Origin of the sequence: Silvibacterium sp. (assembly GCF_047605705.1) — a bacterium.
In the GTDB taxonomy this organism is placed as follows: Bacteria; Acidobacteriota; Terriglobia; order Terriglobales; family Acidobacteriaceae; genus Silvibacterium.
The window spans coordinates 115,344-173,014 of record NZ_JASGFD010000002.1 but is presented as its reverse complement, the minus strand read 5'-3'; the positions used below and the strand labels follow the sequence as shown (position 1 = coordinate 173,014).

The window sequence follows — 57,671 nt, the reverse complement described above, 5'->3', positions numbered from 1 at the left end:
CGGCCTTCGCGGAGTTCGTCATCCAGCGGGCGCAGGGAAACCCTCTGCCATATATGTACGGCGACCAGGGCGAGGAGACCGGCTGAGCCGGATCCGAGGGCAAACGCTTCAAGCAGGGTGCGGTGAATAGGAAATGTCATCAGCTATGCCACCACTTACATGGATGGTGGAAACGATGCATCATCTTAGGCCTATGTTGCCAGTTATCGCTATATGGAATTTAGAAAATGCATGTGGATATCTGATTCGAGCGAGGTTTGCAATGAGCGATGCCTATCGTGCAGTTACCGGACGTTGCAGGTGATATCAAAACAGCAAAATTTCTGCGCGCAGGTACTTGCATCCGGTAATCATCATGGTTAAATGAACTCATAACGACAGCCCATAAGTCATCAAGACGAGAGTCCGAAGATGATAGCAAGGAAACGAGGCTGGAAGCCTGCCGACGCTCAGCCGCGGCAAGGTCTGACAAAGAGGATCGAGAAGTTATCTGGCTCGCTCTGCCTTTGCATATGGCATCCCCCCGATGTCCCTTTCACGTCACCCAGAAAGATATTCAAGATGCCGTGTGCGCCCAGCGATTCTGCGGTTCGCGGGTGTGTCAACCTATCACCTATCCACCCTTGAAGGAGTTCTGCCATGAAGAACATCAAAGCTATTGTCAACCGCCTGATCGCTGATGAGTCGGGCCAGGACCTGATCGAATACGCCCTCGTCGCCGGCTTTGTCGCCACCGCTGCCGTCACCGCCTTCACCGGCCTTGCCACGGACATCGCGGCGGTCTTTACCAAGATCGAAACCGATCTGACCACGGCGACCAGCTAGTCTCGCGACCGCGTCATTCCTCTATCGGAGCCTGCTGCTTGTGAGCGCAGGCTCCGGTATCCCTCAAATCTGGTGAGCCGAAACATTCCTTATTGCTGCGCTCTTGCCTTGATGAAACGTCTGTCGCATAGCGGCAGATGAAACAAATATCGACTGTAACTATCGCAGTTATTGCGAACTTCATCTCTTCCAGGAATATGTCATGATGCGCGATCACCAGGTGGTCTTCTGCGCTGTCGCTTCAGCCTTCGCCGCCGTCGCAGCTCTCTGGGATATACGAACCCGGAGAATCCCGAACCTCCTCTGCGCCACAGCGTTTGCAGCCGGACTTCTTCTGCACTTCGGACTCGATGGCTGGCAGGGTATGTTGACCGCACTGGCCGCGGGCATGCTTGCAGGAGGTGTCTTCCTTCTCTTCTTCATCGCCGGAGGCATGGGCGGGGGAGATGTGAAGATCGTTGCCGGGATCGCAGCGCTTGCAGGGTTCTCACAGCTTCCTTATTTCCTGATCTTCACCGGAATCGCCGGCGGAGTCATGGCCGTAATGCTCATCGTCAGGCACGGAGTCTTCCGCTCCACCTTTAAGAACCTGACTGTTTTGATGGGGCATCATGCGCGCCGGGGACTTACTCCGCACAAAGAGCTGAATGTCGAGAATAAGTCGACCCTGCGGCTGCCCTATGGCGTGGCGATCGCGGCAGGAGCGCTGTTCACCCTTTATCTGAATGGGAGCCGCAGCTAATGGCCGTGCGCACGCGGCGACTTCTTCTGGCTCTCCTGGTTGCTGTCCTCGTCTCGGGTTTATTTACGCTCTGGATAGGAAGCCGCCTGATCCACGCTCATGCAGCCAACGCGCAGGGTCTGCAGTACTATGCTGCTTCCCACGCGCTCGACGCTGGTGAGGTGCTCACCTCTTCTGACGTGAAGCAGACTCCGTGGCCGAGTTCTATCCCTCTAACCGGCGCGTTCACCAGGCAGCAGGATGTTGTCGGCAGAGCCGTACTGTTCCCGGTTGCCGCAGGCCAGCCTCTGCTGGATAGCCAGCTTGCTGCCGCAGGCTCCGGCGCAGGTCTCTCCACCAAGATCCCAACAGGCATGCGTGCTGTCTCGGTGAAGTCCGATCAGGTAGTTGGCGTCGCGGGATTTCTCTTTCCTGGAACGCATGTGGATGTGCTCGTGACCTATACCCTGCCGACATCTACCATGCCGGTCACATCCACGGTGCTGCAGGATGCGGAGATCCTGACGGCGGGAGAAAAGATGGAGCCCGATCCGCAGGGCAAGCCCGCAACGGTGGATGTGGTGACATTGCTTGTATCTCCCGATGACGCAGAGCGCGTGGTTCTGGCAAATGCTCAGGGACATGTGCATCTCGTACTTCGCAACGGCCGCGATAACGCACAGCCGACGCCGAGTCCCATTCAACTCACATCGCTCGGCACGCCGGCCGCAACGGAGGCTCCCAAGCCCAAGGCGGCCCCGCGTCCTCAGGCACCTGTCGCCGCTCCTGTGCCCGCAAAATATAACGTCCAGGTCATCAACGGGGATAAGTCCAGCACGGAGAGCTTCCAGTGAAGAACGTGGCTCGCAATACGAAAAAGGCTTTCTATAAGGTGGCTGTGCCTTTGGTGCTGGGTTCGACCTCTACGGTTGTTTTCGCGCAGAGCAAACCGCAAGCCATGCTTGCGGCGCCGGCGAGTGCGGCGCAGCCGGCAGCGGACTTTGTGAGCTCCGCGCCCAATGTGGATGCCATGCACCTGATGGTCGGCCGCTCCATGTACATCAACACCCGGCGTCGCCTCACGCGCATTTATGTGAGTAATCCGAATGTCGTTTCCGCGTATGTAGCCAGCCCCAATCAGGTGCTGGTGAGCTCGAAGGATATCGGCATCAGCTCGGTGGTGGTGTGGGATGAGTCAGGCGATTCGCAGCCATATCTGATCTCTTCGGATCAGGACCTCGATCCACTTCGCAGTTCGCTGCGGCAATCTTTGCCTGGTGAAAACGTGGAGGTGCGGAGCGATGGCGGAAGGATCGTCCTTTCCGGAGTGGTCGGTACGCCGGAAGATTCCGATGCGGCAGCGAAGCTTGCGGCAATGTATTCGAAGAATGTCTTCAATGCGCTGACCATCAACTCGGCCGTGGTGAAGCAGGTTCGCCTCAAGGTGAGAATCGTCGAGGTAGACCGCTCGAAGCTTACGGAGTTTGGATTCAACTTCTACAGCGTCGGCGGAAATACCCTTGCCCAGACCACTACCTCGCAGTTCTCGTCCACACTTACAGCGTCGACTGGTTCTTCCTCAAGCAGTTCGAGTGGCACAACGGCATCGGTCGGCAGCAAGACCGCGTCGTACACCAATCCTCTGAACTTTCTTCTCTATAACTCTTCGCTGAACATCGGAGCGATGCTGCAGGACATGGAAGAAAAGCAGATCCTGCAGATCCTGGCTGAGCCGACGATTACGACCATCAGCGGCAAGGAAGCCAGCTTCCTATCGGGCGGCGAATTTCCTTTCCCGGTGGTGCAGGGATCCACCGGCGGACTCGCCTCGATCAGCATCCAGTTCCGTCCTTACGGCGTGAAGATCGATTTCACCCCGGTCGTGAATGTTGATGGCACAGTGCAGTTGAAGGTAGCGCCGGAGGTCAGTGCTCTCGATTACACGAATGAAGTAAGCATCGACGGTTACGATATCCCGGCCATCTCGACACGCAGGGCAGACACGCAGGTGGTTCTGCGCAGTGGTCAGAGTTTCGCCATCTCAGGGCTCCTCGATCGCAGAACTACGGACGCTTACATGCGTACGCCCGGGTTCTCAAGCATCCCGATTCTCGGCCAGCTCTTTAAGTCGAAGAATCTGGATCACACGAAGACAGAGCTGGTCGTGATCGTTACACCGGAGGTCGTGAATCCTCTTACAGACGACACAGGGATCAAGGAACCGACGGTGCCGGTGCCTGCGATTGACGACACGCAATTCGATCAGTCACTTCAGAAGAAGAAATCCAACTAACCCCAGAGCTACTATGCGAGGAAAAGTCTTGCCCTTTGGCGGTAACAAACTGGACGTTCCGGATCCACTGGTCATTACAGTGTGCGCGGGCCCGGATACGGTGGATCGTCTCAACCATGCCATGCGTCGCCGGGCGTGGCAGAGCGAAGTGTCGACCTACACCTCGTATATCTCGCCGGACAAGCGCCCTTATTTCGCGCCGCTCATCAAGTCGGCGGAAGTGTGCGTTGCATTCGTGGACTTCAGCCGGTCGGCGGAAGAGGCAGTCGAGACAGCGCAATATCTGACGCAGATGTTCTCCGGAAAGATTACCGTGGTCGCGCTCGCAAAGAGCAAGGATCCGGCCAAGATCCTGACAGCCATGCGTTCCGGATGCAGCGAGTTTCTGGAAACGCCGTTGCAGGAAGATCCGCTGAACGATCTCTTCGACAGGCTCGAGCGGCAATGGCTCAGTACGCACTTCAAGGAGCCGCAGACTGGAACGGTTGTTTCACTCTTCGGCACCAAGGGCGGCGTGGGGACAACCACACTTGCGGTGCATCTTGCCGTCTTCCTCTCGCAGTCGCAGAAGAAGCGTGTGCTCCTGATCGATCATGTGCCGGAGCTTGGACATGTCTCTGTTTATCTTGGCATGGATGGGCGGCGCTCGCAATTCAATGAAGTCGTGAAGAACGTCAATCGCCTGGACAGCCAGCTGCTGCATGGGCTTGTCGGCCGTCATCCCATGGGCCTGCATGTCCTGTCATCGCCTGATATCTGCGGCGTGCGGCCGATGGACAGCGATGCGCTTGCCAAGGCGCTCGAGTTTCTTCGCTCTGAATATGACTACGTGGTTGTGGACTGCGATATCCGGCAGGAAGCGCACAATATGCCGGTGATTGCAGCCTCGCAGCGGCTCTATCTCGTCTCGACGCAGGATGTCGCTTCTTTGCGGAACCTCTCTCGTTACATCGACCGCTTCACGCTTCTCGATGCCGCGGTGGAGCGGATTGAAATCGCATTGAATCGCGTGTCCGATCTAGACCCAACGCTGGTGGAACAGGTGGAGAAGGCCGTAAAGCTGCCGATCAATCTGCGCGTTCCGAATGCCTATGCGGAGCTCACCAAGACGACGAACCTGGGTGAGCCCATTATGCCGGGCGCGAAGTCGCCGCTGGCTGCACGTTTTGCGAAGTGGGCTGAAACAGTCGCCGGAACAACGCACGCTGAAACTGCAACCAAGCGCCTGAAGCCGCTGCTGTCGCTGTGGCGATAGCCGGAGAGAACGCGGAATGCAGAGGGATGAGGAGATGGGCTCAACGGAGACACTGCTGAACGGCGGAACTGGAACGCGCAATGGACGCGGCGTTCCGGAAGAGGTGCAGCAGCAGATCAAGTCGGCTGTGCACAAGGAGTTCATCAAGCGGCTCGACCTGGATCGGTTGAGTGAGTTCAATCAGACGCGTGCCGGCCAGCAGCAGCTCTTCCTTCTGATTCAGCGGCTGCTCGTCGAGCATGGCATCCCGCTGAGTGTGACCGAGCGCGACAAGCTGGCGCAGGAGGTGCTCGACGAAGTCTTCGGCATGGGACCGCTCGAGCCGTTGTTGCACGATCCTACGATCAACGACATCCTCGTGAACACCCACAGCTCGGTCTATGTGGAGCGCCGCGGCCTGCTGGAGAAGACCAATGTGGCCTTCAAGGATGATCGCCACCTGATGCAGATCATCGAGAAGATCGTCTCCGCCGTGGGCAGGCGCGTGGATGAGTCTTCGCCGATGGTGGATGCGCGTCTCGCAGACGGCTCGCGTGTGAACGTCATCATTCCTCCGCTTGCGATCGATGGTCCCATCCTCTCGATCCGCCGGTTCGGCAATAAGGCGCTCACCGCAGATGACCTGATCCGGTCAAACACGCTTACGCGGCCCATGCTCGATGTGTTGCGCTGCGCGGTGCAGGCCAGGGTCAGCATTGTGATCTCCGGCGGTACAGGATCCGGTAAGACGACGTTGCTGAACCTGCTCTCCTCCTATATTCAATCGAACGAGCGCATCGTCACGATTGAAGACTCTGCGGAACTGATGCTGCGGCAGGAGCACGTAGTCAGGCTCGAGACGCGTCCTCCGAATGTGGAAGGGCATGGTGCAGTCCGGCAGCGTGAGCTGATGATCAACGCACTGCGCATGCGGCCCGACCGTATCGTGCTCGGCGAGGTGCGCGGCGAAGAAGCGCTCGACATGCTGCAGGCCATGAACACGGGCCATGACGGCTCCATGACCACGATTCACGCGAACACGCCACGCGATGCGTTATCTCGCATGGAAACGATGGCGATGATGGGCGACATTCGTCTTCCCGATCGAGCCATCCGTTCGCAGATTTCCTCCGCCGTGCAGTTGATCGTGCAGGTGGCGCGCATGAGTGACGGCAGTCGTCGCATCACGCATGTGAGCGAGCTCACCGGATCGTTCAGCGACACGATCAGCATGAACGATCTCTTTCTCTTCGAGAAGAAAGGGATCACCGGCACTGGCGCGGTGAAGGGGCGTTTTATTTCCACCGGGATTATCCCGCGTTTTGCCGAGAAGCTTGTTGCCGCTGGTATTCAGCTGCCGACGGATTTTCTCACGCACTCTGTGGATGTTTAGGGTGAATCGCACATGCTGCTGCTGATTGTCGTCTTCCTCGTCACACTGCTCGTGGTCTTCGGATCGCTGGCACTCGCCCTGCGGCCGGCGGCTGCGCAGGTCGCGCTGGATAAGCGCGTGAAGGAAGTGGTGACAACATCGTCGGAGCTGCAAAGTATCCTGCTGCCGGGCGCGGAGAGTCTGCTCGCGCAGCAGCGCGATGCGCTGGGGTGGATGCGCAAGGCGCTTGTGAAGTCTCCGCTGGCAACGCAGTTGGCTGCGCTGATTGTGCGCAGCCAGGTGAAGACAACGGTGTCGGCGATTCTGCAGATGTCCGCTGGGCTCGCTCTGCTCTGTGGCATTGGCATCTTCCTCGGCCTGAATTCTCCATTGCTCGCCGTCGCGGCTGCGGTTGCGGTGGGATACATCCCATTCGCATATCTCAAGTTCAGGCAGAAGAAGCGGCTCAATGCATTCAATGCAACATTGCCGGAGTGCGTAGAGACCTGCGCGCGCTCGCTGCGGGCCGGCCACTCCGTGATCGCCTCACTCGATATCGTGGCCCAGGAAGCGCCGGAGCCGGCGAAGACTGAGTTCGCAGAGGTATTCAAGAAGCAGAACTATGGCCTGCCATTGAATGAAGCGCTCCTCCAGATGATGGACCGTATGCCCTCGGAGGATCTGCGCGTAATGGTGACCGCGTTTCTTGTGCAGCGCGACACAGGAGGCAATCTTGTGGATGTTCTGGAGCGGCTGGTGGTGGTGATGCGCGAGCGCCTGCGCATCCAGCGCGACATTCGCACGCACACCGCACAGGGCAGGATGACAGGATGGATTCTCTGCATGCTGCCGATCGGGCTTCTTGTGCTCATCAATCTGATCAGTCCGGGGTATTCGGCGCCCTTCTTTCACACCGACCTTGGCAGGCACATGCTGTATGCAGGCATTGGGCTGCTGTTACTCGGAGGCTATCTCATTCGACGCATCATTCATGGGATCGAGGTGTAGGAACGATGCAGATTCTTTTTGTCGTTGCGCTCGGAGTCATGCTGTTTTGCATCGTCGCGATACTCGTGATCCCTTTCATGCTGCGCGGCAATCGCGAGTCGCGGCGTGTCATCGAGGCGCTGGGAGAGAAGCATGCCGAGCCTTCCATCTCAGACAAGGTGGATCGGCTCCAGGCTGGAGTTCTTCGGGTCGCACAGGATATTCGCACGAGGCTCGGCCTTTCGATCAGTACACGTTCTATCGATCGCCTCGCAGCCGCAGGCTATCAGGGAGCAAATGCACCCGACCTTTACTTTGCGGCGGAATGCCTTGTGCCTCTCGCGGGCGCATTTATCGGAAGCTTTATTCCTAAGAGCACACTGTTCTGGGTATTTATTCTGGTTGCACTCGGCTATCTTCTTCCGGGCATCTGGCTTACGGAGCGTGCGCGCAGGCGCAGAGATCGCATCGGCAAGAGTCTTCCGGATGTTATCGATCTCCTGGTTATCTGCGTCGAAGCTGGACTCGGTCTGGATCAGGCTCTGCTGCGCGTTAACAAGGAGATTGCCGCCGGTCACCCTGAACTGCAAAAAGAGCTCGCACGTGTGCATCTCGAGCAGAGAGCGGGCAGGCCTCGCATGGAGACGTGGCAGAATCTCGCGGATCGCCTTAAGGTGCGCGAGGTCTCGATATTCGTCAGCATGCTCACGCAGGCCGACCGCTTCGGCACACCGATTTCAAAAACGCTGAGCACCTTCGCGGAAGATCTTCGTACGCGCAGACGCCAGCGCGTGGAGGAGATGGCCCAGAAGACAAAGGTAAAGATCATCGTGCCACTGGTCTTCTGTATCTTTCCATGCCTGTTCATCGTGCTCCTGGGGCCGGCGATCCTGCAGATCGTCACCAGCCTCAAGGGTTTTGGTCGCTAACTCTAACCGTACCGGCGCGCAAAGGCCCGATCCTGCGAGCCTCGACTTAACCACATACCTCAAGGAGAAGAGTCGCCATGGATGCAGTCACAACTGTTCGTGTTATCGCCGGAGTTCTGGCCGTAATCGTTCTCGCCATCATCGTGTATCGTCGCCGCCGTCACTCGGTGTAAGCGGCAGAAGGGATTCTCATGCGCGTCGTATCCGTGCGAAACGAAACTACCGGCAGGAGTATTGGCGGGCAGATCCTCGTGGCTGATTCCAGCTTTACGCGGATGCGCGGGCTGCTGGGCCGCCGGAATCTCGATACAGGCGAGGGGCTTTGGATCAGGCCGTCATCCGGAGTTCACACCTTCGGGATGAAGTTCGCCATCGATGTCATCGGCCTGGATCGCAAGCGTCGTGTCGTGCGCCTGTGGAATGCATTGGTGCCGAATCGGCTGACGTCTGTCAGCTGGAAGATCAGCAGCGTCGTAGAGCTTCCGGCGGGAATGATCGCGGAAAGCGGAACGGAGATCGGACACACCCTTGAGATGGATGGGCTCGGTTAACGGACAGAAGCTCCGTCTGCGCGACTGCGCATGGCGGCTGCTCAACGACAGGCGTGGCCAGACGACCATCCTCGTCGCGTTCTGCATGATGATGATCCTGGGCTTCATCGGCCTTGCGATCGACGTCGGGCATTTTCGCTACGCGAAGCGCACGATGCAGACCGCGGCCGATGCTGCGGCAATTGCTGCAGCATCCGAGGTGCGTATCTGCGGCGGTACGGCTGACTGTTCCGCCATGCAGACCGCGGCGAGCTCCGCGATGACCGAGAACGGCTTTACTTCCGCGACCATCGTGCAGAACTGTGGAACGCCGAGCAGTACCGGCATCACCCTGAGCGTCAATAACCCTGTGTGCGCTGTTACGGGAGACGTAAATGCGGGTAAGTTGAACTACGTGGAAGCCGTGGTCACGGATCAGGTTCCTACTTATTTCGCACGTCTCTTCGGCATAAGTACCGTTACGGTGTCCGCGCGTGCGGAGGCAGCACGTGGCCTCGGCGGACCGTGTATTTATGCCCTGGATCAAACAGGCTCGAATGCAATCTCTTTTGCGGTAAACGCCATCGAACAGTTCAACTGCGGCATCGTCGATGAATCCAGTTCTTCGTCGGCGCTCTCCTGCCTCGTCTGCCTGTTTGTGTATGCGCCGTATATCGACGTCACAGGCGGCGTGGGTGGCCTGCTTTCGTTCTTCAGCCCGCCTCCGCACACCAATATACCGCGTCCAGAGCCGAATGATCCGCTAGCCTATCTTCCCGTGCCGACGAACGCCTCGGCAACTACGGCCTGTGGTACGACGACGTCCTCCCCATATACAGGATCGCCGGCCACCGTGAATATCATTACCGGATTGCTGAGTAACATCACGTTCAATCCCGGGGTCTATTGCGGGGGAATTGCAATTACGGCTGCGGTGCTCACAAATATTACGTTCAATCCCGGAGTCTACATCTTGAGGGACGGTCCGGGATTGCTCGGGAGTTTGACTCCGCAGGGCGGCCTGACCATCACCATCAATGCCCTTTCCAATATTCAGGGAACAGGGGTGATGTTTTATAACGCGGGAAATGTGTCGACGCCCGCTTCCACGGTCGGAGGTTTCTCGGTGACAGCGAGCTCGCTTGCCGGACTGGGTGGGTTCAATCTGTCGGCTGCTACCAGTGGAGAATATGGCGGAGTCCTGTTCTTTCAGGCGCGCAATGTCACGAATACCGGGACATTTGTGGCAAACCTGATTCAGGGCAATAAGATGGAAGGTGCGTTCTATCTTCCGGATGCCATGGTGAGTTATGGCGTAAGCGCCATATCGGATAACTACAACATCCTGGTGGCCAAGGATATCGAATTCAATGTAGGCCTCATCAGCACGTTCGGGAATAACTATGCGACCCTGCAAAGCGGATCTCCACTCAATGGCGATAATGTCTCTCTCGTACAGTAAGCCGCGTCCGGGCCTCTCATGGTGGGTACGCCGTGCTGGCTCGGATACAGGCGGGTCGAGCCTCATCGAGGCTGCGCTTGTGATGCCTGCGCTGCTGTTTCTTCTGGCCGGGGCTGCTGATTTCGGGCGTGCTTACTCGATTGCGAATGAGGTCTCGGCAGCCGCACATGCAGGCGCTCTCTACGGAATTCATAACCTCAGTGATACGGCAGGCATGGCGGATGCGGTGACAGCGGATGCCTCCGATCTCCCGGGGCTGACTACGACTACCACCTATGGTTGCGAGTGCTTCGACGGGACGAGCGTTGTCGCCGGCTGCACTACTCCACCAACAACCTGCACGCAAAACTACGTCAATTATGTGAAGGTGACCGCGTCGGATACGTATACGCCGATCTTTCCCTATCCGGGCATTCCTTCTTCGATCGTGCTGCAGAATACGGTGATTCTGCGCTCAGGCGGAGACTAGAGATGCGAAAGCAGAGCTGTGTTCTTCTGCAACATGCCTTCCGCTCTTCTCTCTGGCGCAACGAAGAGGGAAGTGAGATCGTGGAACTTTCGATCGTGCTCAGCGTTGTGCTGACGATCGTATTTGCCATTCTCTCCGCTTCGGAAGCAGTATATGCGCAGCATTACGTCAACTCGGCGGCAAATGATGCGGCCCGCTATGCGATCGTACGCGGCTCCTACTGGAGCGGAACGGCCTGCTCGACGGTCAGCACCACGAATTGTGCGGCCACTGCGGCAAATGTGCAGAGCTACGTGCAGAGCACGGTACCGCCGCTCATCAACTCGAATCAGCTGGGCGTGACGACAAGCTGGCCCGGCACCACGATCAGCGGGGCGGTGTGCGATACCGTCAACGGGACGAACAGTGGAACCTGCGTCGTCTCGGTCAGCGTGACCTATAACTACAACTTCCTGCTTCCATTTCTTCCCAGCAACACCATCACCTTTGAAGGCACTTCCACGGGTACGATCGCGGAATAATTTGCGGTTGCTGCCGGCTCCTAGTTATAGAGCAGAGTTATGCTCTTATCCCGCAAAGATGACAAAGCCCGCTGCCTTTTCGCAGCGGGCGAGAGTCAATGGCAAGAGCGGTCGCTAGGCGCGACGCCGAAAGAACGCAGAGGGGGCGGCTGGTCGTTCCTGTAAGGGTCTGGCTTGTTCCTTCAGCCAGGAGTTGTGCTCCATGCGGCTGATCTTTTCCGCAATGGCCAGGCTGATGAAGTGGTTTAAGGAAAGGCCTTCGCTGTGCGCCAGGTCATTGGCCTGCTGGCGCATGGTCGATGACAGGCGGAGCGGGAAGCAGTAGCGGTGTTTCGTGTCCAGAGACATAGACGATAGCTCACCCTCGCTATGGTTTTGTTTCTGCCAACGTCCGAGGTTGCAATCTGGGGGGGGGAAGCCCTGCGGAGCATCTGGCGCGGCTGCGATCAATCGTGGTACTAAAGTACCCGTAAGAGAATGTTACGGGTGACTTGTGGAGATAACGTAGCATTACTAGCGAGGAAATTGAAGTGGAAATTTCCCGTTTTGGAACTTATTTCTTCGCGGGATATCTAGAGTCATTTTTGATATCACGGATGATACCGTTTGGGCCGCATATGTTATGCCGGCGCGCATTTCCTCCTGAAAAAGCGACGTATGCGGACCCGAAAACTTTCCGACAAATGATGTGAAGGGACGATGTCATGAAGCGGAATGCCCTTTGCAGGCATGCAACTTGCAGATGAAGTGGGCCGAACGGCGCCTTGTCTTTCCATTTTGGGAAGCCTCGATTCAGGGAAAGAAGGACGCGAGCCTCTGAGAAATAACTCTCCTAAGCAAGGACAGGACAACTTATCGATCGATTCCATTGTTGATAAGTGAAGGAATGGAATCGAGGAAACATGCGGAGACCGCGTGTGTCTGAAAGGGGATAGGCTATCGCCTATGCGTCAGGCTATTCTGTTGCGGTTCGCGGACGGCCCATGCCGCTTGTCCGGAAATCGAATGATAGCGCTTTCCTTGAAATAGGAGACGCGAAGGGAACGGCCATCAGACAACACCTGTCGTAGACTGCAATTACTGTTCGATGGTGTGGAGCAGGATTGTGGGAGCGGCTGGCTCTACATGCCGAGAGAGAATGACAAAGAAGAAGAGCAAGCACCCAACATTAAGTGAAGTTGCCAAGAAGGCCGGCGTTGGAACCACGACGGTGTCGCGTGTCATCAATGGCGGTCAGCGTGTGGATCCGCAGACACTGGCGCGGGTGCAGCGCGTCATCGAGAGCCTGGGCTATATGCCCAACCAGGCTGCCCGAATTCTCAAGGGCGACCGGACGCGGACGATTGGTTTTGTGATCCCGAGCATCGCCGATCCCTTCTTTTCCAGCTGTGCGGAGGCGGCGCAGGCGATTGCCCGGGCGCATGAGTCCCTGCTGATTGTCCTGACGACCCAGAATGAGGTCCATGCGGAGGTGGAGAGCGTGAACGTCCTGCTGCGGCATCGCGCGGACGGATTCATCCTGGCCCCCGGCAATTCCCAGAGTCAGCTGCTGCGAAACCTGCTGAAGCGCGTGCAGGTGCCGGTGGTGACTCTCGATCGCCCGATCGAAGGGCTGCCGATCCCGGCCGTGGTCTCCGATAACTTCTCCGGGGCGCAGTTGGCTACGCGCCACCTGATCGAGCATGGATATAAAAGGATCGCGTGCCTCACCGGCGAGCCTACCTTATATACGATGCGCGAGCGTATCGCCGGCTATCAGAAAGAGATCGAGTCAGCCGGCCTCGAGATGATCCTCGACACGTCGATTAAGGATTACCGGTCGGCGGAGTATGCGCTGGAGAGCATGCTGGCGGGTCCGAACCCTCCGGACGCCTTGCTGACGCTGAAGAACAGCACCACGATTTTCTTCTTTGAGGCGCTGCAGAAACTGGGAGTGGTGGTGCCGGAGCGTGTGGCGCTGCTGGGGTATGACGATTTCGAGCTGGCGGCGACGGTGCGCCCTTCCATCAGCGTGGTGCAGCAACCCATCGAGGCGCTGGGCCGAACGGCAGCGGAGCTGCTGTTTGCGCGCATGCTGGACGGAGCGGCTACGGAAAAGAACAAGGCTGCCATTGTGCAGCTGCACACCCGTCTGATTCCGCGCGCCTCGTGCGGCTGCCGTCCCCAATAGACGTAGACGAGAGCCAACAAATCGCGGCTGCTGCCTGAAGCGGTCGCTCGCAGCCCTTCCCTGGCGGCCATCCGGCCGCCTTTTTTGTGCTCAGTGCCGCTCGGCAGCAGTACCCGCCTGGATTTCCGGGCTGGAGGTTGTCGCCGGAGGTGCTAGACGGGCTGGCGGGGGAAACGCTCACAAAAAAATCTTGACAGCGGTCTCACAGCCGGATGAAAATTCGAGTCACTCGTGGAATCGATACCATCCTGTCATGGAATGGCAACCATTTCACGTGCTCAAAATACAGGCCCGCGCAGCCCTTTGCACGAGCTATATACGACCCCAAAGCAGTACTTTTCTGGAGTTTGCCATGCGCAAAAACGTTTGTTTGTGGGCTGTTTGCCTCTGGGCGCTCGCCCTGCTGGCATGCGGCACCTCGGCGATGGCGCAGGAGTTTCGCGCCAACCTCACCGGACAGGTCACGGACCCTTCCGGTGCTCTCATTAGAAATGCCGAAGTCTCGGCGGTGAACGTTGATTCAGGAACAACCTATACCGGTAAGACGACGGATAAGGGTGTCTATTACATCCCCTATGTTCTGCCCGGCACCTATACGGTAACCGCTTCGGCGGACGGCTTTAAGACGGCCCAGCAGGATAAGGTCCTGATGCTGGCCTCGCAGACCTTCAATCAGAACTTCAAGCTGGAAGTGGGCTCCGTCTCTGAGAAGGTTGTCGTGAATACGGCGCCTGCGGAGCTCGAAACCTCGACAGGTTCGGGCGGCACGGTTATCGATCAGCGTGAGATCCAGAGCGTCCCTTTGAATGGCGGCGTGGCCTACAACCTGATCGGTACCACGACGGGCAGCCAGTTCACGACCACGCACTTCGGCAACGGTGGAACCCACGGTACGACGGGTTATGACACGTCGAATGCCTATACCATTGGTGGCGGCGTTGTGGGAAACAACCAGTTCACCCTTAATGGCACGAATATCACCAGCCAGTTCACTTACGATAATCACGCTGCGGGTGAGTGGAACGTCTCGCCGAACCTCGATTCGATCGAGGAAGTGAACGTGATGACTACCACCTACGATGCGCGCTACGGCCGCACCAGCGGCGGCACCATCAACACGGTGGGTAAGAGCGGTGGCAACCAGTTTCACGGCAACGCGCGCTATGCATATCAGGGCGCGTTCATGAACGCCAACAGCTACCAGAACAACCTGACCGACACGCCCAGGCAGGGCGGCCTTCAAAATCAGTTCTGGATCACTGCCGGCGGTCCGGTCATCAAGAACAAGCTGTTCTTCTTCTTCGGCTTCGAAGGGTATCGTCAGTCTCTCTCGGGATCCATCCTTGAGAACACGCCCCCGGCTTACCTGCGCCCGAACTTCAATGGCACGACCGGCGTAAACTTCAGCAATATTCAGACGTACGACTCCGCCGAGTTTCCCAATGGTCTCGCCGTCTTCCAGCCGGGTACGGCAAGCTGCCTCGACGGTGGCGCGGTTACAGCCTGCAACAGCAACCACGTGGTGCAGACGCAGTTCGCGGGCAATGCCATCCCGGCGTCCCAGATCAACGCGACGGCCGCGGCTGTACTGAACTACATTCCGCTGCCGAACATCGCAGGCGCGGTCAACCTGGCGAAGGGCTATAACTACCTGGCGATCACGCCAAACAAGTATGCCTATAACCAGCCGCAGATCCGCCTGGACTATAACCTGTCGGACAAGACCAAGCTGTACAGCTTCTTCCTCTACTGGCGTGGCACGCAGAACCAGAGTTCGAACGGTCTGGAAGGCATTGCAGAAAACGGCAGTGTGAACCACACAAAGCAGAACTTCGTGGCGACGCAGGATCTGACGCACGTTTTCTCGCCGAGCCTGATCGGCGACTTTAAAGTCTCTTTCAACCGTTTCTATGAGACCTCGCCGGATGGCGATCTCGAACAGCAGACAGATCCGGGCACCATCGGATTGACCATGCCGTTGCCGGCAATCACATCTGCGCGGTACCTGCCAGAGTTCAGTGTGACCGACGGTTGGGGCACCGGCTTTCTGGCAAACAATCCCAACGGCGACTCGACCATCTTTGGCAACCAGGGGAACCCGGACGTCACCAATACCTTCACCTTCGACGTGGACTTCACCAAGACAGCTGGCGCGCATACACTGGAGTTCGGCGGCGAGATCGACGAATTCCAGTACGGCGGCTATCCGGATAGCGGTGGCCATCCCAATGGCAGCTTCTCGTTTAACTCGGGATGGACGCAGCTAAACCCGCACAACTCCGGCTGCTATCCGATCGTGCCGCAAGACACGGACCCCAATTCCTGCGTGTCCAACTCGGCAAACGGTTCGGCGCTCGCCTCCTTCTACCTGGGCTATCCGGGTAGTGGCTCGATCGACTGGATTGGCTCGATCATGGAAGGTTATCCGGTCTATGCGGGATACTTCCAGGACAACTGGCGCGTGAACAGCCGACTGACCCTGAACCTCGGCATCCGTTATGACGTGCAGCGCGGTCTGCGCGAGCGCCACAACAATCTCAACCGTGGTCTGTGCCTCACTTGCGTGAACCCTCTGACCAATGAGGCTGAGTATCAGGCCAACGTCGCGAACGGAGCCAACCAGGCGGCATGGACGGCGGCTGGCATCAGCCCGTCTTCCCTCGATACCGTCTACGGTGGCATCGAATTTGCCGGCACCAATGGCCAGTCGCGCGATGCTTACAACACCGACTGGTCTGACGTAGGGCCGCGTATCGGTTTCGCCTTCGTCGTGGATCCCAAGACTGTGATCCGCGGTGGCTGGGGCCTGATGTACTCCTATGGCCTGGAAGGTGGTTCGAGCGTGGGTGAAGCGCAGACCACGAGCCTCACGACCAGCACGGACGGCAACAATACGCCGACCAACTACTTCCAGAGTGGCAACCCCTTCTACTCGGGACTGCTGGCGCCTACCGGCAGCAGCGCCGGACTGTTGACCGATGTTGGCAATGGCGGCGTACAGGTCGACTTCCCCAACCGCAAGATTCCGATGGAGCAGATTCTCTCCCTCGGCTTCCAGCGCGAGTTGCCCGGACAGGTCGTCCTGGACGCTCGTTACGCTGGCAACTTCACCAGCCGTCTGCGTATCAGCACTCTGTGGCTGAACGGTACGGCCACGCTGGCCGAGCAGCAGGCAGCTCAGGCAAACACCAGTGTGTGGACTCAGCAGGTTCCGAATCCCTACTACGGTGTTCCGGGCATGGACGGTCCGGGAGAGTGCGGCACGAACACGACGGTGCAGGCCATTGTGCTGGATTTGCCCTATTCGCAGTATTGCGGTGGTGGCGGTGGTGCAGGTCTGGTGGGTCAGTACAATTCCCCGCAGGGCCGCAACTGGTATAACGGTCTCGAGGTAAAGTTGAGCCGCCGTGTAACCAACTCATCCGGTAAGGGCGCTAGCTTCCAGTTGGCTTATACCTACTCGAAGACGATGAGCCGCGACGGCTACCTGAACGGCTGGCCGTATCAGGACCCCGAGCAGCAGCATGATCTCGCGAGCACGGACCGCACGCACGTTCTCTCCGTCACCAGCGTGTACGATTTGCCCTTCGGGCAGGGAGGGCTCTTCTTCAACCAGCCGAATCCGTTCGTCGGACGGATCATCTCGGGATGGACGCTGAGCGGTGTCTTTAACGTGCAGAGTGGTACCCCGGTCGGCATCGACAATGGCGACTGGTACACCTGCCCGAATGTCAGCTATCGTCCGTCGCGTGGAACTTCAGTCGGTGCCGGCCGCTGGCTGAACAACGAGAACAGTGCCTACAACACATGCTGGCAGAGCATTCCGCAGTATGGCCTCATGAACCTGCACACCGAAACCAACGAGGTGCGCAACCCGACGATTCCGAGCCTGGATCTTTCGCTGCAGAAGAATACGAAGATCCGCAACAGCCTCAACCTGCAACTTCGTCTTGACGCTTTCAACGCGCTGAACTCGGTGCTGTTCGGCGGTCCGGACACGACGCCCGGCGACGGTCCCCCGACTTACACTGTCGGATCTGGCTGGAGCGGTTTCGGCACGGTCGGTCCGGAACAGCAGAATTTCCCCCGTGTGCTGCAGGTCGGGGGCAACATCACCTTCTAACCGGCAGTCTTGCCGCAGGCTTTCGCGACAACCCTCGCGAGGCCTGCGGCGTTGCCGTATGCACGATGCGCCGGGGAGCGATCCCCGGTTTTCGCCTGTTCAGATCACAGTCGGACAGGCCTCGGTATTTTGTAACAATTACTGGAGAGTATTCATGCGATTCCCGCGTCCGCGTACCGGATCCGCGCTGCTGGCCTTTGCAACACTGACCCTTGCATCGTTTGCCCAATCCACGGCGAAGCCCGACCTCTCGAATGAGCCGACGCTCTACGCCGTTGGTTATGCGCACCTGGACACGGAGTGGCGGTGGGAATATCCGCAGGTGATCGATGAATACCTGCGCAACACGATGGAGCATAACTTCACGCTCTTCGAAAAGTATCCGCACTACATCTTCAACTTCAGCGGCGCGAACCGTTATCGCCTGATGAAGGAGTACTTCCCGCAGGACTTCGCGAAGGTCGACCAGTATGTGGCGTCGGGGCAGTGGTTCCCCGCGGGCTCGTCGATGGAAGAGGGCGATGTGAATGCGCCGAATGCCGAGGCGATCATCCGCCAGATCCTTTATGGCAATGAGTGGTTCCAGAAGGAGTTCGGCAAGTCGAGCGAAGAGTACATGCTGCCGGACTGCTTCGGATTCCCGGCTTCGCTGCCGTCGATCCTGGCGCACTCGGGCGTGAAGGGTTTCTCGACGCAGAAGCTGACCTGGGGCTCCTCTGCGCCGGGCGGCGGACCGGAGTCGCTCGAGCGCACGCCGGAGGGCACGCCGTTCAACGTGGGCGTGTGGGTCGGTCCCGATGGAAGCTCGGTGGTGGCGGCGCTCAATCCGGGCGCATACAACGGCAACATCACCACTGACCTGAGCAAGCCTCTCGATCCTGAACCGCCGAACCCGGCCGCGCAGGACATCGAGAAGCGCATGGGCGAGCTCGAGGCGAAGCTGGTCAAGGCGCAAAAGGAAAAGAAGGAAGACCCGGAAGATCTGAAGGAGTATTTCGCGCTGCGCAGCGAACAGCAGGCGCTTGCTGAGTTCAATGAGCAGCGGGAGCTGCAGCGCTTCCAGGGGGACTGGGCCGCGCGCGTGCTCAACAACGGCAAGGTGACGGGCGTCTTCGCCGACTATCACTACTACGGCATCGGCGACACGGGCGGCTCGCCGCGCGAACCTTCGGTCAAGCTGCTGGAGCAGATCGTCGACAAGGGTAAGGCGCAGCTGCCCGAGGGCGGCTTCGGCATGATGCGCGGCGGCAATCGTGGGGAAGGTCCGGAAGTGCAGGTGGGCGAAGGCCCGGTGCACGTGGTGTCGGCGACCGCCGACCAGATGTTCAAGGACATTACGCCGGCGCAGGTCGCGGAGCTGCCGCGTTACACGGGCGAAATGGAGCTGACGAATCACTCGGCCGGATCGCTGACCTCGCAGGCGTATCAGAAGCGCTGGATCCGCAAGGAGGAGCTGCTGGCGGATGCGGCCGAGGAGTCGTCGGTCGCGGCGCAGTGGCTGGGCGCGCGCGAATATCCCATCGGTCGGCTCAACGACGCATGGACGCTGGCCATGGCCGCGCACTTCCACGATCTTGCAGCAGGCACGGCGACACCGCGAGCCTACAACTTCGCGTGGAATGACGATGTCATCGCGATGAACCAGTTCTCGGATGTGCTGAAGAGCGCAACCGAAGGCGTGGCCGCAGCGCTCGATACCGACGGCGCGGGCGTGCCCGTGGTTGTGTTTAACGAGTTAAATATCGCCCGACAGGATCTGGTCACGGCTGAGGTCGCATTCCCCGGCGGTCTGCCGAAGGAAGTTCATGTGGTCGGCGCCGATGGCAAAGCCTCGCCTGCGCAGATCGTCAACGGCAAGGTGGTCTTCGCGGCCAGCGTGCCTTCGGTCGGATATGCGGTGTATCACGTGCTCCCCGGCGCAGTGGCTGCGGAGTCGAAGCTGAGTGTGAGCGAGCACTCGCTCGAGAACGCGTACTACAAGGTCACCATCGACGAGCACGGCGATGTCTCGAGCATCTACGACAAGCAGGCGAAGCAGGAGCTGCTGCGCGCGCCGGCGCGGCTCTCGCTGAACTATGACAACCCGCAGCAGTGGCCGGCCTGGAACATGGACTGGGACCAGGAGCAGGCGAAGCCGCGCGAGTACGTGTCGGGGCCGGCAAAGATTCGCGTGGTCGAGAACGGCCCGGTGCGTGTGGCCGTCGAGATCTCGCGTGAGACCGCGGGCTCGCGCTTCGTGCAGACTGTCAGCCTTTCCGCAGGCGACGCGGGCAAGCGCGTCGAATTCGGCAACGTGATCGACTGGGCCTCGCGCGAGGTAAACCTCAAGGCGGAGTTCCCGCTGACGGCCTCGAATGAGCTGGCAACCTACAACTGGGATATCGGCACGATCCAGCGGCCTTCGGCAACGCCGAAGAAGTTCGAGGTGCCGAGCCATCAGTGGGTCGACCTCACCGATGCCAGCGGCAAGTTCGGCGCGACGATTCTGACGGATGCGAAGAACGGATCGGACAAGCCGAACGATCACACCATCCGCCTCACGCTGCTGCGTACGCCTGGCACCTCAGGTGGTTATTCGGATGAAGCCTCGCAGGATATCGGTCATCATGAGTTCACCTACGGCATCGCCGGGCACGCAGATGGATGGCGCGATGCGCAGACCGATTGGCAGGGACAGCGCCTGAACGCGCCGCTGGTCGGCTTCGAATCGCCGAAGCATACAGGCACGCTGGGCAAGAGCTTCTCGCTGGTAAAGGTGAGCAGCCCGCGCGTGCGCGTGATGGCCGTGAAGAAGGCCGAGAAGAGCGACGAGGTGGTCATCCGCCTGGTAGAGCTCGATGGCAAGCCGCTTGAAGATGTGAAGGTGAACTTCGCTGCACCGATTGTGGCTGCACGTGAGGTGAACGGACAGGAGCAGCCGCTGGGTGAGGCGACGGTGAAGGAGGGCGCGCTGGTTACGTCCTTCGGCGCGTATCAGCCGCGTGCCTTCGCGCTGAAACTGGCCGCATCGAAGACGGCGGTCGCCGCAGTGAAGTCCGAGGCGGTCACGCTGCAATATGACACCGCGACGGCTACAAATGACGGCACGACCACCCAGGGTGGCTTCGATGGCAAGGGCGATGCGCTGCCTGCGGAGATGCTGCCGCAGGAGATTGCCTTCAATGGCGTGAAGTTCGCGCTGGCTGCTGCCAAGACCGGCACGCCGAATGCGGTTACGGCCAAGGGGCAGTCGATTGCGCTGCCTGCCGGCCACTACAATCGCGTCTACGTGCTGGCGGCCTCGGCCGAGGGTGACCAGAAGGCGGTATTCACCGCGGGTGAGAACAAGGCCGAGCTGAACATCCAGGACTGGGGCGGATTTGTCGGCCAGTGGGATAACCGCATCTGGAGCCTGAATGATTACGCGCACGACAACTACGGCGAGATGGTCGGCCTGAAGCCGGGCTTCATCAAGCGTGCGTCGCTGGCCTGGTATGCGAGCCATCATCATGATGCGGCGGGCAAGAACGTGCCGTATGCATACTCGTACCTCTTCGGCTACAGCATCGAGCTGCCTGCGGGCGCGAAGATGCTGACCCTGCCGGACAACGACAAGATCCGCGTGCTGGCCGTTTCGGTCGCGGAAGAAAACCCTGAAGTGAAGCCGGTGCAGCCGCTGTATGATGTGCTGCCCTCCCCCAACGCGGGTGCACCGGACTTCTCACTGACGGCGCCTGCAAAGACTTCGGTCTCGCAGGGCCGCTCGGTGAAGAGCCATGTGCTGATCCTTCCGCGCGGCAGCTTCGATAGCGATATCTCGCTCACAGCGTCGGGTCTTCCCGAGGGTGTGACGGCAAGCTTCGAGCCGGCGACGACGAAGGGCAGCAGCGTGCTGACGCTGACGGCTTCGTCCTCGGCTGCACCTGCAACCTCCACGGTTACAATTTCGGCGGCCGCGGGCGATGTCGCGCATACGACGACGATCGAGCTGACGGTGACCGAGGTGGTGAAGGGCGCAGTGCCGGTCGATCTCTCCTCGTCGTATAACGTGACGGGCATCTATAAGGACGGCACGAAGTTCGACAGCGCAGTGAGCCTCGACGACGATTGCTGCGCTCTCTCGACCGAAGCGCTCGGCACCGATCCTGTAGGCGCGGACGTGGTCTTCCATCTCGGACCGCCGAATGCTCCGGATGCGGTTGCGAACAAGACAGTGGCTCTGCCGGAAGGCAAGTACACGGCCCTTAAGGTGCTGGCCACCGGTGTGGAAGGCACGCAAAAGCGGCAGGTCTTCACCGTGACCTATACCGATGGCACCTCGTCCGTCTTCTCGCAGAACATCAGCGACTGGGCGAGCGACGGTGGCCAGAAGGGTGAGTCGCCGGCGGCCGAGATGGCCTACCGCGTGACAACCGACGGCGGCAAGGATGGGGGCCCGTTTCACCTCTTCGCGTACAGCTTCCCGCTCGATGGCGGCAAGTCGGTGAAGAGCGTGACGCTGCCGGGTAATCGCAATGTCGTGGTGCTGGGCATAACGCTGGTGCCGGTCAAGTAATCATTCCGCAGGCCGCCGGTCTTTGGGTTTTGGGGAGACCGGCGGCCATTTTTCAGCTCTGGATTCCTTTTTGGAAGCGGTTCCGTTACTCTCCCGTGAGCCGCTTCCGTTTTGTAACCATATGTGTGACAAGATGTGAGGAGTTGCCGTGATGGGACATTCCCCCCGTTCGCTGGCAGGCGCGGGCCTGCTGATGGTGGCGTCGTTGTGTTGCAACGTGGCGCTGGCGCAAGATGCGAAGACCCCGGTTGCCTATGCGAATGGCCTGGTAGGCACAGCGCCGCTCGACCAGCGGAAGCTGATCGGCAACGCGCCGCCTCCGGGTGAGCAGCTCTACTCGGGCTTTACGTCTCCGTCGGCGATGCTGCCGCACAGCTCGACGTGGGTGGGCCCGGTGAACGCAAACCTCGACGTGAATTATCCGGCGGGTGTGCGCGCGGAATACTTCTATCCCAATCGCATGATGTACGGTTTCACCACCGGCGAAGGCGGACCAACGATCATGCCGGTTGTCGGCACCTTCACCGTGCCTCCGGAGCGCAGCGCCTCCGTCTATGACAAGGCGCGCGAGAAGTCTTCGCCGGGCTATTACGGTGTGTATCTCGACGACTTCCACACGCAGGCGGAGATGACGGCGACCACGTGGACCAGCCTCTTCCGCTTCACTTTTCCGGAGAGCGAAGATTCGCATGTGCTGCTGGATCTCGGGCACGGCGGTGGTGAGATCGAGGTTATCGATGACCATACGGTGCGCGGCAAGGGGCGCGACGGCCACTTCTTCGTTGCGGAGTTCTCGAAGCCCTTCGCGAAATTCGGCGTCTTTAAGCAGCATCCGCCGCAAAGACCGGACTCCGGGGACATGATCGGCTGGGATGAAGTCGATCCGGACGAAAAGACGATTGAAGGCAACTTTGCCGGTGCTTACCTGCAGTTTGCGGCGACGGCGAACGAGCCGGTGCTGGTGAAGGTCGCGAGCGCGACCAGTTATGACGAAGCCGAAGCCCGGCTGAAGGCGGAAGATCCTGGATGGGACTTCGACCGCGTGCATCACGCGGCGGAAGAGGCATGGAAGCCGAAACTCGATGCGATTGAGGTGAAAGGCGGCACGGAGAAGGAGCGCATGCTCTTCTACTCCTGCCTCTATCACTCCTACGCAAGCCCTCGGCTCGAAGCGAAGAAGGGCGATGAGCTCATCGTGCGGCGCGGGCCGGATCGCGGCAAGGAAGAGACCGTCGCGTATGACCGCTACAGCGAGGTGCCCTTCTGGGATACGGGCCGCAACCAGATCGTGCTGCTCACGCTGCTTGAGCCGCAGATGAAGCTTGATGTGCTGCAGTCCGAACTGGATCGTGCAAAAGAGCGCGGCTACATGGCGACTTCATTCCATGGGGATAACGCGGTCTTCATGTATCTCGGAGACTGGGAGCGCGGACTCAAGTTCGATTACGCGAGCGTGTATGAGTATCTGCGCAAAAACGCGATGGATCCGAAGGGGCCGCGTGGGCATTTAGAGCCGTATCTTCAGCAGGGGTGGATTCCGGATGTGATTCCGCCGGGCAATCCGAGCCCGCCGTATGCAGGAGGCAACGCCGGCGCAGCCACCACGCTCGAGTATGCGTGGGACGACTACGCGATGGCGCTCTACGCGAAGCGGCTGGGCAAGGAAGACGACTACCAGATGTTCCTGAAGCGCGCGCATAACTATGAGAACGTCTTCGATCCCTCGGTCGGCTTCATGCGTGGCAAAACAGAGGACGGCAAGTTCATCTCGCCCTTCGATCCCAGGGAGCCGTACTACAACTTCATGATGAAGGAAGGCTCGGGCTGGTCGACGCTGTGGCTGGTGCCGCACGATGTGCAGGGGCTCGAGAATCTGCTGGGCGGACGCGAGAAGTTCGATGCGAAGCTGGATGAGTTCTTTTCGACTCCGTACACGGCGAAGGGGATCTGCCGTGACTGCACGGGGGTGATCGGGCAGTACGTGCAGGGCAATCAGCCGGATCAGCAGGCTGCGTACTACTACGACTGGGGCGGCCAGCCGTGGAAGACGCAAAAGCTCGCGCGCGAGATCCTGGCGCTGATGTATGGCAGCGACAAGACGGGCTATGCCTTCCCGGGCATGGACGACCAGGGTTCGACGGCTTCGTGGTACGTGATGAGCGCCCTCGGCTTCTATCCGGTCGACCCCTCGAGTCCGAACTATATTATGGGCAGCCCTATCTTCGATGAGGCCACGATCCACATGGGCAACGGGCACGACTTCACCGTGATTGCGAAGAACAACTCGGCGAAGAACATGTATATCCAGTCTGCGACCCTGAATGGCAAGCCATGGAACAAGCCGTGGTTCAGCCACTCGGATATCGAGAATGGTGCGAAGCTGGTGTTGACGATGGGGCCCAGCCCGAATGAGAAGTGGGGCAGCGCCCCCGAAGATGCGCCTCCCTCGATGTCGCAGCCGAAGTAGCCGGACTATAGATAAGGAGTTCGATGTTCATGTTCAGGATTCTTCTTCGCAGCGTCGCCGGTATCGGTGCCGCTGCTTTTCTTTTGGGTGCAGCGACACCAGGCATGGCGCAAGGCAGCGCCGCATCTCCGCAAGAGCGGGTGCAGCTGGCGACGAAGGCGCTGCAGGGCTGGTATGACGAGCAGACGGGTCTCTATAAGACGACAGGATGGTGGAACTCGGCGAACGCCATCACCACGCTGACGGATGAAGCGAAGATCGAACACTCGCATGCATTCGATCCCGTCTTTGCAAACACCTTTCAGATGGGCCCGAAGAAGTATGCGGCCTTCATCAACGATTACTACGACGATGAAGGCTGGTGGGCGCTTGCCTGGATCGGCGCCTATGACGTGACGCATCGTCCGGAGTATCTGGCGATGGCGGAGTCGATCTTCAAGGATATGAGCGGAGGCTGGAGCGACACCTGCGGCGGCGGCATCTGGTGGAGCAAGGAGCGCAAGTACAAGAACGCGATCGCGAATGAGCTGTACTTATCGGTCGCCGCACACCTGGCGACACGCGCGAAGAGCCGTGCGGATCGGAAAGAGTATCTCGAAACAGCGGAGCGCGAGTGGAAGTGGTTCGCCGGCTCGGGGATGATCAACAGCGAAGGCCTCGTCAACGATGGCCTCAACGCGAAGTGCGAGAACAATCACGAGACGACCTGGAGCTATAACCAGGGCGTGGTGCTGGGAGGTCTTACGGAGCTGAGCCGGAAACATCACGATGCGGAGCTGCTCTTCGAGGCGAAGAAGATTGTGGCTGCGACCATGGCATCGCCTGTGCTGGTAAAGGAAGGTGTGCTCCACGATCCGTGCGAACCGAAGTGTGGCGGGGACGGCTCGCAGTTCAAGGGCATCTTTGTGCGCAACCTGCGCGAGCTGAACGGGCGTGCGAAGGTGCCTGGGTACGGCGAGTTCGTGCAGAGGAATGCCGACAGCATCTGGGCAGATGCGAAGGCCCCGGAGTATCACCTGGGCGTGGTGTGGGCTACGCCGTATGGCGATGCGGATGCCAGCTCGCAGAGCTCGGCACTCGATGCCTTGGTGGCGGCAGAGGCGCTGCAGTAACGGGAGAGCTTCCTGCGTCTCCAACAGCATGAGCCGCGGGACCTGGCAGCCATCCGGTATCCATATATATAGGTGAAAACAGCAGAGGCGTGGCCATCGGCCACGCCTCTGCTGCTTGTGTTGCGGTTTGGGGGAGGGTTAGAAGCCCAGCTTGAGGGCGAACTGCAGGATACGGGGGTTGTTCTGCTGCGTGAGCGAAACCGTACCGTAGCCGGTATAGCCGCCGGTGGTCGCGTCGAACTTCGCCGCGCCGTCGGAGGGGTTGTCATCCGGAGCCGGGAAGAGCACCGAGTTGGTCAGGTTGAAGGCATCCGCGCGGAAGGTCAGCTTGTAGCCTTCCTTGATCGGGAAGGTCTTCTGCAGGGTTGCGTCGAGGTTCGGTGCGGTTGGGTCGCGGATCACCGAGGTGCGGCTGTCGAGTGTCTTCAGCCCGTAGGTGGGAATCTTCGCGTAGCAGCCGATACCGGCCGACGTGTTGTCGTCGAAGTTGTTGTACATGTAGCTCTTCAGCGACGTGCCGCCTTCCGGACGGAAGCTATGGTTGCAGTCGTAGTAGTAGCTGTTGTCGAGCGAGACCGGGAAGCCGCCCTCAGCCGAGAGGATAGAGCTCAGCTGCCAGCCACCGATGACTTCGTTGACGAAATTGTTGACGCCGCTGAAGAGGCGCTGTCCACGGCCGAAAGGCAGATGCAGCTGCGACGTGAAGGAAAGGATGTTGGTGCGATCGTCAGGACCGATCTGGTAGCGGAGCTTCGGATCCTGATACGGGTAGGAGTTTTCAAAGCCGCTGGCAGTCATGGTCTTCGACCAGGTGTAAGCCAGCTGGAAGGCGAGCTGTTCCGGGCCGCCCAGGCGCTTGTCGAGCTTCACTTCGAGGGCGTTGTAGAGGTTGCGGCCGAGAGGCGCCGCATCCCAGGCCACTTCACCGAACTCGGAGTAGGGTTGCATCAGGGTAAGGGCCTGAATGGTGGACGAAGAGCCGATGGTGGAGGTAGACGGCAGAACGCCGGAGTAGGGGTTCACGACCTGCTGGCTGAAGTAGTTCGGGTCAGCGATCGCCTTCTGGAGCTGGGTGGAGTTGACGGCGTTCAGCACGGTCGAAACGCGCACGTTGTAGGCGTAGTCGCCGGCATAGCGCACGTCGAGGGTCATCTGGTCAGGCAGCGCGCGCTGGAAGCCGAGCGAGGCCATGTGGGAGTAAGGGATGCGACGCTGCGGGAAGTCCATCGACACCGTGTTGCCGATAGCGGTCTGGTCGCCGCCCGCGGCGCCGGCGGCCTGCTGCGCACCGTTGGGGAAGGGGTTGCCCGCCGCAAAGTAGCCCGACGAGGTCAGGCCGCCGTTGTTCGAGGCATCGTAGCTGGTGGTTTCGTCGAAACCGGTGTAGGTGCCGTTTTCCAGACCGAAGGACCACATCATGCCGTAGCCGCCGCGGATAACGGTCAGCGGGTCGAGCTGCCACGCGAAGCCGAAACGCGGAGCGAAGTTGTTCCACTGCGTGTTGTAGGCGCGTGCAGGCTGACCGTTGGCGCCGGCAAACTGGATGCCGCCGTAGACGGACTGCAGGTTGGTGGTGTCGATATTGGCGGAGCTGAGAGCCGCGGCATCGGCCGCCAGGTTGGACTGGTAGGTGGAGTTGCTGCTGACCGAGTTGATGCAGGTGGTGCAGAAACCACGGTTGATGGCGTTGCCACGGGCTTCGGCGCCAAGCTGGACGTCATAGCGGATGCCGATGTTCAGGGTCAGGTTCTTGCGGATGCGCCAGTCATCCTGCGCGTAAAGATCCCACGCCGGATAGTAGGTGAAGGTCTGCGGATTCCACTGGACGCCGCCGCTGGCCGGATTGCCAAGCAGCATGTCGGCGATATCGAAACCGTCGGTCGTGCGAGCGGACTCGGTCGGATTCTGTTCGGTGAAGGTGGTGCCGAACTCGAATTCGCCGTTGGCGTAGCCGGCCTGGCCGGGGGTGCCGTGGTCGAAGTGGTGATAATCGCCGCCGAAGTGGAAGGCATGCTGGCCCCACTCTTTGGTCAGGTCGATTGCGAGGCCGATGTCGTCATAGGTGCCGGAGGTGAGCACGTTGCCAACCACCTGCGGGTAGTACTGCGAGGTCGTGAATTCCGGCAGATCCTTGAGGGTGCTGGTCGGAATCGACGGCATGGTCAGGCCGAGGGTGCTCGGAGCCTGCGCCTCTGAAAACTCGCCGTTGGGCGAGGACAGGAAGTAGCGGGCAAACGAAGCCTTGGCGTCCAGCAGCGTGGTAGGCGAAAGGGTCCAGGTAAAGTCCTGCGCCGCGGTGTACTGGTCGTGGGTGGCGTTGATGTTGCCGTATTCGGCCACGCCGGTGAAGCCGTTTTCGTTCTGATACTGGGTGCCGTGCTGCATGGTGAACAGCGAGTACCAGCGCATGTTCGGCGAGGTGTTGTAGTCGACGCGGACCATCTCCTGGTTCCAGTTGGTCTGCTCGGGGGTGTTGGCCAGGTAGTTGTTCTGGTCGTTGGTGGTGTTGAGGTTCGGCAGCGGATAGAGGTTCAGGACCGCGGCGCCGATCGCGTTGATGCGGCTTGCCGGAATGATATTGTTCGCGAACGCGGTACGGGTGTAGGCGTCGCCGGCGCAGTTGCCCAGCGTGCCGCCGGCCACGGTGCAGGTCGTGGTCGTGGGGTCATAGATGGTGTAGCCGGTGCCGCTGAAGTCGGCATTGCCGCCATTGGTCGGACGCATGGCCGCCGTCGGCACGCTGGTGAGCAGCGTATCGGGCAGATCCTGGCGATAGCCTTCGTAGCTGCCGAAGAAGAAGACCTTGTTCTTGACGATGGGACCGCCGATGGTGCCGCCGAACTGGTTCTGGCGCGTCGCCTGGCGCTTGGTGCCGGTTTCGTTGTTGGTGAAGCTGTTGGCGTTGAAAACGGTGTTTTCGATGTACTCGTAGAGGTTGCCGTGGAACTGGTTGGTGCCGTTCTTGACGACCATGTCGATGGTGCCGTTGCCGGTACGGCCGTAACGGGCATCGTAGGTGTTCGTCATGACGGTGACTTCCTGCAGCGCGTCCACGTTCGGGGAGAACTCCCACTCACCTGCGCCGCCGGTGCTCTGCGCGGTGATGTTGGTGCCGTTCAGGGTGAACTGCTGGTAGCCGCCCACGCCGCCGCCCACCACATAGGCATTGGTTACGGCGTAGCTGTTGGCGGTGGAACCGGCAACATTGGTGGTGGTGTACTGGGTGCTCGGCGTGGTGCTGAGCAGGGAGTAGATCTGGCGTCCCTGCAGCGGAGCGCTTTCGATCTCCTGCTGGGAGAGAACCGTGCTGCCGGAGCCGCTGGCCGTGTTCAGAAGCGGAGGCGCATCGGAGACAGTGACATTCTGCGTGACCGCACCGACGTGCATGGTGATGTTCACGCCGCGGTACTCGCTGGCCTGGAGCAGGACGTTGTCCTGAACCTGGGTGTCGAATCCGGCAGCGCTCACCTTGAGGGTGTACTCGCCGGGGATCACGTAGGGAATGTAGTATGTTCCCTTGTTATTGGTTTCGGACTTATAGGTCTGCTGTGTGGCGTTATTGATGGCGAGAACATCCGCCTTGGCCATTACGGCGCCGGATTCGTCAGTGACGACACCGGTCAGAGTCGCGCGGAATTCCTGCGCGCTGAGATTGCGGCAAAGGCCCAAAAACGACAGAAGCAACAGACAGGGGACGAGCGCGCGCCCGGTCCTCAGCTGAAGCAGAAGGTTTCGCATGATTCTTTCCTCGATGACGAAATGAATTGGAGAGGCGGTGTATGCGTAACCGGCCGCTTTCGGGGCCGTGTACGCCGGCGCGGACTGCGCTGATTCAAGCAGTAGCAAGGCCGGTTGCATTGCAGCGGTGAAATCACGCGGCGAAACATGTTGCAGAACAATCTGCAACATGGATGTACATAATTGAAATGAATAGACTTATTGGGTGATGATGGGAGTATCGTTCATCACAATTTCACGCTCGGGCTGTAGGCTGGAAATGGTTGGAGTATGACGCGGATTGAGGCAGAGAAGGCGCAGCCGGTAGTGCAGGCGAGCGACCTCGAGAAGGATGAACGCTGGCAACTGGTGATGCGTGTGACGGGATCGCCCGCCTTTGCCCGCTCATCCCGGTTACCCGATCTGCTGCTCTACCTCTGCGAACGAAGCCTCCAGGGGCAGGATCTTCTGCTGACCGAGCAGCGGATTGCTGCCGAGGTCTTCGAACGGACGCGGAGCTTCGACCCCACGGCAGACACCATCGTGCGCTCGCACATGCTGCGCCTGCGGCAGAAGCTGGAAGCGTACTTCAAGGAAGAGGGCGCAAAGGAGCGGCTGCGGATCCTGATCCCGCGCGGAAGCTACGTGCCCGTCTTCGAAGCGGTCTCCGATCTGCAGCTCGGATCCGAGGCAAAGCCTGCATCTGCTGAGCCGGTGGCCGCGCCGGAAAAGACTTCGGAAAAGAACGCGGTCACGGCGCTGGAAGCCAGCCGCCGCCGGCTGCGGATGATCTCCGCAGGGTTGCTGGTGGCCTGCCTCGGGCTGCTGGCGACGCTGCTGACCGGCTCCGGCCGCGAAGGAGGCGTTGCGCTGCAACTGCAGCCGATGCAGCGCGGCCGCACGGCGCTCTGGTCGAGCATGTTTCCCGGCAAGAGCCCCACGCTGCTGATCGCCGCTGACAGCGGGCTGGTGATGCTCCATGGGCTCACCGGGCAGAACAGCTCGCTGAGTGACTACATGGATCGGAACTTTGACCGCCAGCTGGCCGGGACGAAGCTGCCGAGGAACGTGGTGCTCGATGTCGCCAGCCGCCGTTACACCTCGTTCGTGGACCTGGAGCTCTTCGACCGTCTCACGCACGCGCCGGGCGTCCGTCCGGGCGGTTACAGCATCCGGTACGCACGGGATGTGCATGCGAACGATCTCAAGAACGCGAACGTGATTCTCTCCGGTTCGCAGGACGCGAACCCCTGGATCGAGCTCTTCGAGCCGCAGATGAACTTCGTGCTGCACAACGATCTGGAGAAGGGCGAGCGGGGCTTTCTGAACCATGCTCCGCAGGCCGGGGAGCTGCCGTACTACCAGTCATCGGCATATGAGTACGGGCTGCTGGCTTACATGCCGAACCTGAGCGGCAGCGGCAACGCGCTGCTGATCGAAGGCACGGCCGTGGCCGGCACCGAGGCCATCAGCGATTTTCTTTTCGAGGACAGCGACTTCGAGCCGTTCCTCGAGAAGATCATGCGCAAGGACGGCACACTGCCGCACTTCGAGATTCTTCTGCGCTCACGCAGTCTCGACGGCAGCGCATCGCACTCGGAGATTGTGGCCTACCGCACGCACTGAAGACGCCGTTTTTCATCTCCATGTAACACGCCGGGCCCGTCGATGGACCGTCCGGGACTTGCGCGTGCGCATCTTGCCGTCTATCCTCCGACGAAAGGGCTGCGTCCAGAAGAGGGAGCTTCGCGTCTCTCTTTCGGGATGTCCGCGTGCGCGGTCCAGCTGCCTATTGGATGAGTCATAAGACGCTGACCCTGGAATTTGTCACGATAGCTGACTTAGGATTTGTCGCAAGAGTTGACTTAGAATCTGTCACAGTAAAGGTTACGAATTGAAGAGATTGTTCCGGTCCCCCCTGCTTGCGGCTTTGCTGCTCGCGAGCTTGCCCGCCGCTGTGCCTGCCTCCGCCCAAACCTCCTCTTCCGACCGCGCGCCGGTCGTGATCGTGGTGACCATCGATGGGTTTCCGGCGAGGGCTCTCAAGGATCCGCGGCTGCCGATGCCGACATTGCGTGCGCTCGCCGCCTCCGGCGCCGCTGCCGAGGGCATGATCCCGATCAATCCCTCGGTGACCTGGCCGAACCACACGGCGCTGATCACCGGCGTGAACGCGACCGGGCATCACGTGCTGGCCAACGGACACATCGTGGTGCCGGAAGATGGCAGCGCTCCCGAGGTGCAGCCATGGGTGGACAAGGACAAGCTGGTGGACGCGCGCACGCTCTACGAAGCCGCCACGGAAAAGGGACTGACGACGGCTCAGGTCGACTGGGTGGCGATCTACGGCGCGAAGGGCGTGACGTGGAAGTTCGACGAGGCGCCGAAGCTGAATGACGTGATCTCGCAGGAGCTGATCGCGCAGGGCCTGGTGACGGCCGACCAGCTCGAGCACTTCGGCGACGACAGCAGCGCGGCGTGGCGCGACGAGATCTGGACGGATGCGGCGGTGGATATCGTCGAGAAGCACCGGCCCAATCTGCTGCTCTTCCACCTGCTCCAGACCGATACCCTGCAGCATGAGTACGGGGCGATGTCCGCAGCTGGCTACGAAGCTTATGCTAATGCGGATCACTGCCTGGCGCGTGTCGTCGAGGCCGTGAAGAAGGCTGGCCTTGCGGATCGCACGACGTTTGTCATTGCTTCGGATCATGGATTCGCGAGCTACACCAAGACCATCCACGTAGAGAATGCGTTGGTGGATGCGGGCGTGGCGCAGGGCAGCGGCAAGCACACGACCGGCGACGCGCAACTGCTGGCTGAAGGCGGCGCGGCTTATGTCTACATCCGCGACAAGGCGAAGCGTGCGCAGCTCGAGTCCGAGCTGAAGCCGAAGCTCGCGGCGCTCGAAGGCGTGGCCGGCGTGTACACGAACGAAGAGGCGCGTGCGATCGGCATCCCCTCGGATGAGGTCACCGGACAGGCGCCGCAGCTCTATCTCGTGGCGAAACCGGGCTACGCCTTCGGAGAAGGTGTAGCCCCGACGGTGGTGACGGAGAATCCCGAGCGCGGTGCGCACGGATACCTGAACACGATGCCGGAGATGCAGGCGCTGTTTGTGGCCTCGGGCGTGGCGATCAAGCCAGGCGTGAAACTGCCGGTCTTCCCCAACCTGCGCGTGGAGCCGACCATCGCGGAGATTCTCGGCGTGAACATGCCGAAAAACGAAGCTCCGCTCTCGGAGATTCTGCGTTAGTAATTTCCCTGAACATGTGAAGCAAATGCGGCCGGATGCCTGTGTGCAGACCGGTCGCATCGTATTTTCCAGGGACAATCTGTCGCGAGAAAAGGCATGGCATAACCCATAAGTCACCTCCTGGTAACCATTTGGATGTGTAGTTCTCCATGTACTTTCGTATACTTCTCCTATAAGCATCCGGCATAAGGGCTCTTGACCCTTTGCTTACGCCGCCCGGCGTTTGCCTTCTAAGAAGGAGACGGCGGGAGACCGGTTTGAGAATAGCGAACGTGTGTCTTCGTCTATCTCGAAAGAGAACCGTCGCAGGCCGCAGGAGGAAAATCGCCGGATGCACGGGCCCGCGCTCAGGCCGCCACTTTCAGGTGAGCCGGCGCGCAATGCACGGAGGGGAGAGGCACGCATCAGGCTGCCGATCGCCTGCCGCGCGCCAGGAAAGTCAGGGGACAGGCATGGAGCTGTACGAAGACATCATTCGATACGTTGAAATGGAAATAGCCCTGCTCCAGCAGGCAAAGCAGCTGCTCCTGTCGGGAGGCCGCTCGCGTGCGGCGAAGCTGACGCTGGAGATCGCAGAGAAGGAAGCCGCGAAGAGCCGCGCAAAGGCTGCGCCGGTTCGCATTCCGGCGGTGAAGAAGGTGCGCCGGGCCGTCAAGACCCGGGCAGCCGCTCCGCGCCGCCGCAAGAACACGCGGGCAGCAGAGGCGGTGATTGCGACTCCGTCCGCGCTGACGCATGCGGTGCCGGCCGGACCGGTGGTGGTCTCTCCCGAGGCGGTTCGCCGCGCGCAGGAGAAAGCCCTGGCCGCGAGTGTCTCGCCTGCGCTTGCTGCAACGGTCGCGCAGCCCGAGCTCAGCGAAGAGCTGCTGCGCAAGAAGTGGATGCACTAACCTTCACGGATTTACATCCGGCTGCCTGAGCTTTCCGCTCGCGCAGCCGGGCATGCATTCCCGCTGCGATGGGTTTCACTCTCTTCTTTCGCGCATCCTCCGCGCGCATTTTGCCGCAGGCCTCATCTTCCCGGCCGCCTCTACCGATTGCCCATATCCGGTCCTCGAAGCGCCGAGCGATGGCACGGCATTTCTGCAGCGCTGTAAAAATCCTTTCCATTCCTAAAGCAAATGACCTAGCGACGTAGCGCGAAGGCACGGCTGCTTGCGATACAGTGCAAAAAGCCTACGGGAGTTCACTGGAATATTGCGTGATCGCAGGGGCGGCCGGAACGGCTGTGCAGAGAGCCGCTAGGCTTCGCGTATCGTTGTGATGCTGCGGGGATGCGCTCTCCGCGTTGCACTCCCGGAGCGGCCGAGGATTGTCGAGGAGATGAGGATGTCCGCTGAACGGAGCACCAGGGTCAGATTCTTTCTTGCCTTCTGGCTTTTCGTGCTGAGTGGTGTAGCTTTCCTGGACCGCACAAACATCTCGATCGCAGGGCTGCAGATACTGCACGAGTATGGGCTGAACAATCAGAAGCTCGGCTGGATCTTCTCCGCATTTCTCGTCGGCTATGCCGGCTTCCAGATACCCGCCGGCATCCTGTCCGCGAAGTATGGTCCGCGCGCGGTGCTCGCCTTCGGTGTGACATGGTGGTGCGTGGCCACGGCGCTGACTGCGACGCTGCCTTCCACGCTTTCGCATGCGCTGCTGCTGTTCATCTGCATCCGCTTCATGCTGGGAGCGGGCGAAGCCGTGGTGTATCCGGCGGCGAACCAGTTCGTGGCGCGATGGATTCCACAGCAGGAGCGCGGCTTCGTCAACGGGCTTATCTTCGCCGGAGTCGGCGCGGGCAGCGGGCTTACACCACCTCTTCTCACATGGCTCATCGTCGATTACGGCTGGCGCTCGGCCTTCTGGTTCAGCACCGGAGTCGGCTTCATCGCGGCGCTGGTGTGGTGGATCTTCGCCCGCGATACGCCGGAGCAGCACCTTGGCGTCTCGCGCCGCGAGCGGCAGGAGATTCGCGAGGGCATCTCTTACGCGAATGTTTCGCCGAGCATGGCGGGCACCGCGCCGCGTATCTCGCTGCGCGCCATCGTGACCCGCGGAGACCTGGCTGCGCTCATGATGGGCTACTTCAGCTTCGGCTATATCGCCTGGGTCTACTTCAGCTGGTTCTTTCTCTACATGGCGCAGGTGCGGCATTTCGACATGCATGCCAGCGCACGCTACGCCATGCTGCCCTTCCTGTGCATGACCGTCTTCAGCCTGGTAGGCGGATGGAGTTCCGACCGCCTGTCGCGCCGCTTCAGCCTGCGCGTGGGCCGCTGCTATCTTGCCTCCGCGGCGATGCTGCTCACCGGCGCCTTTCTCGTCTTTGGCTCGCATGTCGCGAGCCCGGCGCTGGCCGGCATCATCCTTGCCGTGGGAGCAGGCTCGCTCTACATGTCGCAGAGCTCATTCTGGTCGGTGTCCGTCGACATCGCCGGAGCCAGCTCCGGCGTCTTCTCTTCCTTCGTAAACATGGGCGGCCAGTTTGGCGGCGCGCTCACCGCATCGCTTACGCCGTGGATCGCGCAGCGTTTCGGCTGGACGAGCTCTTTCGCAGCAGCCGCGGGCATGGCTGTGCTGGGCGGCGTCTGCTGGCTGATGGTGCATCCGGAGCGCGCGCTGGTGACGGCCGAGCCAGAGCACGAGCTGGCATGAGTTGCGCGGCGGCTCCGCTTATGTTGCTCTATTGGGATATGCGGCGCATCTGCTGGATGTTGCTTACGGTGGTCTTCACCTCCGCATGCCTGGCGTTTGCGCAGGCAGCGATCCCGGTCGTGTCGCAGGCAAGCCCAGCTCACCTGGCCCCTGCAAGATCGACGCCGCAGGCAGCGCCTGTGCAGGCGCGTATCCTCGGCTGGAGCACCACCAGCGAACTGCTGTCCTCGGCCGCGAAATCCGAATCGAACATTGTGGTGGAAGCAGGCCGCGCCGAGCTGGTCTTCTTCTTTGCTGCTTCGCCCGCAGTCGAGGGCACGGTCTTTCGCTATCGCCTGGACGATTACGATGCCGATTGGACAGAAACGCGCGGTACGCTGGCGCACTATCGCCGCCTGCCTCCGGGCAGTTATCGCTTTGAGGTGCAGGCACGCTCGCCGCAGAGTGGATGGTCTTCTCCCGAGGCCGTGCTGCATGTTGAGCAAAAGCCGTTCTTCTACCAGACCTGGTATGCGTATGTGCTGATCGGCGTCATCGTGCTCGTGATCGCGGCACAGCTTCTGCGCCAGCATGACCAGCTGCTCAAAGGGCAGATGGGCGTGATCATGGAAGAGCGCAACCGCATCGCCAGCGACTGCCATGACACGCTGATGGCTGGCCTCGCCGCCGTCTCCTGGCAGCTTGAAGCGACTGCGAAACTCTTTCGCAGTGAGAGCGGCGAGCAGGGTGCGGCAGCCTCCGCATGCGAGCTGGCGCGCAGCATGGCGGCGCACTGCCAGGCCGAGGCGCGGCGCATCATCTGGGATCTGCGCAACGCGACGACAATTACGACATCGCTCTCCGAAGCGCTGACCGAGGCGCTGGGAGCTCATCGCCAGCCTGAGGGCATCTCCACCATGGTCGAGGTGCATGGCAGCGAGATTCCGATCGCGCCCGGCGCGGTGCATCATCTCGTCTGCATTGGGCAGGAAGCGGTGTCGAACGCTATCCGTCACAGCGGCTCGTCGCTGATCCATGTCGATCTGCGCTATGAAAGCGGCTCGCTCTGCCTGAGCGTGCGCGACAACGGGCAGGGCTTTCAGCCTTACGACGCGACGGCCCGCACCGGGCACTTCGGAATCTCTGTGATGGAAGAGCGCGCCCGCAAGCTGGGCGGCCAGTTCCGTCTTAACAGCGCGGCCTCCAGCGGCACCGAGGTCACAGTCACGGTAAGCTTCAACAAAATCCACCAGCCTTCCGGGCAGCAGCAGGTCGTTCCATGGATCGGTCTCTAAACCGAGACGGATTTTCATTGCTGCTGCAGTCGTCAGGCCGTCGAGGCGACACCTATGCTCACGCAAATCAGGGTTCTTCTCATCGAAGACCACTTCCTGGCCCGGATGGCCCTGCACACGGTGCTCGAGGGCCATCCGCAGATTCGCATCATCGGTGAAGCGCCCGACGGCGAACGCGGCATCGAGCTCTTTCGCACGCTGATGCCCGACGTCACGGTGCTCGATCTGCGTCTCCCGCAGATGAGTGGCTTCGACGTCATCGCGCGGCTGCGCGGCATCCGCCAGCAGGCACGCATCGTGGTGCTCTCGAACTACCAGGGTTCGGAGGATGTGTATCGCGCCGTGCATGCGGGCGCCATGGCCTATCTCACCAAGGACGCAAGCGGCGAAGAGGTGCTGCACGCCATCCTCACCGTGCATCGCGGGCTACGCTACCTGCCGCAGGTCGCGATGAATCGCCTGGCCGAGCGCATGCCCGCCGTGGCGCTGACGCCGCGCGAGAACGAGGTGCTGGTCTGCATCACGCAGGGCTGCTCCAACCGCGAGATCGCCGAGCGGTTGCAGATTGCCGAGAAGACGGTGCGTATCCATGTCTCGTCCTTGCTCGATAAGATGGGCGCGCGCGACCGCACGCAGGCTACGATCTACGCGCTGCAGCGCGGCCTTGTGCATCTCGACTGAACAACGCAATTCGCCACAATCACGGTTCCGATTTCACCGCATTGAAGAAGGAGTTCGTCATGCCCACGCCCTTGCCGTCTTCCGCTCGCACTTCACGCACCCTCCTCCGCTGGAGAGCGGCTGCATTCATCGCTGCCGTATTGGGCGCCGGAGCCTTGTTCGTCCTGCGCGCGGATACGCCGCTCACTGAGGCCGACTACGAACACGATCCGCAGAAGATGATCGAGGCCTATCGCCATGTTGAGGCGGCAAGCGTTTCCGATGCGGAAGAACAGTTGCTGCACGAGAAGCACTACATGTCACACCAGATGCAGCCCATCTTCCCGACCAAGTTCGCGGGCGTCGCGCTCACCGTGCTGCTGAAGAAGGAAGAAAACAGCGATCCGCACGCGCTCGATGGCATGTTGAATGCGATCGACAAGGGTGAAGAAGGCTCGGTCTACGTGATGAAGGTCGAAGATGGTGCGGATATCGCAGGCATGGGCGGCCTGATGGGCACGGCCATGTTCTCGCGCGGCTTCGTGGGCGCGGTTGTTGACGGCGGCGTGCGCGACCTGCCGCAGCTGAAGCGCATCGGCTTCCCGGTGTATGCCACCGGCGCCGTACCGTCCACATCTGTCGGGCACTATCGCTTCGGTGGAATGAATGTGCCGGTGACCGTCGGAGGCACGGCCGTCAACGCGGACGACATCATCGTCGCCGATCAGGATGGTGTCGTCGTCGTGCCGCGCAGCCACGCGGCTGCCGTGCTCATCCGCGCCCAGCAGCTGGACAACAGCGAGCACAGCATGTATCCCTTCATCGAGAAGTTCCACTCCATCGTCGAAGCTGTGCAGCAGTTCCACCGCATCTAGCGATTTTGTAATCAAAGGCAGGATAGGTTGAGATAGGTCATTTGCCCTAGCGCGGTAACTGGCGCATGCCCGATGACAAACCGTCCTCGATCCATTGAAATAGCTGCAACAATCCTGACGACAGGCAGAGGCGTGGAAGTGAATTTCATCGCATCTGCCGGAAGGCTGCATGCTCGAAGACGCCTGTACCCCCTCTCCGTCTCGCCGGCGAGTGCTGAAGGGACTCACCGCCGCCGCTGCACTGGTCTATCCCGGCGCGGCCATCCCTGCACTTGCGGAAAAAACTGTTGCAGCTTCCGCGCCTGCGGGGGAAGACTACTACGAGAAGCTCGGCGTCGAGCGGATCATCAATGCCGCCGGTACGTATACCTATCTCACCGCGGCTTGCATGCCGCCTTCGGTGATCGCCGCGGTCGAGCGTGCCGCGCACCATCCCGTTAGGCTGCGTGAGTTGCAGGAAAAGGCGGGAGCGTATATCGCGCAGAGGCTGCATTGCGAAGCGGCGATGGTGACTTCGGGAGCTTCCGGAGCGATCTCGCTCGCAACGGCAGCGTGCATGCAGCACGCCAACAACATCGGCCCGCTCGATATGCCGCAGAATATCGCGGGCGCGCGCAATCAGGTGGTGGTGCAGAAGGCGCATCGCTATGGCTATGACCATGCCATGTATCTCTCCGGCGCGCGTGTGACGGAAGTGGTCACGATGGAGGACTACAAGCGGGCACTGGGCGAAGGCAATGCGGTGATGACCAACTTCTTCAACGCAGCCGAGGATGGCGATGCCGATGCGCAGATTGGCCGCGAAGAATGGCTGCGCGTGGCGCACGATCATAATGTCCCCTGCCATATGGATGCGGCGGCGGATATGCCTCCGATCTCGAACCTGTGGAAGTACACCGGCATGGGCTACGATCTTGTCTCCTTCTCCGGAGGCAAGGGCATGCGTGGTCCACAAAATGCAGGCTTGCTGCTTGGGAAGAAAGAGTTCCTCACCCTTGCGCAGCAGAGCAACAATCCCGATGACGGTATCGGCCGCGGCATGAAGGTGGCGAAGGAACAGATTGTCGGTATGGTCGCTGCGGTGGACTGGGTGCTTTCGCACTCAGACGACAACATGCAGGAGGACTACAACGAACGCGTCGCGCGGATTGTTGCACAGGTGCGCGATATCCCCTCGGTGGCGACGAGCGTGAAGGTGCCCGGCATCTCGAACCATGTGCCGCATCTGCTCATTCATTTCGACCCGGCGCGTGTGGGTAAGTCGACGCAGCAGATCGTCGATGAGCTGCGCGCGGGCAAGCCATCTATCGAACTCAATCCCGGCTCCGGCCATCCCGAACGCAAGGGCATCGCGCCCGATGTAAACACGATTGTCGTGGGAGTATGGATGATGCAGCCGGGAGAGGATGAAATCGTAGGCCGAAGGCTGCGCGCGGCCTTGACTGGAAAGGCATAACGCGAAGGCCTGAATCACAACCGAATCAGAACCCACCAACGAAGCGAGGTCAGAATGAAGACGCAAACACGCCGTGGATTGCTGAAGGATGCGGCCGGAGTCGCCGTCGGCGCCGCAGGGATGATGGCTGTGGCCACACCGCCTGTAGCCGAGGCTAAGGACAAGGATCACATTGTGTGGGAGAAGCAGGCCGTGCAGAAGCCCGGTCCCGATGGCAAGGTGCCGCCTCCCGGAGACAAGCCACCGCTCTTCAACTCGATCGTCACCTTCGGCAACCTGGTATTTCTCGCAGGCGTCGGCGCGCACTTCGACGGCACCATCGAAGAGCACACCAAGCACGTACTCGATGAGCTAGAAGAGAATCTCAAGCTCGCAGGCTCTTCAATGGAAAAGGTACTCAAGGTAAATGTCTATCTCAACGACATCAAAGACTGGCCGCGCATGAACACCGTCTACCAGGGCCGCTGGGGCAACGTGCCGCCGGTGCGCACCACGGTTGCACCGTCGGGCGGCATCCCGGGTGGCTCGCTGGTCGAGATTGACCTGATCGCCTACAAGTAAATGCCTCACGCGAGAGGAGCGCGGCTTTTCCTGCGCTCCTCTTTCTCGCAGACAAAGACCAAAACAAGGCAAAGGGTGAAGAGGACGATGGATCTTTCCGGCAAGGCGCGCTTCTCGCGGCGAGACATACTCAAGAGTTCCGGCATGGTGGCCGCTGCCGCTGCGTTGCCGCTGGCTGCATCCGCGCAATCGGAAACGGCTCACGGTGAAGGCGGAAAGATGACGCTGGTGAGCCGTGGCACGCAGGCCGATAACCTCTACACGCAGATCGGCGTGCGGCCGCTCATCAACGCGCGCGGCACCTACACCATCATCACCGGCTCGACCTCTCTGCCCGAGGTAAAGCAGGCAATGTTCGAAGCCTCGCAATACTATGTGCATCTCGATGAGCTGATGCCCGCGGTGGGTGGCGAGATCGCGAAGCTCATGGGCGCGCCCGGTGCGATCGTGACCTGTGGTTGCGAGGCTGCGATCGCACTGGCGACCGTGGCCTGCATGTGCGGCACCGATCCTGAGAAATCGCAGGCCTTCCCCTATTACAAGGCGAAGAGTGAAGTCATCATTCCGAAGTACGCGCGCAATCCATATGACTTCGGTGTGCGCATGTCCGGTCCGAAGATTGTGGAAGTTGAGACGGAGGAAGATCTGCGGCGGAGTATCACCGCGCAGACGGCGATGATCTACGTGATGTCCGGGCCGCGCGCCTTCGAAGAGCCGCTCTCGATCAAGACGATTTGTAGCATCGCAAAGGAGTTTGGCGTGCCGGTCTTCGTGGATGCGGCTGCGGAAGAGCCCATCGTGCCGAACATCCATATCGCAGCCGGTGCGACCTTCGTTGGCTACTCCGGCGGCAAGTGTATGCGCGGACCCCAGACTGCAGGCGTGCTGCTGGGTCCGAAGGATCTCACGCACGCGGCCTTCTGGAATGCCGCTCCGCACCACAACTGGGGCCGCGCGCTGAAAGTGGGCAAGGAAGAAGCGATGGGCATGCTGGCCGCGGTGCGCCAGTGGTACAAGCGCGACCACGAGGCAGAGCAGAAGCAGTGGCTCGCGTGGGATAACTCGATTGCCGATGCGCTCAAGGGCATTCCCTCGTTGACAACGAAGATCAACATGCCGACCGACGATCTCTCGAACCGCGCGCCCACGCTCAGCATCCACTGGGACGCGGCGCAGGTGGGTATCACCGGTGAGGAACTGGTGAAGAAGCTCGATGAAGGCACGCCGCGCATCCTTGTCATCGGCGGCAGCGGTCAACGGCCGGACAAGATGGAGTCGTCGATCGGCATCATGCCCTACATGATGCACCCCGAGGATCACGCCATCATCGCCGAGGTCCTGGTGAAGTATCTGAAGAACCCCGGGCATTATGAGAATCCGCCGGTGGATCATAGCGAGACGGCGAGCCTCGCTGGCTCCTGGCATGTAGTGATTCAGTATGGCGTGGGTGAAGGCCACCAGATGTGGACGCTCTCGCAGCAGGGTACAACGGTCAGCGGCGATCAGAAAGGCGAGCTCTACTCCACTTCATTGAAAGGCAGTGTGGAGGGTGCGCACGCCACGCTGCACAGCACCATGACGACCAGCGGCCAGGAATTTCCATGGATCTTCACTGGCGTGGTGCGTGGCGGCACCTTCTCCGGAGATGTGGACATGGGCGAGTATGGCCCTGCGACCTTCACTGCGACCCGGGCCTGAGCCTGCGTCGCGTCATTCCTGCGCAGAGTGGCTAGAAGGCCGCTCGGCCCGCGTTTTTACTGGTCTTCACCAGGAAGGATTTCTCTTATGATGCGTCTTCTGTCGCGCTCTTCGCTCCTATGTCTAACCAGCTGCGGCATTCTGCTCGCAGCTGCCTCGTCGTTTGCACAGCAGACGCTGCCACAAAATCCCTGGGAGGGTTCGGAGCATCCTCCCGTGCTCGCGCCGCCGTCGGTGGCCGCGGAGCCGCCTGCGAAGCCGCATGCGCCTGTGCCGTCGAACCCGCTGCCGTATGACCTGCTGCTGGTGGGCGGTCACGTAATCGATGGAAAAAATCACATCGACGGACTGCGCGATGTCGCCATTAAAGACGGGAAGATCGCCGACGTCGGCGTGCATCTCGATCCGAAGAAAGCACTGAAGGTGGTCGATGTGAAGGGGCTCTACGTCACGCCGGGTCTCATCGATATCCACGTCCATGTCTACGCAGGCACTGGCGAAAAAGGTTCCTATGCCGGGGATAACTCGGTCTATCCCGACGGTTTCACCTTCCGTACCGGCGTGACCACCGTGGTCGATGCAGGCAGCAGCGGATGGCGTGACTTCGACGACTTCAAGGCGCGTGTCATCGACCGCTCGAAGACGCGGGTGCTTGCGGAGTTAAACATTGTTGGCTCAGGCATGCGAGGCACGCTGGTCGAAAACAATCTCGACGATATGAATGGCGAGCTGACTGGTGCGAAGGCCAAGGAGTATCCCGGCCTGGTTGTCGGCATCAAGAGTGCGCACTTTGCCGGACCTGAGTGGAAGCCGTATGACCAGGCCGAGATTGCATCGAAGATTGCGGGCGGTATCCCGGTGATGATCGACTACGGCACGAACCGCCCGGAGCGGCCGCTGTATAACCTCGTGGCCGAACACCTCAAGCCGGGCGATATCTACACCCACTGCTACTCTGGCCTGCGCGGAGAACAGAATCCCGAGACCGGCGGCCCCAGCGATGCGCTGCTGCTGATGCGTAAGCGCGGCATCTACTGCGATGTCGGCCATGGCGGCGGCAGCTTCGCCTGGAGTGTTGCGACGCCGATCGTGCGATCCGGTTATAAGCCCGACTCGATTTCGACCGACCTGCACATCGACTCGATGAACGCTGCGATGAAGGACATGCTGAATGTCGCAGGTAAGATGATGGCGATCGGGGAGTCAGTGCACGATGTGATCGTGCAGATGACCGTGAACCCCGCGCACGAGATCCATCATGACGAACTCGGCAATCTCACTGCCGGCTCCATCGCAGATGTGGCCGTGCTCTCACTGCACGAGGGGCAGTTCGGCTTCGAGGATATGTACAACACGAAGATGATCGGTACAAAGCGGCTGCAATGCGAGTTGACGATCAAGGACGGCAAAGTGGTCTACGACTACGAGGGCATCACTGCCGATCCGTGGAACGCATCGAAGCATACTTCCGATCCGCGTTTGGCCTCTCACTGGACGACCTTTGGTGAGCGCCTCTATCCCGCGCAGACGGGACAAAAGTATCCGCCGTCGACGCCGGCGGGGAGCTTCCCGGCAGTAGATCCGAAAAATCCGTAACACGTTCATCGTTTGTGAGCGCTTTCCAGGCGGGGGTGCAGCCGTGTGCTGCACCCCGTTTCTTTTTTATGCGCGCTCTGCTAGGCCTTTTGGCCTACGCGGGGCCATGGCAACAGCCTCATGACAAGACACCGGCTCTGTAATCCAATCGGAACAATTCAGTTCCCCAGTTTGCATTTGTCCGGCCGGCGGCCAAGTTCGTCCCCGCCTTCTCTCCGGCCAGATTCGTCGGCAAAGCACCTGGAGCTTTCCTAGCAGGGCCAGTGGCACATCTTTGCGTGTTGATGAGGAGACCAGCTTGAAAAAGGCATTTCTGTTGTGTTGCGTGTTCCTGTTATCCGGGCTGTTGAGGACGAATGCCCAGATCGCCAACAATACCTCCATTGTTGGCACCGTCTCCGATCCGTCCGGCAACGTCATTGCGGGCGCAACCGTGGTTGCCACCGAAGAGCAGACCAGAGTACACGCGCAGGCGACGACAAACGGGCAGGGCTATTACGCCATCACCTTCATCCAGCCCGGTACATATGACATCAGCGTGCAGCAGAAAGGCTTCTCGAGCTACGTGAAGAAAGGCGTCATTGTCACGATCGATCTCGCGTCGCGTGCCGATGTTGCGCTCACTGTGGGCTCGGAGCAGACGACGGTCGAGGTAAGCGCCTCGACGCCGCCGCTGATCACCGACGATGCTACACTCGCCGAGACCTTCAGCCAGAAGACGATCGAAGAGATTCCGCTCAGTTCGCACAATGCGCTCGATGTCGCCTCGGCCTCGTCGAATGTTTTCATCGGCTCGAAGACCTCGTACAGCGGCAACCCTCCGGGGGAAGACATCGAAGGCGGCGGTCAGCGCGAAATCCAGAACAGCCTCACGCTCGATGGCGTCTCCATCATGAACAACCTCATCACGACCACGCCGGCGCATCCGCCCGCGGATACCATCTCGGCAGTGCAGGTGCTCACCGGCAATTACTCGGCGCAATATGGTTCGTATCTTGGTGTCCACGTGAACATGACGACCAAGAACGGCACCAATCAACTGCACGGCGCAGCGTATGACTACGTAGAGAACACGGCGCTGAATGCGCTGCCTTTTACCTATAAGCCGAGCTCCACTTCATCAAAACCCGTGTTGCACTTCAATCAGTTCGGTATCAATCTCGGTGGGCCGGTATTTCTGCCCAAGTTGTATGACGGCCGCAATAAGACCTTCTTCTTCGGCTCGTATGAGGAGATGCGCCAGATCGGCCAGTCGAACAGCACCGTCTCGTCGATTACACCTGCGATGGAGGGCGGAGACTTCTCTGCCATCTGCAGCAGCTTCAACGCGGCTGGCGCCTGTACCAGTGGCACGCAGATCTACGATCCCTCCACCGGCGCACCCTATGCGAATAACCAGATTCCGTCGAGCGAACTGAATACCTCGGCCGCGCAAATCGCCAGGAACTACGAGAAGTACATGGTCGCGCCGAACCTCTCCGGCTATGCGAATAACCTGAACACCTCTTATCCCAGCGATCTCATCATCAAGCAGTCCATCGATCGCATTGATGAGAACATCGGCGAGAAGGTGAAACTCTTCTTCCGCTATTACTGGGAGAACCTGAACGCAACCGCGGGCACACCCTATCCTGCCAATGCCTCATTCGTGCCATCGCATATCCGTAACTTTGCCATCGGCTATACGCATATCATCACGCCGAATCTGGTGAACGATATCTATCTCGGTGTGAATAAGGTCCTCGCCGACAACCTGAATTACTGGTACGAAACCGGCCAGACGAATGCAGGCACCAGCCTCGGAATTCCCGGCTTCGATGCCGACACGCTTTATAATAACCCGGGTGTGCCGGTAGTTAGCATCGATAACTTTCAGGGCGTCGGCAATGCGGGCAGTAACTGGTTTCAGGACGATCGCACCTACGATCTCTACGAGCAGCTGAGCTGGACGCACGGCCGTCACAACATCATGGCCGGTGCGGAGCTTCGCCGCCTGACGCTGGGTCGCGAGGCAACCAATAACCCGCTGGGCGCGATCACCTTCAGCGCCACCAGCTGCACGCCGAATGCGACGACGGGCGATTGCGCCGGGCCGCTGACCAGTTCGGGTTATTCGGCTGCGGACTTCGTGCTCGGTTACATCAACAATGACACTACGCCCATCGATACGATCAAGGGATCGGTAGGCGAATGGCGCGACGGTTTCTTCCTTCTCGACAACTGGCAGGCATCGCAGCGCCTCACGCTTAACTTGGGCTTCCGCTACGATCTGCCGACCGCACCGTACAGTCTTAATGGTTACGGCCGTGAGCTGAACGATGCGCAGACCGCACTTATCCCCACATCCGGCGCGACGCTGGGCGCAAATTACACTCCGACGCCGGGATTTAAGTTTTCCTCGGCGCAGCTCGATAACTTCGGCCCGCGCTTCGGATTGAACTATCGCATTACAGATAGAACTGTATTTCGCGGCGGATTCGGCATGTTCTATAACCCGAACCAGCTGAATACCTATACGTTGCTGACCTCAAACTATCCGTTTGCGGCGGCGGTCAGCTATACCACCAGCGCTGCCGATGCGCTTACGCTCGACAATCCCACCTCAGCCTCGGGCACAGCTTCGCCGGTTGCAGGCGTGGCTGGTACCTATGTGGCCGCGTACACGCCGCAGCCGGACCTTAAGACGCAGCGCTCCTACCAGTGGAATGCGACGGTGGGCCAGAACCTGTGGAATGGCGCTGCGTTTGAGATTCAGTATCTCGGCTCGCACTCGCTGCATCTCGATCGCAGCTTCTACAACAACGAGCCTCTGCACCCGGTAAGCACGGCAATCGAATCGCTCAACGCGCAGCGCCCTAACCAGCTCTTTGGCTCCATCCGTACTTTCCAGGAAGACGAGTACTCGCACTACAACGCGATGACCGCCGTCCTGCGGCAGCGGCCCTTCCATCATCTTTCCGGGCAGGTCAGCTACACGTGGTCGCACGATCTCGATCTCTCGGCTGATTCCAACAATGGTGGCACCACCTCGCAGCAGTACAACATCGGCGCGGACTACGGCAACGCCAACTGGGATATTCGCAACCGCTTTGTCGCGGTGGCCGAATACAGCCTGCCTACCTTCGTAACTTCGAACCTTCTGGTGCGTGAAACGGCAGGAGGCTGGCATCTCAGCACGCTCATCAATGTACAGTCGGGCACGCCGTACACCGTTTCCATGTCGAGCAGCCTTACCGCTGCTGGCGTCGATCAGGGCACCGAGCGTCCCTCGTGGTCACACAGGGAGAAGGCAGGCTGCAGCCTGAAGAGCGCGTACTCCGGACTCTCCGGCAATACGAACTCGTGTATCGATACGTCGGCCTATATCCCCGCCGTCAATTACTCTGACAAGCTCGTGGGCTATGGCAATATTCATCGCAACAGCCTCATCGGGCCCGGCTTTCAGTATGAGAACCTGGCGGTCTTCAAGGATTTCCCCACGTGGCGGGATGCGTCCTTCCAGTTCCGCGCGGAAGCCTTCAACCTCTTCAACCACCCGAGCGGCGCGAACCCCACTTCGAGCGGTCTCGGTATCAGCACCAGCGGGGCCTGCGCGACCAATTCGTGCCTCACCGTACCTTCGGGCTTCGGTCAGATCACGAGCGTGCAGAGTGTGCCGGGCAGCTTCAGCGGCGCGCGCGTGCTGGAGCTATCGGGCAAGCTGTTCTTCTAAAGCCTGACGTCATGTGTCTGTGTTAGCGTTTCAGGCAAGGTCATAAAGAGAAGGTGCTGTGGGAAATGCCACAGCACCTTCTTTGGCGCGTGACAACGATCCTTCATGATGAGTGCCTCTTCTCCCTCGTTTTCTCTTCGCATCAAGGACGCGGCTGCATGCCGCTGGGATGTTCTCTCGCTCGGTGAAGTGATGCTGCGCTTCGATCCCGGCGAGCAGCGGATCACGCAGGCCCGCAGCTTCCAGGTATGGGAGGGCGGCGGCGAATACAACGTTGCGCGCGGCTTGAGCCGCTGCTTCCGGCAGCGCGCTTCGATCGTGACGGCGCTTGTCGATAATCCTTTGGGTCGTCTGGCCGAAAACCTCATCCTCTCCGGTGGCGTGGATGTTTCACATGTGTTGTGGCGCGAGGACGACGGCGTCGGCAAGACCTCGCGCAACGGCATTTACTTTCTCGAGCGTGGCTTCGGCATCCGCAATGCGCTGGGCATGATGGACCGCGGACACACGGCGATCTCGCAGCTGCAGCTGGAAGAGATCGACTGGGAAAGTATCTTCGGCGTGGAAGGAGTGCGCTGGTTTCATACCGGCGGCATCTTTTGCGCGCTTGCCGAGCAGCTGCCTCACGTGGCGCGCGCGGCGATGGAAGCGGCACGCAGGCATGGCACGATCATTTCTTACGACTGCAACTACCGGCCTTCGCTGTGGAAGTCACGCGGTGGACGCGGCGCAGCTGCGGCTGCCAATCGTGAGCTGCTGCCGTATATCGATGTGCTCTTCGGGCATGAGGAAGACTTCCTTGTCGATGCAGCGAGTGGCGCGACGAAGCCGCCGCATTATGACGAGGCGAGCTTCGCTGCAATGGCCGAGCGCCTGAAGCAGGATGCGCCGAACCTGCAGGTCATCACCATGGCGGTGCGCAGCACGCCGAGTGCGAATCGCAACGACTGGAAGGCCTTTGCCGGCGCGGAGGGGCAGCTCTACAGCGCGACGGCGATCCCCGACCTCGAGGTGCTGGATCGTGTGGGCAGTGGGGATGCCTTCGCATCCGGTTTTGTGTATGGGTTGCTGGAGGGGCGCGATCTGGAGTGGTCGCTCGAGTGCGGGCTGGCGCACGGCGCGTTGGTGATGACGACTCCCGGAGACAACTCGTTCGCAACGCTGAAGGAAGTGATGAACCTGATGGCGGGTGCAGGCGCGCACGTCCAGCGATAAAGAGACTAGAGCCTGTTATGCCTTTTCGCGTGGCTGTCGTTGCGTGGGCAAATCGGGCCAGACGAGGCGGAGGACGAAGGCTTTGGCGATTCCAAGGCGAGGACGACAACGAAGTATGGCCCGATTTGCCCCGCAACCCGGAGGGCTGGGGCCAATTTCTCCGATCTCTTCGTCGCGCGCCGCTCGGATAGGTTCAATATCCGTCTCGACGCGCTCCTCGATCTCAGAAAAATTGGCTCCCAGCGACGACCGCGCCAAAAGGCATAACAGGCTCTAGGAAGACGAGGTTCAGATGCACAAGGAAGAACTACTCACGCGCATCCGGCAGACAGGCATTGTGCCCGTGCTGCGGGCGCCGTCGCAGTCGCTGGGGATGCAGCTGGCCGAGGCCATCGTCGCGGGCGGTATCGACATTCTCGAAGTCACGATGACGGTGCCGGGTGCGATCGAAATCATTGCGCAGCTCAGAAAAGAGCGGCCGGAGCTGCTGGTGGGCGCGGGCACCGTACTCAACCCGGAGACAGCGCAGGCCTGCATCGATGAGGGCGCGCAGTTCATCGTGAGCCCGGCGCTGAACATCGCAACGATTGAGACCTGCCTCAAAGCGAATGTGCTGATCTTCCCCGGTGCGTTGACGCCGACCGAGATTCTGACGGCGTGGCAGGCTGGCGGCGATGTGATCAAGGTCTTCCCCGCCTCGGCCATGGGCGGCGCGTCGTATCTGAAGAGCATCAAGGCGCCCTTTCCGCAGATCCAGCTGATTCCGACAGGCGGCGTGTCGTTGACCACGGCGAAGGATTTCCTTGCAGCCGGTGCGATCGCGCTCGGCGTGGGAGCGGACCTGTGCGATCCGAACGCGCTCGCGCAGGGCAGGCCTGATCGGATTACGGAGATTGCCCGCGCCTACCGCCAGATTGTAGTGGAGACGCAGACCTAAGACAGCATCGGCTGGTGCGCGAGGCTCACTCGCGCAGTGCGGCTTTTCAGAGATACGCGCGCAGAGTGGATCTCTGCGTCATGCAGAGAAGGCAGGCAGAGGAGCCGGTCTTCGGTTGCAAGCCAGAGCATTCCATCTTCCTGCGATGAGGCTGCCATGGAGAGAGCGCGCTCAGGGATGGCGCGGCTGCTCTCGCGCTGAAGACCTCCGGCTGTTACCCGCCACAACTCAAGCACACTGCCGCGCTCTTCCGTGCGCAGGGTAAGCACTCCATCTGCAGTGTGCATGAGCACCGATTGCACCGGTGTCTCCATCGCGATGCTGTGCAGGTGTTCGATGCACTGCGAGGATGCGTCGACGGCATAGGTCGAGAGGGAAGCGCCGTTCCTGTCCGCTGCAATCAGATATCTTCCATCGCGTGTCCACGCGGGTGTCATTGCTGCCAGTCCATGCGGCGCATCGATGCGCGCGAGAATGTTCAATCCGCCGGATGCGGGTTGCAAAAGAGTAAGTCGTTCACGCTCAGGATCGACGCCTGCTGCGAGCGCCTCTCGAGGAGAGAAGAGAACGCCATGCGGAGCTGCGCCCGCGTCCTTGCGCGTGACGGCGACAGGCCCAGGCACTCCGCTCGCGTCCAGCGCCAGCGCATTCCATGCACGGCCGGTAGACGAGGCGACGAGCAGCGAGCCTCCGCATGCGGAGACTGCAAGCGAGCGCGGTCCGGTGGACGAGAGCGCCATCGGTGTCTGCGCGATGAGGCGCAAGGGCTGCGTGCCGCTGTCGACCGCGTAAGTCGAAACAACGCCACGCGGCAGGTGCTCCCACTGCGCGCAGTCGCGGGCTACGTAGAGAATTGGCAGCTTCGGATGCGTCGCAAACGCGGCGAAGTCCTCGATCGGCGTTGCGCCCAGGAATCGCAGGCTGCCTGCGTCCGCAGTGAAGGTATGGATGCTCCCGCCGTGCGCCAGGTGAAGCCATGCCGGCTGGCTCTTCACCGCGCGCGTAAAAGCCGGGAGATCCGGCATCGTCGCCGCGGCGCCTGCCAGCAGCGCGCCGCCGAGGAAGTCCCGGCGGCTGAGCTGCGGCGATGTCTCCCGGCGCTTCATCTATGTCCCCTGCAGCGGACGCACGCTCATGGCGTGGTGGAAGATGTTGTTCGGATCGTAGCTGTGCTTGACCTGCTGGAGGAAGGCGTAGAGGTCGCCGCGTCCGTAATAGAGGCTGGGCCAGTAGGCATAGCGCAGCATGTCGGCGTCGGGATAGTTCATGTAACAGCCTTCGTAGCCATCGCCCCAGGGAGTGCCCTGGTGGTCGGCATCCACGTGGCTGCCGCTGTAGAGCGCGGTGTAAAAGGCATCCAGCTCGCGCAGATATTGCGGATCATCGCTCGCATCCTGCCAGTAACACTGCCATTGCAGCTTCATGATCGAGCTGCGCTGCGCAATGGCCGTTTCACCGAGAAGCTCAGGGCGGTTAACGGCTCCTCCATAGGAGTCGAATGCGACGACCGATGCTTGCGCGGTAACACTGTCTCCTGAATAGAAGCGGTAGATGGTCTGCGCCTCCTGCGGCGTGACGCTGCGCTTCATATAGGCGGATTTGAACTTGCCGCGAATCTGTCCGCCGCCGCTGTGGTCGCTCGTGGCCGCAACCAGCCAGGGCTTGCGTGCATGGATCAGCGGATCGCTGTGAGGTTTCGCAGGAGCTCCTCCACGTCCGCCGTAGGATGGCCCGAACTTGTCGAAGCGGTCCAGGAACTCATGGAGCACGTAAAGATCCTGCGCCGAGCCGTTGGGCTGGCAGAACTGGATGTACATGCCCAGCCGTCCGCGCGGTTTGCGCGCGCCCACGGTGAGGATGGCGAAGAGGCCCCAGGTGTCGGGATCGCGGCCCCGCGTGGCCCAGTAATCGCCGAAGGTGGTCAACAGGTCGGTGAACTGCTCCTCGCTCATCGTCTCCCAGGGAAAGCCGACGCCGAACTCGATGACCTCGCGCGGTGCAGTGGGGAGCTGTTCGAAATAGTAGGAAGTAATGATGCCAAATCCCGCCGAGCCTGCGCCGCGACAGGCGCGAAAGAGATCGGGATCGGACTTTTGGTTGACGTGCCGCTCCTTCACCGTGCCGGAGTTGTCGACGGTGAGGATATCGACGGCAGTGAGCCAGTCGGAGCTGAGTCCGTGCAGGCGCGAGAGCAGCCCGTAGCCTCCGCCGGAGATATGGCCGCCCGCGCCCACGGTGTAACAGCTGCCGGCGGGCAGGGTCACGCCGGCACGCTTATAAAGGGCCTGGTAAACATCGCCGAGCACGGCGCCGGGTTCCACGCGGCAGTGCTTGCTGGCGGCATCCACGCTCACGCGGTTCAGTAGGGAGATATCGAGCAGCACGCCGCCGGGATTGGTAGCCGAGAAGTTTTCGTAGCAGTGGCCGCCGGAGCGCACCGTCGGGCGCAGGCCGCGCGAGACGGCCTCCTGCAGCGCGTGCCGGACATCAGTCGCCGAGCTGCAGAGCACGATGCTGCCGGGCGCGACCTCCGGGCTTTCGGGAAACCGCAGGTTGCGTCCATGAAGCAGCGCCGCGTAACGACGGTCCTTCTGGTCTACCACAGCATCCATCAGCGTTCCCGAACCAGCGTGGAGTGAGTACTGCAGCTGAGCCAGAATAACCGATTCTTCCATCGCCCCGTGCGGTCTTTCCCGGCTCCGGTCCGCGTGCAGGGCAAAGCCCGCGAGGTCTGCGAAAAGCCTCGTTCCCTCACGTGGAAAACCGGCTGCGCGGGCCGGGCGAAAAATGCCGAAAAATGCGCAGTTGACAACCGAATCCCCCTTTCGCTAGCTTGGTATCCCGTTAGCTAAAACGTTTTACCCGAAGTGGCAGGATGCTCCATCGCAACGGCAACAAAACACTCGCCTTGACCCCGGTCTGGAAGCTCCGCGGCCCCATGTCTTCAGCAGCCCATGGCGCTTCGTCGGCAGCCTGACGCCCACCCACCGGGAACCCAACCAGCGTTTCAGAGATACGCAGAAAAGAAGGCCGGATGAGGATGGATTTCGTTTCATGAATAAAGCGTTTTAGCGACGGACACGCCGTTTCGCCTGCGGATCAGCCCGCAAACGGATTGCAACTACCAACGCAGTAGGAGCAAGCGCAGTAATCGATTTCTGGAGGACAGTCAGATGACGCCATCTCAATCCCGATGGTCAGCAACGCAATCATTCCGGCCGAGCTGGCTCGCCGGAATTTTTCTCGTACTTTTTGCCTGTGTAGGCTCGGTAAGCGGCTTTGCACAGATCACAGCAGGCAGCCTCTCCGGCACCGTGCGCGATACCTCGGGAGCAGTCGTGCCCGACGCGCAGGTCTCGCTGCAGAACGACACCACCGGTGACGTGCGCAGCACTGTGAGCAACAGCACCGGCTACTTCGGCTTTGCCGCTGTGCCGTCCGGCAGCTACAACGTCATCATCAACGCCAAGGGCTTCGCACCTTATAAGCAGACCGGCATCACGATGAACTCGGGCGATACGCGCGAGGTTGCCGGCATTGCACTGGCGATCGGCACGCAAAGCAGCACGGTGACGGTCTCGGCCGACGCGGCGCAGATCGTGCCTACCGACTCGGGCGAGCGCTCGGCGGTGCTGAGCAGCAAGGATCTCGAGAAGCTTTCGCTCGAAGGCCGCAACATCTCGGAGTTGCTGAAGGTTCTGCCCGGTGTCACGGCAGTGCCGAACGGCGTCTCCGGCGGCAGCTCGGTCGACTTCTCGGCCGAAGCTCCGACGGGCAGCACCGTGGGTGTGGGTTACTCGCCGAGCGGCGCGCCGTATCGCGGCGGCACCTCCTTCTTCCTGGACGGCGCGAACATCATCGATCCGGGCTGCGCCTGCTACTCGATCGCGGTGCCGAACCCGGACATGACGGCCGAAGTGAAGGTGCAGAGCTCCTTCGCGGCCGACGTGCCGAATGGCCCGGTCGTGATCAACTCCACCAGCAAGGCCGGCGGCGACAAATTCCACGGCGAAGGCTACTTCTACGCCCGCAACCAGGCGCTGAACTCGAACACCTGGCTCAATAACTACCAGGGCACTCCGAAGGAAGACGGCCAGTACTACTATCCGGGCGGCAATATCGGCGGACCGGTGAAGATTCCGGGCACCGACTTCAACAAGAACAACAAGCTGCTCTTCTGGTTCGGTTACGAGTACTACAAGCAGACGCTTCCCGCGGCAACGCCCCTGGAATCGTATGTCCCCAGCGCCGGCATGGAAGCCGGTAACTTCACTTCGAGCGGCGAAGGCAACAGCGCGCTCTGCCCCACCGGCTTTACCTCGAACGCCACCAACTGGTGCAACAACCTGACCGGCGCCGTGGCTCCGGACGGCACGGCCATCACCGGCGGCGTGATTCCTTCGCAGTACCTCGATGCCGGTGCTGCGGCCCTGATGAAGGAGTTTCCGGCGGCGAATGCGAACCCCAGCTCCACGCCCGGCGGCTACAACTACGTCAAGGACATCTCCACCAACCAGAACGGCTATGTGTGGCGCGCACGCGTCGACTACAACCTGAACCAGAACAACAAGGTCTACTTCACCTACCAGACCGGTAAGACGACGTACGTAACCCTGGGTCAGCTCTACTACAACCCGTCCTACACCGTGGCCTATCCCGGCGGCGAGATGGACCAGCCCTCGATCTCCCGCGTTTTCACCGCGAACATGGTGAACATCCTCTCGCCCACGCTGACCAACGAATTCGTCTTCGGCTGGGGTTACTTCAACGGTGGCACCAGCGCTTCCGATCTGCCCGCCATCTACAAGTCGGCGCTCGGCTACCCCTATGCGACGGTCTATGGTTCGGCTTCGCTGACCGTGCCCTCGGTGGAAGCGGCCGGCGCGCAGACCTTCCCCAACATCACCCAGGCGGATATCTTCGGCGCCAGCAACAACTACGCTTCGAAGAAGCAGATCCCCTCGTTCGCGGATAACATCACGAAGGTTTGGCGCTCGCATACCTTCAAGTTCGGCGCCTTTACCGCGCTGGCCGGCAATCAGCAGGGAACTTACGCCTTCTCCAACGGCGAGCTGGGCTTTGCCGCGCAGCCGCTGCCGAACGAGGTGACCGGCACCAAGGTCGCATCCGGCACGGAGATCGGCTCCTACAACCCCACGGCGAACCTGGTCATGGGTATCGCGGACTACTTCTCGCAGGCCAGCGCTCTGCCCGTGCAGGATATGGCCTATCGCACCACCTCGGCCTATGCGCTCGACAACTGGCAGGCCAGCCCCCGCCTCACGGTCAACGTCGGTCTGCGCTTCGATCACATCGGCCGCTGGTATGACCGTCAGGGACTCGGACTCGCCGTGTGGCTGCCGCAGCAGTATGCCGCCGACGTGGCCGCGAACAAGGCTGCTGGCGCAATGGTGAACGAGTACCCTGGCGTTCGCTGGCGCGGTATCGACCCCGGCATTCCGAACGGCGGCTCGCCGACGCGGATTGCCTACACCTCGCCGCGTGTCGGCTTCTCCTATGACGCGCAGGGCAACGGCGACACGATCATTCGTGGCGGCTGGGGCGAGTTCGCCTGGAACGACCAGTTCAACGATTACTCGGGCGACCTGACCACCTCGCAGAACGTACAGACCTATACCTCGCCGAGCGGTCAGAACATCACGCTCTCGCAGATCGGCGAACAGTCCTCAACCGGCTATCCGAGCCCCGCCGGCACCATCAGCGCGGCCGATTACAACGACTACCAGATTCCGACAACCTATGCCTGGAACCTCACGATCGACCGGAAGCTGCCCTTCCGCTCGCTGCTCGAAGTGGCCTACGTCGGCAACAGCACGCATCACCTGCTGATGAGCGGTGAGAGCGATGGCTCGGGCATCGGCGGCACCGAGTTCTCCAACCAGAACAAGATCTCTGTGGGCGGCCTCTACAAGACCGATCCGGTGACCGGCGCCGCGGCTCCGTCCGATCCGGATAACACCTCGACCTACTCGCTGGCCGATTACTATCCGTACTCGGGCTGCACCACCGGCGGCAGCTGCTACGGTTACGGCACCAACGCCGTCACCGTGCGCGAGCACACCGGCTACTCGAACTATCACGGTCTGCAGGTTTCGTGGATGAAGCAGGCTGGCCACTTCTCCTACAACTTCAACTACACCTGGTCGAAGTCGCTGGGCATCATCGGCAGCACGCTCGACGCCTTCAATGTGCACGGCAACTATGGCATCCTCGCCATCGATCGTCCGCAGGTCTTCAACTCGTCCTACGCCTATAGCTTTGGTGATGTGTTCCACGGCAATAAGGTGGTCGGAGAAGTGGTGAATGGCTGGACGCTCTCCGGCATCACGACCATCCAGGGCGGCGGCAACCTGCAGTCGAACTCGTCGCAGAACCTGGGCCTGAGCATCGAGTCGCAGGATGCCTCGGGGAACAACGTCGAGGCCATCACCTCGCGTACCTACTACGGCACGGACGCCAACCTGATCATGCCGATCACCACCTGCAACCCGAAGAGCAACCTGGCTTCGCACCAGCTGATCAACCTCTCCTGCTTCAGCGCTCCGGCGGTGGGACAGCTGGGCGAGCGTCAGCTGCATCCGTACCTCAGCGGTCCGTACTACACGGATTCGGATCTGACGGCCTACAAGACCTTCAAGGTCACGGAAAGCCAGAACGTGGAGTTTCGGGCCTCGGCCTTCGACTTCATGAACCACTCGCTATGGGGGCTGAGCGGCACCAACCTCGTCACGCTGAAGTACGGCACGCAGGATGGCGCAAAGAGCTTCTACACCAACAGCTCGCTGCTCGGCATCGCGGAAAATACCTGGGGCACCGAGAACCAGAAGTCGCCCTACTCCGGCGCGGCCTATGCGCGTATCTTCGAGCTCTCACTCAAGTACAACTTCTAACCCATTCATCTGAGCGGGGAACTTTCCCGACCGCGAGGCCTACACGCCTCGCGGCTTTCTTTTTGCCCGGAATCGGAGTCTTCCGTTTCCGGGCTTTGCGATGGGCGCAGGATGTTTAACATGCTCGGCGGCTCGCTGAGTAGCCTCGTGGTTGTGGCCTCGTTGAGTAGCGCCAGCCTCGGCCTGGACACGTCGTCCGGCATGTCAACGGCCGCTGCCGATCCGAAGACTTCACCGGCAAAGCGGGTGAGGACGCCGCTCTCAGCCATGGGCACGGCAATAAGGCGGCTGCGGCCAAACTGTTAAGCTTTCAGGGAACGATAGGGTAATCGGCGTGTTATCGCCGGGCTAAGTCCTTTTGCAGGTTTCACGATGATGGGCAAAGCTGTTTCTAGGGTGCGGGCATTCGGTTGCTTGGGCCGGATTCGACGTTTCTTCCGGCTGCTTCTGTATGTCTGCATGTTGGCGGTAGCGCTTCCCGCTGCTGCGCAGTACCGGTCTACAAACTGGACAGCGGAGAGCGGCCTCCCGCAGAACATTGTGCGTGGCATTGCACAAACGGCCGATGGCTATCTATGGATCGCCACGCTGAACGGCCTCGCGCGCTTCGACGGTGTGCGCTTCACCATATTTGATAAGAGTAGTACTTCCGGCATGACCAGCAATCGCTTTGGCTCCATGCGGACGTCCGCGAACGGCGACCTCTGGCTGAATGCGTCGGAAGCGCACGCGCTGACGAGGTATCACGACGGCAAATTCGTGACGTATCAGAAGGATGTTCTCTCGATCACTACGGACGAGCAGGGAAACCTCTGGGATCTGACCTCGCACGGTATCGAGAAATGGTCTCCCGCGCTGAACAGGTTTGTGCCGATACACGATCCATTTGGGCATCCTGCCTATCATGGTCTGCGCTGGGATACGGCGGGCTTCTGGGCCGTGAAGGGCAGAAGCCTGGTCTGCTTTGTGCGCGGAAAGTTCGCCACCTATCCTCTGCCGCGCGAACTCGGGAAGAGCGATCTATCGAGCATATGGAGCGCGGCTATCGATGAGGATGGCGTGGTGTGGGTCGAGCTCGTAACTGGCAGGCGTTTCAGGCTCACTTCTGGCGGCGGCCGGGAGGTGTCTGCCCAGGAGGAACAGGCAGGCGGATTTCATGATCGCCAGAGGCGCCTCTGGACCTACAAAGTCGGAAAACGGCTGAGCCGCACGCTCATCTACTCCGCCTCCGGTCACACCGAGGAGATGCCGCTTCTCGTCTGGTTCGAAGATCGCGAGCAGAATCTATGGATCGGGACAGAAGGCCAGGGCCTCTTCGAACTGCATCCGCAATCCATCCGCGTGCTCTCCACTGCGCAGGGCCTGCCCGGGGATAACATCTATCCGCTCCTGCAGGATCACACCGGGCAGA

The 57,671-nt window shown here is 60.5% G+C and carries 38 protein-coding genes (2 of these 38 cut by a window edge); 34 read left to right on the top strand and 4 right to left on the bottom strand.

Annotated features, from left to right (window positions below):
- From QM649_RS01415 to QM649_RS01355, 13 genes are all read left to right on the top strand, one after another.
- A protein-coding gene (locus QM649_RS01415) for a hypothetical protein (protein WP_415197210.1) crosses the window boundary here: on the top strand, positions 1 to 86 show its 3' end. Its footprint begins 109 nt before the window's first position; only the last 86 of its 195 coding nucleotides appear in the window; the start codon falls outside the window, past its left edge; the stop codon is at positions 84 to 86.
- A 553-nt stretch (positions 87 to 639) separates the two neighbouring features.
- Positions 640 to 825 carry a Flp family type IVb pilin gene (locus QM649_RS01410; RefSeq protein WP_415197209.1) on the top strand — a complete coding sequence of 62 codons (186 nt, stop codon included), beginning with the start codon at positions 640 to 642 and terminating at the stop codon, positions 823 to 825.
- Between the two features lie 202 nt (positions 826 to 1,027).
- Positions 1,028 to 1,567, top strand: coding sequence for an A24 family peptidase (locus QM649_RS01405; RefSeq protein WP_415197208.1), 540 nt, complete (start codon positions 1,028 to 1,030; stop codon positions 1,565 to 1,567).
- Positions 1,567 to 2,400: a Flp pilus assembly protein CpaB gene (gene cpaB, locus QM649_RS01400; RefSeq protein WP_415197207.1), complete on the top strand. Its 834-nt coding sequence runs from the start codon at positions 1,567 to 1,569 to the stop codon at positions 2,398 to 2,400. The genes QM649_RS01405 and cpaB overlap by 1 nt, the downstream gene beginning before the upstream one ends.
- Positions 2,397 to 3,839, top strand: coding sequence for a type II and III secretion system protein family protein (locus tag QM649_RS01395; RefSeq protein ID WP_415197206.1), 1,443 nt, complete (start codon positions 2,397 to 2,399; stop codon positions 3,837 to 3,839). The genes cpaB and QM649_RS01395 overlap by 4 nt, the downstream gene beginning before the upstream one ends.
- A 28-nt stretch (positions 3,840 to 3,867) precedes the next feature.
- Positions 3,868 to 5,094 (top strand): AAA family ATPase, encoded by a 1,227-nt coding sequence (locus QM649_RS01390; protein ID WP_415197205.1) that lies wholly within the window; start codon positions 3,868 to 3,870, stop codon positions 5,092 to 5,094.
- 34 nt (positions 5,095 to 5,128) lie between these two features.
- Positions 5,129 to 6,466, top strand: a complete 1,338-nt coding sequence (locus tag QM649_RS01385; protein WP_415197204.1) for a CpaF family protein — start codon at positions 5,129 to 5,131, stop codon at positions 6,464 to 6,466.
- Positions 6,467 to 6,478: 12 nt separating this feature from the next.
- Positions 6,479 to 7,453 (top strand): type II secretion system F family protein, encoded by a 975-nt coding sequence (locus tag QM649_RS01380; RefSeq protein ID WP_415197203.1) that lies wholly within the window; start codon positions 6,479 to 6,481, stop codon positions 7,451 to 7,453.
- A gap of 5 nt (positions 7,454 to 7,458) precedes the next feature.
- Entirely contained in the window at positions 7,459 to 8,361 is a 903-nt protein-coding gene (locus tag QM649_RS01375) for a type II secretion system F family protein (RefSeq protein WP_415197202.1), read from the top strand.
- Between the two features lie 191 nt (positions 8,362 to 8,552).
- On the top strand, positions 8,553 to 8,912 hold the full coding sequence (locus QM649_RS01370; protein WP_415197201.1) for a DUF192 domain-containing protein: 360 nt from the start codon (positions 8,553 to 8,555) through the stop codon (positions 8,910 to 8,912).
- Positions 8,899 to 10,353, top strand: a complete 1,455-nt coding sequence (locus QM649_RS01365) for a pilus assembly protein TadG-related protein (RefSeq protein ID WP_415197200.1) — start codon at positions 8,899 to 8,901, stop codon at positions 10,351 to 10,353. The genes QM649_RS01370 and QM649_RS01365 overlap by 14 nt, the downstream gene beginning before the upstream one ends.
- Positions 10,325 to 10,822, top strand: coding sequence for a TadE/TadG family type IV pilus assembly protein (locus QM649_RS01360; protein ID WP_415197199.1), 498 nt, complete (start codon positions 10,325 to 10,327; stop codon positions 10,820 to 10,822). The genes QM649_RS01365 and QM649_RS01360 overlap by 29 nt, the downstream gene beginning before the upstream one ends.
- Positions 10,823 to 10,902: 80 nt before the next feature.
- Positions 10,903 to 11,343 (top strand): TadE/TadG family type IV pilus assembly protein, encoded by a 441-nt coding sequence (locus QM649_RS01355; RefSeq protein ID WP_415197198.1) that lies wholly within the window; start codon positions 10,903 to 10,905, stop codon positions 11,341 to 11,343.
- A gap of 114 nt (positions 11,344 to 11,457) precedes the next feature.
- Here QM649_RS01355 and QM649_RS01350 read toward each other — a convergent pair whose 3' ends face one another.
- Positions 11,458 to 11,691 carry a hypothetical protein gene (locus QM649_RS01350; protein WP_415197197.1) on the bottom strand — a complete coding sequence of 78 codons (234 nt, stop codon included), beginning with the start codon at positions 11,689 to 11,691 and terminating at the stop codon, positions 11,458 to 11,460.
- A 790-nt stretch (positions 11,692 to 12,481) separates the two neighbouring features.
- Here QM649_RS01350 and QM649_RS01345 point away from each other — a divergent pair.
- The 5 genes from QM649_RS01345 (at position 12,482) to QM649_RS01325 (ending at position 25,749) form a co-directional block, all read left to right on the top strand.
- The gene (locus QM649_RS01345) at positions 12,482 to 13,513 is read left to right on the top strand and encodes a LacI family DNA-binding transcriptional regulator (RefSeq protein ID WP_415197196.1); all 1,032 of its coding nucleotides are present in this window, start codon (positions 12,482 to 12,484) and stop codon (positions 13,511 to 13,513) included.
- Positions 13,514 to 13,865: 352 nt separating this feature from the next.
- Complete coding sequence (locus QM649_RS01340) at positions 13,866 to 17,636, top strand: carboxypeptidase regulatory-like domain-containing protein (RefSeq protein ID WP_415197195.1); 3,771 nt, start codon at positions 13,866 to 13,868, stop codon at positions 17,634 to 17,636.
- Between the two features lie 154 nt (positions 17,637 to 17,790).
- Positions 17,791 to 22,170, top strand: a complete 4,380-nt coding sequence (locus QM649_RS01335; protein ID WP_415197194.1) for a glycoside hydrolase family 38 C-terminal domain-containing protein — start codon at positions 17,791 to 17,793, stop codon at positions 22,168 to 22,170.
- A gap of 151 nt (positions 22,171 to 22,321) precedes the next feature.
- Complete coding sequence (locus tag QM649_RS01330; RefSeq protein WP_415197193.1) at positions 22,322 to 24,637, top strand: GH92 family glycosyl hydrolase; 2,316 nt, start codon at positions 22,322 to 22,324, stop codon at positions 24,635 to 24,637.
- A gap of 29 nt (positions 24,638 to 24,666) precedes the next feature.
- Positions 24,667 to 25,749 carry a glycoside hydrolase family 76 protein gene (locus QM649_RS01325; protein ID WP_415197192.1) on the top strand — a complete coding sequence of 361 codons (1,083 nt, stop codon included), beginning with the start codon at positions 24,667 to 24,669 and terminating at the stop codon, positions 25,747 to 25,749.
- Between the two features lie 138 nt (positions 25,750 to 25,887).
- Here QM649_RS01325 and QM649_RS01320 read toward each other — a convergent pair whose 3' ends face one another.
- On the bottom strand, positions 25,888 to 29,487 hold the full coding sequence (locus QM649_RS01320) for a carboxypeptidase regulatory-like domain-containing protein (RefSeq protein WP_415197191.1): 3,600 nt from the start codon (positions 29,485 to 29,487) through the stop codon (positions 25,888 to 25,890).
- 270 nt (positions 29,488 to 29,757) lie between these two features.
- On the opposite strand from QM649_RS01320, the gene QM649_RS01315 reads away from it, so the two are divergent.
- The 14 genes from QM649_RS01315 to QM649_RS01250 all read left to right on the top strand — a co-directional run bounded on the left by QM649_RS01315 (position 29,758) and on the right by QM649_RS01250 (position 49,349).
- Positions 29,758 to 31,092 carry a helix-turn-helix domain-containing protein gene (locus QM649_RS01315; RefSeq protein ID WP_415197190.1) on the top strand — a complete coding sequence of 445 codons (1,335 nt, stop codon included), beginning with the start codon at positions 29,758 to 29,760 and terminating at the stop codon, positions 31,090 to 31,092.
- Positions 31,093 to 31,360: 268 nt separating this feature from the next.
- Positions 31,361 to 32,722, top strand: coding sequence for an alkaline phosphatase family protein (locus QM649_RS01310; RefSeq protein WP_415197189.1), 1,362 nt, complete (start codon positions 31,361 to 31,363; stop codon positions 32,720 to 32,722).
- 452 nt (positions 32,723 to 33,174) lie between these two features.
- Positions 33,175 to 33,612, top strand: a complete 438-nt coding sequence (locus tag QM649_RS01305; RefSeq protein WP_415197188.1) for a hypothetical protein — start codon at positions 33,175 to 33,177, stop codon at positions 33,610 to 33,612.
- 439 nt (positions 33,613 to 34,051) lie between these two features.
- Positions 34,052 to 35,365, top strand: coding sequence for an MFS transporter (locus QM649_RS01300; RefSeq protein ID WP_415197187.1), 1,314 nt, complete (start codon positions 34,052 to 34,054; stop codon positions 35,363 to 35,365).
- Positions 35,362 to 36,639, top strand: a complete 1,278-nt coding sequence (locus QM649_RS01295) for a triple tyrosine motif-containing protein (RefSeq protein ID WP_415197186.1) — start codon at positions 35,362 to 35,364, stop codon at positions 36,637 to 36,639. Before QM649_RS01300 ends, QM649_RS01295 begins: the two co-directional genes overlap by 4 nt.
- Before the next feature lie 54 nt (positions 36,640 to 36,693).
- Positions 36,694 to 37,320 (top strand): response regulator, encoded by a 627-nt coding sequence (locus tag QM649_RS01290; protein ID WP_415197185.1) that lies wholly within the window; start codon positions 36,694 to 36,696, stop codon positions 37,318 to 37,320.
- A gap of 59 nt (positions 37,321 to 37,379) precedes the next feature.
- Positions 37,380 to 38,174 (top strand): RraA family protein, encoded by a 795-nt coding sequence (locus QM649_RS01285; protein ID WP_415197184.1) that lies wholly within the window; start codon positions 37,380 to 37,382, stop codon positions 38,172 to 38,174.
- 169 nt (positions 38,175 to 38,343) lie between these two features.
- A complete protein-coding gene (locus QM649_RS01280; RefSeq protein WP_415197183.1) occupies positions 38,344 to 39,630 on the top strand; it encodes a selenocysteine synthase in 1,287 nt (428 codons plus the stop codon).
- 54 nt (positions 39,631 to 39,684) lie between these two features.
- Positions 39,685 to 40,191 carry a RidA family protein gene (locus QM649_RS01275; protein WP_415197182.1) on the top strand — a complete coding sequence of 169 codons (507 nt, stop codon included), beginning with the start codon at positions 39,685 to 39,687 and terminating at the stop codon, positions 40,189 to 40,191.
- An 87-nt stretch (positions 40,192 to 40,278) separates the two neighbouring features.
- On the top strand, positions 40,279 to 41,889 hold the full coding sequence (locus tag QM649_RS01270; protein ID WP_415197181.1) for a twin-arginine translocation signal domain-containing protein: 1,611 nt from the start codon (positions 40,279 to 40,281) through the stop codon (positions 41,887 to 41,889).
- 87 nt (positions 41,890 to 41,976) lie between these two features.
- Positions 41,977 to 43,485 carry an amidohydrolase/deacetylase family metallohydrolase gene (locus QM649_RS01265; protein WP_415197180.1) on the top strand — a complete coding sequence of 503 codons (1,509 nt, stop codon included), beginning with the start codon at positions 41,977 to 41,979 and terminating at the stop codon, positions 43,483 to 43,485.
- A 298-nt stretch (positions 43,486 to 43,783) separates the two neighbouring features.
- Positions 43,784 to 47,197: a carboxypeptidase regulatory-like domain-containing protein gene (locus QM649_RS01260; RefSeq protein ID WP_415197179.1), complete on the top strand. Its 3,414-nt coding sequence runs from the start codon at positions 43,784 to 43,786 to the stop codon at positions 47,195 to 47,197.
- A 105-nt stretch (positions 47,198 to 47,302) separates the two neighbouring features.
- The gene (locus tag QM649_RS01255; RefSeq protein ID WP_415197178.1) at positions 47,303 to 48,412 is read left to right on the top strand and encodes a PfkB family carbohydrate kinase; all 1,110 of its coding nucleotides are present in this window, start codon (positions 47,303 to 47,305) and stop codon (positions 48,410 to 48,412) included.
- Between the two features lie 292 nt (positions 48,413 to 48,704).
- Positions 48,705 to 49,349: a bifunctional 4-hydroxy-2-oxoglutarate aldolase/2-dehydro-3-deoxy-phosphogluconate aldolase gene (locus tag QM649_RS01250; protein ID WP_415197177.1), complete on the top strand. Its 645-nt coding sequence runs from the start codon at positions 48,705 to 48,707 to the stop codon at positions 49,347 to 49,349.
- Here the strand turns inward: QM649_RS01250 and QM649_RS01245 are convergent.
- The gene (locus tag QM649_RS01245) at positions 49,346 to 50,455 is read right to left on the bottom strand and encodes a twin-arginine translocation signal domain-containing protein (protein WP_415197176.1); all 1,110 of its coding nucleotides are present in this window, start codon (positions 50,453 to 50,455) and stop codon (positions 49,346 to 49,348) included. The genes QM649_RS01250 and QM649_RS01245 overlap by 4 nt on opposite strands.
- Positions 50,456 to 51,961, bottom strand: a complete 1,506-nt coding sequence (locus QM649_RS01240) for an FAD-dependent oxidoreductase (RefSeq protein WP_415197175.1) — start codon at positions 51,959 to 51,961, stop codon at positions 50,456 to 50,458.
- 561 nt (positions 51,962 to 52,522) lie between these two features.
- Here QM649_RS01240 and QM649_RS01235 point away from each other — a divergent pair.
- The gene (locus QM649_RS01235; RefSeq protein WP_415197174.1) at positions 52,523 to 56,260 is read left to right on the top strand and encodes a carboxypeptidase regulatory-like domain-containing protein; all 3,738 of its coding nucleotides are present in this window, start codon (positions 52,523 to 52,525) and stop codon (positions 56,258 to 56,260) included.
- Between the two features lie 459 nt (positions 56,261 to 56,719).
- Positions 56,720 to 57,671: the 5' end (the start) of a two-component regulator propeller domain-containing protein gene (locus tag QM649_RS01230; RefSeq protein WP_415197173.1), read on the top strand. It continues 1,928 nt past the right edge of the window; the window shows 952 of its 2,880 coding nt (coding positions 1-952); its start codon is at positions 56,720 to 56,722; its stop codon lies beyond the right edge, outside the window.

Bases quoted from the DNA above. Each gene is read 5' to 3' on its own strand.
- QM649_RS01360 (WP_415197199.1), top strand. From the start codon at position 10,325: ATGGCGATAATGTCTCTCTCGTACAGTAAGCCGCGTCCGGGCCTCTCA.
- QM649_RS01350 (WP_415197197.1), bottom strand. From the start codon at position 11,691: ATGTCTCTGGACACGAAACACCGCTACTGCTTCCCGCTCCGCCTGTCA.
- QM649_RS01345 (WP_415197196.1), top strand. From the start codon at position 12,482: ATGACAAAGAAGAAGAGCAAGCACCCAACATTAAGTGAAGTTGCCAAG.
- QM649_RS01290 (WP_415197185.1), top strand. From the start codon at position 36,694: ATGCTCACGCAAATCAGGGTTCTTCTCATCGAAGACCACTTCCTGGCC.
- QM649_RS01325 (WP_415197192.1), top strand. From the start codon at position 24,667: ATGTTCAGGATTCTTCTTCGCAGCGTCGCCGGTATCGGTGCCGCTGCT.
- QM649_RS01295 (WP_415197186.1), top strand. From the start codon at position 35,362: ATGAGTTGCGCGGCGGCTCCGCTTATGTTGCTCTATTGGGATATGCGG.
- QM649_RS01285 (WP_415197184.1), top strand. From the start codon at position 37,380: ATGCCCACGCCCTTGCCGTCTTCCGCTCGCACTTCACGCACCCTCCTC.
- QM649_RS01385 (WP_415197204.1), top strand. From the start codon at position 5,129: ATGGGCTCAACGGAGACACTGCTGAACGGCGGAACTGGAACGCGCAAT.
- QM649_RS01255 (WP_415197178.1), top strand. From the start codon at position 47,303: ATGATGAGTGCCTCTTCTCCCTCGTTTTCTCTTCGCATCAAGGACGCG.
- QM649_RS01330 (WP_415197193.1), top strand. From the start codon at position 22,322: ATGGGACATTCCCCCCGTTCGCTGGCAGGCGCGGGCCTGCTGATGGTG.
- QM649_RS01335 (WP_415197194.1), top strand. From the start codon at position 17,791: ATGCGATTCCCGCGTCCGCGTACCGGATCCGCGCTGCTGGCCTTTGCA.
- QM649_RS01380 (WP_415197203.1), top strand. From the start codon at position 6,479: ATGCTGCTGCTGATTGTCGTCTTCCTCGTCACACTGCTCGTGGTCTTC.
- QM649_RS01270 (WP_415197181.1), top strand. From the start codon at position 40,279: ATGGATCTTTCCGGCAAGGCGCGCTTCTCGCGGCGAGACATACTCAAG.
- QM649_RS01250 (WP_415197177.1), top strand. From the start codon at position 48,705: ATGCACAAGGAAGAACTACTCACGCGCATCCGGCAGACAGGCATTGTG.
- QM649_RS01340 (WP_415197195.1), top strand. From the start codon at position 13,866: ATGCGCAAAAACGTTTGTTTGTGGGCTGTTTGCCTCTGGGCGCTCGCC.
- QM649_RS01315 (WP_415197190.1), top strand. From the start codon at position 29,758: ATGACGCGGATTGAGGCAGAGAAGGCGCAGCCGGTAGTGCAGGCGAGC.
- QM649_RS01245 (WP_415197176.1), bottom strand. From the start codon at position 50,455: ATGAAGCGCCGGGAGACATCGCCGCAGCTCAGCCGCCGGGACTTCCTC.
- QM649_RS01265 (WP_415197180.1), top strand. From the start codon at position 41,977: ATGATGCGTCTTCTGTCGCGCTCTTCGCTCCTATGTCTAACCAGCTGC.
- QM649_RS01275 (WP_415197182.1), top strand. From the start codon at position 39,685: ATGAAGACGCAAACACGCCGTGGATTGCTGAAGGATGCGGCCGGAGTC.
- QM649_RS01405 (WP_415197208.1), top strand. From the start codon at position 1,028: ATGATGCGCGATCACCAGGTGGTCTTCTGCGCTGTCGCTTCAGCCTTC.
- QM649_RS01300 (WP_415197187.1), top strand. From the start codon at position 34,052: ATGTCCGCTGAACGGAGCACCAGGGTCAGATTCTTTCTTGCCTTCTGG.
- QM649_RS01235 (WP_415197174.1), top strand. From the start codon at position 52,523: ATGACGCCATCTCAATCCCGATGGTCAGCAACGCAATCATTCCGGCCG.
- QM649_RS01280 (WP_415197183.1), top strand. From the start codon at position 38,344: ATGCTCGAAGACGCCTGTACCCCCTCTCCGTCTCGCCGGCGAGTGCTG.
- QM649_RS01375 (WP_415197202.1), top strand. From the start codon at position 7,459: ATGCAGATTCTTTTTGTCGTTGCGCTCGGAGTCATGCTGTTTTGCATC.
- QM649_RS01370 (WP_415197201.1), top strand. From the start codon at position 8,553: ATGCGCGTCGTATCCGTGCGAAACGAAACTACCGGCAGGAGTATTGGC.
- QM649_RS01365 (WP_415197200.1), top strand. From the start codon at position 8,899: ATGGGCTCGGTTAACGGACAGAAGCTCCGTCTGCGCGACTGCGCATGG.
- QM649_RS01320 (WP_415197191.1), bottom strand. From the start codon at position 29,487: ATGCGAAACCTTCTGCTTCAGCTGAGGACCGGGCGCGCGCTCGTCCCC.
- cpaB (WP_415197207.1), top strand. From the start codon at position 1,567: ATGGCCGTGCGCACGCGGCGACTTCTTCTGGCTCTCCTGGTTGCTGTC.
- QM649_RS01410 (WP_415197209.1), top strand. From the start codon at position 640: ATGAAGAACATCAAAGCTATTGTCAACCGCCTGATCGCTGATGAGTCG.
- QM649_RS01240 (WP_415197175.1), bottom strand. From the start codon at position 51,961: ATGGATGCTGTGGTAGACCAGAAGGACCGTCGTTACGCGGCGCTGCTT.
- QM649_RS01305 (WP_415197188.1), top strand. From the start codon at position 33,175: ATGGAGCTGTACGAAGACATCATTCGATACGTTGAAATGGAAATAGCC.